Genomic DNA, 53,126 nt, shown 5'->3' on the forward strand with positions numbered 1-53,126 from the left:
CCCCCTGTCCCTGAGAAACACGGTCCGCTCGGGCCGCTCGCGCTGTCCCTGTCCGGCGGCGGTTATCGCGCGGCGGCGTTCCACCTGGGGACGCTGCGATTCCTGGACACCGTGGGACTGCTATCCGATGTCGTGGGCCTGTCCACCGTGTCGGGTGGAACGCTCACGGGTCTGGCCTGGGTGGTGAGCCAGCTGGACGGCAAGCCGTTCAAGGCGTTTCACGAGACCTTCTCCGCGTATCTGCTGCGGACGAATGTGATTGCCGAGGCGCTGACCGGGCTGACCTCCAACCGCGACCACGGCAGCCATGCGTGGGCCAGCCTCATCCGGTCCGCCGCGGACGTGTATGCCCGGCCGGACTTCCTGGGCGACCGGCGCTTCGGAGAGGTCCTGGACGCGGGCGGGCTCCAGTTCCAGGAAGCCATCTTCAACACCACCGAGTTCCACACCGGCCTGGACTTCCGCTTCCGGCGCAGCAACAACCCGAGCACCCTCCTGGGCAACAACGGCTACCGGCTGCCGCGCCCCGTGGCGCAGCACGTCCGGTTGGCGGACATCGCCGCCGCGTCGTCCTGCTTCCCGGGTGGCTTCGAACCACTCGTGTTCCCGCAGCAGTTCCTCTGGCCGCAGGGATATCCGCTCGACACCGCGCTGGGGGCCTTGGGGCCGGGCTACCAGAGCGGCCTGCCGCTGATGGACGGCGGCATCTACGACAACCAGGGCATCGACAGCCTGCTGCTCGCGTTCACGCGCGCGGATCCGCCGCCCACCCTGCTCATCTCCGACGTCAGCGTCCAGAGCCCGGAGATGTACAACGTCCCCGAGAACCCGACGAAGCGCGGCTGGGTGACGCTGAACGGGGTCTCCTGGATGGCCTACGGGCTCTTTGCCCTCACCCTGCTCTCCGCCGCCATCCTCGCGTGGCGCGGGTTCGAGACCGCTCGCGAGGGCACCTGGGAGCCGCGGGACTACTTCCTCTACCTGATCCCCGGCGTGCTGACGGCGTCGGTGGCGACGGCGCTGGTCTGGGCCCGTGCCCGCCTGGAGGACGTCATGTCCCTGCTCAAGCGGCAGATGGACCTGGACGTCTGGCCGTCGTTCAAGAAGCTCACGGTGCTGGAGTTCACGCAGATGCTGGTGCTCCGCGCGTCGTCGATGCTGGCGCTGACGTCCAAGGTGTTCATGAAGCGCGTGCGCGGGCTCGTGTTCGGTCAGGTGTACGGGGACTCGCGGTTCAAGGACCGGCGCATCTCCAACCTCATCTCCGCGCTCACGGTGGACCGGCCCAACCTGTTCGCGAAGTACCCGTGGCTCAAGCCCGGTGCGCACCTGGTGGCCGCGGGGACGCAGGCGTGCCAGATGCCCACCACGCTCTGGTTCACGAACGCGGCCCAGTTCACCACCGTGGAGAACGCTGGCGCGGCCACCATCTGCTACGTGCTCCTGCGCCACATCGTGGAGCACCACGACGGGCAGTACGAAGCGCCGGGCCAGCCGATGAATGCCCTGTACGAGCGCCTGCGAAAGGAGTGGGCAGTGCTCAATCAGGCCGGCGCTCCGTCGCAGGAGCGGCAGGCCGTGGCGGCCTAGCAGGTTCTGCGTGCATCGGGAGATGCCATGAGTAGGATTCGGGCAGCCCCCTCTGCCCGGAGACCTGATGGCATCACCCACTGACACGCAGGACCCGTACGAGCGCATCTACGTTGTCTGTGAACAGGTGCCCTCCGGACAGGTGGCCACCTACGGGGACATCGCCGCCATCGTCGGCGGTGGCTGTGATGCACGCACCGTGGGCCATGCGATGGCGGCGCTGGGGACGCGCGCGGCGACCGTGCCGTGGCAGCGCATCATCAACCGCACGGGAGGTATCAGCACCTCCGGCTACCGCCAGCGCGAGCTGCTGGAGGCCGAGGGCGTCGCCTTCGACGACGCGGGCCACGTGCGCATGGACACGCACCACTGGAAGGGCCCGAGCGAGGCCTGGGCACGCGCCCACGGCTTCAGCGTGCTGCCGCCCCAGGACGCGCCCGCCCCCGAGGCACAGCTCAAGCTCTTCTAGGGAGCACGGAGCGTCCGGGCATCCGGGCACGCGCGGAAAGCGCTCGGCGGGCTGCCTGCTTTTCACGGCGGAATAAAGGCGTCAGCCTCGGGTCCTCGCCCACTGCTTGGACCTCAGAAGAATGTCCTCTCCCCTGCTCCGCTGGGGCCTCGTGCTCCTGGTCTGTCTGCTGGCACCCGTCGGGTTCGCGAAGGAAGTGAAGGTCCGCAAGGCCAAGGCGAAGGCCCCGCGACTGGTGCGGATCCACACCGGCCACCGGCTCCACCGCGACGCGGCCGCCGCCTTCGAGCTCATGGCGACGGAGGCGCGCACGGCGGGGCAGCCGTTGCTCGTGACGAGCGGGTGGCGCTCGTATCAGAAGCAGCGCTCCCTGTGGCGCCTCTACCGCAAGGGCCTGGGACCCAAGGCCGCGCGGCCGGGCCGCTCCAATCACAACCGTGGGCTCGCGGTGGACCTGGTCGTGGGCAGCGAAGAGGCCTCCCCCACGTATGACTGGCTCGCGGGCAACGCATGCCGCTTCGGCTTCCGCCGCACCGTGGCGTCCGAGCCATGGCACTGGGAGTTCCGGCCGAAGAGCACCTCCGCGCCCGAGGACGGCACGGACTGCCTGGGCCGGCCCCTGGAAGTGGAACCCGCGCCCGCCGTGGTCCGCAAGGACGCCAGTTAGGCACGGGGAAGACCTTCCTGTCAGTGGGCCGCGCGAGGCGGCAGCTCCACGGTGAACTTCGCGCCGAGCCCCGGGGCGCTCTCCACGGAGATGTTTCCACCGTGCGCTTCGACAATGCGTCGCGTGATGAAGAGCCCCAACCCGAGCCCTCCATAGTTGCGCGAGGCCGCGCGCTCGAAGCGTTCGAAGATGCGGCCCTGGGCCTCGTGTGGAATGCCCATGCCGTGGTCCTCCACGACGAGCCGCGCCTTTCGTCCGTGGCTCGCCACCTCCATCCGGATGGGGTGCCCCGCGCCGTACTTCATCGCGTTGGTCAGCAGGTTGAGCATGACCTGCTCCATCCGCAGCCGGTCCCAGAGGCCCCACACCGGCTCCCCGGCCACCAGCTCGAATTCGCAGCCCGACTTCTGGAGCTGCTCCGCGACATGGGCCGCCACGTCCCGCGCCACCGCCACCAGGTCCATCTCCTCCAGGCGCAGCTCCAGCCGCTGCTCGTTGATGCGTGAGACGTCGAGCAGGTGATTCGCCAGGTGCGACAGCCGTTGGAGCTGATCCTCGAAGACCTCCAGCATCCTCGACACCTTCTCCATCGGCAGGGGACGCGAGGACGTGAGCGCGGACTCCATCTGCTGCACCCGCAGCCGCATGGAGGTCAGCGGGGTCTTCAGCTCATGGGAGGCAATGGACAGGAACTCGTCCCGCGCGCGGATGGACTCCTGCGCCGAGCAGTAGAGCTGGGCATTGTCGATGGCGACGGCGGCCCGGCGGCCCAGTTCTTCCGTCAGCGCCAGCTCCGCCGGCGCATACCTGCGCCCTGGATCCGGAGAGAGGAGGTACAGCACCCCCAGGGTGCGGCCTCGCGCCTGGAGGGGCACGCCAATCGACGGACGGCCCAGGAGCGTCCGCACCACCGCCCACCGCTCCTCCTCCAGCGCGGAGGGGTCCAGCAGCCCGCTCGACGCTTCGGACGCCTCCGACCTTCCGGTGGCCAGCACCTGGGCCGGACCGTGGAGTGCCTCCGGGTCCGGCGGGTGCCGTTGGAGGAACTCGCGAACGCCCGCAGCCCGGGCCGAAGAACGATCCGCCACCGCCACGGGCCGCAAGGCCGCGCTGTCCGTCCGCACGAAGACGACACACAGGTCCGCCAACACGGGCACCGCCAGCTCGGCGACGCGCTGGAGCGTGGTCTCGTAGTCGAGCGAGGCCACCAGTTCGCGGCTCGCCTCGGCCAGGAAACGCTGGGAGACCTCCATCTGCTTGCGCTCGGTGATGTCCGTGGCGATGCCGCAGAGCGCGTAGACCGCCCCGGTGGCGTCACGCAGCGGGAACTTCTGCGTGAGGTGGATGTGGATCCCGTCGTCGTGGGGGAGCCGCTCTTCGCGCTCCACGGACGCGCCGGACTTGAGGATGCTCCGGTTCGCCTGGTGCAGGGCCTCGGCGATCTCCTGGGGGAAGACGTCGAAGACGGTCCTCCCCGCGACCTGCTGCCGGGTGCGGTGGTAGAGCCGCTCCCACTCGCGGTTCACGAACAGGAACTGCTCCTGCGAATCCAGCAGGAAGAACACGGTCGGCGCGTTGTCCAGGATGGCGCGCAGCCGCGTCTCGCTCTCCAGCAGCGCCTCCTCCGTTCGCTTCCGCTCGGTCACGTCGATGAGCACCGCGAGCGAGCGGCTCACCCTGCCAGAGGCGTCCCGCTCCGCGATGGCGGACAAGAGGACGTCGAGGAGCTGCCCATTCTTCTTCACGACCTGGTACGGCACGTTCCAGCAGGCCCCCGTCTTGAAGTACTCGGGGAGGATGACCTCCCGGGCATACCGCCGGGACTCCGGCGTCAGGAAGTCCACCGAGTCGCGCCCGAGCACCTCCGCGCGCTCATAGCCCAGGGTGCTCAACCAGCAATCGCTGACGCTGATGAGCCGCCCGTGCTGATCAATGGAGTGCATCATCACGGGCGTGTTGTTGTAGAGCGAGCGGTACTTCTCGCCAGCCAGGCGCACCGATTCCTCAACCCACCTGCGGTCGGTGACGTCACTGACGACAGAGACACCGCCGCGGACCCGGCCGGCCTCGTCGCGAACCGGGCTCGAGCTGACGTGCAACCAGGTCCCCGCCGGCCTCTCGGCATTGCGCAGGAAGACCTCCTCGCGGCTGACGGTCTCGCCACGGAGGGCCCGGCTCATGGGCAGGCGTTCGGACGGATAGAGCGTGACCTGGTCCGGCAGGTAGAGCCCGTAGTGCGCCGGCCACCGGCTGACAGGCTCGTCGGTGAGCCCCATGCCCAGGATGAGCTCCCCCTTCGGGTTGAGGAACACGAGGTGTTCCTCATCGTCCGCCACCAGCAGCCCTTCGCCCATGCTCGCGAGGACGGCATCGAGGAGGCTGCTGTACCCTGGCGGCGTGGCACGCGCAGGCAGATGCGCTGGACTGTCGTGCAGGCGATCCATGGGGCATGGGAAGAGGACGGACGCCTCCCCTTCAACGATGGGGGCTCGCCCACCCATCCGCCAGCCGTCGCCTCTCCCTTTGTTCTTGAAACACAGAGCACCGCAGGAGCCGAGCGCAGGCCACGACGCATCCCCTGACACCGTCACGACTGGAATCTTTGTCATCCCGCATCGCTTGATGTGCGCGATGAGTCAGTCTTTACAGCGCAACAGCACATGCCAGGGGCGGGCGCCCGAGCAAGCGGTACCGCCTGGCGTGAGAACGCGGAAGGGCCCGCTCGTCGCACCGCTGTGGGCGCTCCTCCTGCTCACGCTCCTGACCGGATGTCCGATCATGGGGGGCTACCCCGATGAGACCGGGCCGAGATACAGCGGAGACCATCGGGCTCCCGTCGCCGACTCCGCGGTGGATCCCGCCTCGCTCACCGTCGTGACGTTCAACCTCGCCTTCGCGGAGAACGTCCCCGAGGCGATCACGGCCCTCTCGAGCGCACCGCTCGCGGAGGCGGACGTCATCCTGATGCAGGAGATGGACGCGCCCGCCGTGGAGCGGATCGCGACGGAGCTCGGGATGGCCTACGTCTACTACCCCGCCTCCGTGGCGAAGGATGGAGACGACTTCGGGAACGCGGTGTTGAGCCGGTGGCCCATCACTGCGGATGCGAAGATCAACCTTCCCCACGACGACCCGTATCACCAGCAACACCGCATCGCCGTTGCCGCGACGCTGGACATCCGGGGGACGCCCGTCCAGGTGGTCTCCGTGCACGGCGCGACCCCCATCGTCGGGCTGGGTGCGCGCCTGGAGCAGGCAGAGACGGTCCTTCACGCGGTCGAAGGAGCGGCGCCGTCGCAGGTCATTGCTGGCGACTTCAACACCTCCGACCCGGGAAGCCTCACGCAGACCGTGCAGCTGTTCACGGAAGGGGGCTTCCAATGGGCGTCGGAAGGTGTCGGGGACACCGCGGACTCCATCATCGGCGGCCTGCCGCTCGACTCCGTCTTCACCCGGGGCCTCACTCCGGTGGAGCGCGGCGTGGACATGCGTCCCGCGGGGAGTGATCACCATCCGGTCTGGGTGCGCTTCGCGTGGCCGCCATGACGCGGACGCACGCAATCCAGGCCCTGGGGTTGGGTGCGCTGCTCCTCTGCGCCCCCGGCTGTCTGAGCGGAGCGCGGAACCTGGGCGCGGCGACCACTCCCGTGGGGACGACCGAGGTCGGCGTTTCAGTGAACGCGATCGCCTTCGAGCGCGGCCGGGAGCGGGCGTATCTGCCCAATCCGGAGCTCACCTTCCGCAAGGGGGCCGGCGAGAACTGGGATTGGGGTGGACGGCTCACCTTGCTGGGCCTGGAGCTCGGGACCCGGCATCGGCTCATCGAGAGGTCCCCCTGGACGGTGTCCGTCGCCCCGAGCGCGGGAGCGTGGTTCGTGCCCGTCACCAACAACTCCACGGAGCCCGTCAACTTCCGCCTCGGAGCGCAGACGCTGGTCGACTATCGGCTCAATCCAACGTGGACCCTCACCGGAGGCGCCTCGTTGATGGGGACCTTCGCGGGACCGCTCACCGTCTTCCAGGGGAGGTTCAACGGAGCGCACCTGCTCGCCTCACCGGGCGGTTCGCTGGGCGTGGCGTACCGCATGAGCCCGTCCCTGGAGCTGCGAGCGGAGGGCGGCCTCGAGCTTCCGCTCGACCTGAAAGACGGCCGCCGTCCGTTGGCGGGCTACGTCGGGCTGACGCTCCGCTGGGGGCGCGCCAACGCGCGATGAGGCTGGGGCCGCCAGCCCCCATGCCAGACGCCGCCCGCCTTCCTCGGACAAGCGAAGAACAGACACTGTCACGAAATCCCTGCTTGCTGATTGGACAAGGAATCCTCTCCTATGTCTAGGATTCCGGGCCGTGAATTCCTACACGATGGTGCACCTGGCGCTCAGCGGCGCTTTCACGGTGCTCGCGCTGGTGCATTTCGCCACCTGGGTGGCGGTGCGTTCGCAACGCGTGCAGCTGTGGCTGGCATGCAGCTTCCTGGGTTTCGCGGCCATCAGCATCACGGCGGGCATGACGCACGCCCCGCTGACAGACACGCGTCCGTGGCTGCTGCTGGGGGCCTTCACATCGATTCCCCTGCCCTACACCCTGCTGCGCGTCGCCTGGGCGCTGCTGGACCTTCCGCTCACGCGCTGGCGGCGGGTGATGCTGGGGGTGGCGGTCGCGCTGGGCACGGTGCGGGTGCTGGCCGTCGGGGTCTCCCTGCAAGCCTCCTCCGTGGAGGGGTTGACCGCGGACCAGCTGGGGCGCGAGACCGCGAGCCTGGGGCTGCCCCTGTTCTGGCTGCTCGCGGTGGGGGTGGGCGCGATCTGGACCATCGAAGCGGTGCGGCTGCTGAAGCGGCGGGGCGCGATGGCGGCGGCCGTGCTCACCGCGGCGCTTTGCGCATTGGCGCTCCTGATGCGCGAGCTCGCGGTGGACGCCGGGTGGGTGGACGGGTTCCACGTGCTCCCGCTGGTGGGGCTGCCGTTCCTGCTGCTGTCCTCCACCGCGCTGGCCATCCTGACGGCGCGCTCGCTGCGCGGCGCGGACCTGGGGACGGGCATCCACCGCTACCGGCGGCTCTCGCGGCTGGGGCGTGGCGGCATGGGCGAGGTGTGGCTGGCGCTGCGCACCGGCCGCGCGGGCTTCCACCGGCTGGTCGTCCTCAAGCGGATGCTGGAGGACCACGGCGGGGACGAGGCAGAGGCCGCGGAGGTCCGCGTGCAGCGCTTCATCGGCGAGGCGCGCACCTCCGCGCGGCTGCACCATCCCAATATCGTCTCCGTCCATGACCTGGGGCAGGTGGACGGCGCGTGGTTCATCGTCATGGAGTACCTGAGCGGCGTGAACGTGCTGGAGCTCGTCAAGCGCGCCGCGACCGCCGGGGTGCTGCCGCTGGAGGTGGTGGTCGAGCTCTGCCAGCAGGCACTGCGCGGGCTGGCCTACGCGCACGAGCAGGGCGTCACGCACCGGGACATCAGCACGGACAACCTGGTCGTTTCCTTCGACGGCGTGGTGAAGGTGGTGGACTTCGGCATCGCCCAGCGCACCGGCGCGGCTCCGGAGCGCATCACCCTGGCGTCTCCGGCTCCCGGCGACGGCCGCCTCACCCAGGTGGGAGGCATCATCGGGAAGCTGGCGTACATGCCTCCCGAGCGGCTGGAGGGTGCCGACGCGACCCCCTCCGGAGACCTCTTCGCGCTCGGCTGCGTTCTCTTCGAGCTGCTCACGCTCAACGTGTCGCGGATGGTGCATCCCGCCCCCAGCCAGCTGAAGGCCGTGGGGCGGGCGGACGCCCCCGAGGCCTCACGCATGCTCCGGGAGGTCCTGGAGGTGGCGCTCCATCCGCGCCCGGAGCGCCGCTTCGTGAACGCCAGCGCCTTCCACCGCGCGTTGGAACCGGTGCGACAGTTGCTACCCGCGGTGGAGCTGGCTGGCTGCGCGCACACTTCCCGGAGCGCTGGGCCCGTGAGCAGCGACTGCTGGCGCTGGGCGACCCCACGCCCGGGGAAGTGGAGGCCCTCCTGCGGAGCGCGCCGCCCTCCGTGGCGGCAACCCTTGTCGCGGACACGCTTGAAACCGCGGCCACTACCGAGCTCATCGCCCACGGCGCCGCCCCCGGACAACCCACCCTGCCACTGCGTTCGCGGCGCTGAAGCCCCATGCCGCCGCGATGACGTTCAACCGGTCATCCGGTCACTGAAGCGCTTCGAGCAAAGCCGCCTGGAGCGCCTTCCGGTTCTCGGGGAAGTGCTGGCTGGGATAGGGCCGCGCTCCGCTCAGGATGGTTTCGTACTGCCGGTACATCGGGTCGGAGCGCGCGGGCTCCTGCTGATAGAAGGCGCGCGTGGCCTGCAGCAGGTAGCGGGGCCGGGTGCCCTCGGGACCGTCCTTGCTGAAGGCGATGAGGCTGCGAGTCTCGGGGGCCTGCATGAACGACGTGAAGGCCCGGGCATCCTCCGCGCACGTCCCGGTGCATTTCGCGTTGAGCACCAGCGCATCCACGAAGACCGCCGGAGCCGAGCCCGTGCCCAGCGGAACCGAGATGACCTCCGGGAGCGGCATGGAGGGCTGGGCCTTGAGGATGTAGAACAGGCGCTCGGTGTAGCCCATGAAGCCGTTGGCCTGCTCCGCGGCGAAGGCCTCCTCCGCCACCGAGTTGTCCGCGTAGCTGCCATCCAGGCACGGATTGACGCCCGCTTCGAGCGAGCAGCTGTCGACGACCTCCGCGAACGCCCCCACCGTCGGTGAGTCGAGCGGCAGGGAGATGGCCCTCGCGATCGCATCCCCCGGATGCGTGTCCGCCCAGGCATCCAGGTACGACGAAGGCAGCGTCCAGCTTCCATCGAAGTTCGTCGCCAGCGGGCGCTTGCCGGGAGCCGCCTCGCGGAGGATCCGCACGAGCGAGGCGCTGTCGGTGGCGGACCGGATGTTCGTGCTCCGCGCATAGACGACGTTGGTGCACAGGTAGGTGGGCACGCCAAAATCCTGACCGTTGATGCGGACGGCCTCCTCCGCCGCGGGGTGCGCGACGCCCGACTCCAGCGCGACCGGCTGGATCCAGCCCTTCGCCGCGAGCGAGCCGAGCAGCAGCGTGTCCACCTCCACCACCTGGGCGGCCCCCGCTTCCGCGCCCAGGAGCGTGTTCAGCGTTCCCCCTTCATCCAGGTCATAGACATCCAGGTTGGCGTCGAACACGACGTCCAGGTCGATCTCCGGATGGGCGCGCTCGAAGTCGGCTTCCAGCCGCTGCTCCAGGCTGGCGAAGCTGTCCCCCGCGGAGTCCGGGATGTATGGGAACAGGACGGCCTTCAGCGGCCGCTTGGGAATGGGATCGGGGTCGGATGACTCCGAGCAGGCGCTCAGGACCAGCACGACGGGGAAGATCAGGGCTCTCCAACTCATGACGGATGACCTCTCTTTGGATGGACGCCGGGCGGCAGTCCATAGCAGGTCGCGGCCATGCCCGGCCACCCGCTGGCGCGCGAGTGCCTCACGGTTGGATGATGTCTGGCGATGCGTGACTCGAAGCGGCTGATGGCGGTGGGAATGCTTCTGGCGGCGATGCCCGCCTGGGCCAGCGACATGTGCGGGCTTGGGGGCCTGGTGATGCTCCCGCCCGTCTATGTGTGGATCTTCATCGCAGGCATCATCGGCCTGGCGGTGCGCACGCCCCGCTCCGCGCGCATCGCCCTGGCGGTGCTGGTCGTCGGAGGCCTTCCCTCGTTGGGTACGGCGGTCCTCTGCCTCAGTGCGTCCTTCCACGATGCGGAGCTCAAGCACCCGACGATGTTCACCTGGGCGGTGGGCGCGCTCTTCCTGCTGACCGCGTCCCACGTCTGGGCCTTCTGGCGGCTCCTCCTGCGAGTGTCGAAGCAGGAGGGAAGCGGCGCGGTCCCCCCGACGGCGGACTCCTAGCGCGCGAGGAAGGCGCGCATCTCGGAGACGACCTCCGCCTGCCGCGCGAGCCAGACGTAGTGCCCGGCGCCCTGGAGCGTCACGAGCTTCCAGTTCGGCAGGCTCTTGAGCAGGGCTTCCTGAGCGGCCTCGTGCTGACGCAGCTCCGGCAGGAAGGCCTGGGCCCGCTCGCGCAGGTCGGCGGAGACGTTCTCCGCCTGGGTCAGGGACTCCACCCACCCCGCGAAGGCCTGGTCGTCGGAGATGGCCAGCACGGGCCCCTTCAGCTTCGCGTAGTCCGGCAGGGCCGCGCCCCGCACGCACTGCTCCGTCGACTCGGGGAGCCGGTGGTAGCGCAGGTACGCGCCGGTGGCGGCGTCGAACTCATACGCCTGATCAATCTCGTGCGGGGGGAACGGGCCGCCCAGGTCGCGCGCCAGCAGCGCCGTCACGGCCTCGCGTGACGGCTGCCCGTCGAGCACGGTGAACGGCAGCGGCGGCAGCGGACCGGGCTTCAGGAACGCGGCGATCTCCCCCTTGTTGTCCGTGGCGTCCAGGAAGATGAACGCCTCCACGCGCTCCGGATGGTTCACGCCCATCCAGTTCAACTCATCCCCCGCGAGCGAGTGCCCCGCGAGCGTCGCCTTCGCGAGCCCCAGCCCGTCCAGCGCGGCCAGCACGTCGTGCCCCAACGTCGCGCTGTCGTAGCCGGTGGCGGGCCAGCTCGACGCGCCGAAGCCGCGCCGGGTGAAGGCATACACGTGATGCGTGGCGATGAACTCCGGCGCCAGCACATCGTAGACGTGGCCCGTGCTCCCCATGCCCGGCAGGAACACCAGCGCCGGTCCCTTGCCGCCGTAGTCCAGCACCTCCAGCTCGACCTCCGGGGCCACCGTCACCCGCCGCACCTGGTGCAGGGGATCCTCCGTGCCGTCGTGCGGCGAGGACGGCGTGGTGGCACAGGCGGAGAGCAGCAGCACCCACGACAGACGGAGCCAGGACGTTCGCATGGGCGGCAACCTTTGCATGGCCCGCCGCGACAACGGAACAGACTCAAGCCGGTAAAGCACACCTAGCTTGATTTCAGCGGAACTTTCCACCCCTCGCTGAATCCCCCCTGGAGACGGATGATGCGCTCGAATTGGATGACGTGGTCCCCTGCCCTGCTGCTGTCCGCGGGCCTGATGCTGGCCGCGTGCGGCGGCGCGGAGGTGGAGGCACCCGGGCTGGACATGTCTGCCATTGGCACGGTGGAGGGGGAAGCGAACTCCCCCATCTACGACCGGGCGCGTGCGTACGCCGCCGCCAATCCCAAGCGTGACGGCGGTTCGTGGAACCAGTGGTGCGGTTCGCTGATGGTGCGCTTCGGGCAGCTTCCGGACTCCGCGGTGCGTCCCACCGCCATCGAGGCGTACCGCGCATCTCGCATCGTCTCCACGGATGCGTCCAAGGCGCTGACGGGGGCCTTCCACTGGTGGGACATCGGGTCGGCGGGCCACGTGGGCGCGGACCTGAACGGCGGCGGCGGCACGGTGTTCATGGCCACCTACAACCTCTCCCAGTCCTGGGGAGATGCGATTGGCGTGAACAGCGTCTCCGGCTACTCGGCGAAGACGGGCGCGCGCTACCTGGGCTGGTCCATGGACTACGCGGGCGGGAAGATTGCTGGCGGTGGCCAGGCGCCGGGCGGCGGTTCGAGCAGCCTGCCGCAGACGACCACGGAGTTCGACGGCATCCCGGGTGAAATCTATTACAAGCGCATCCAGACGGTGGGCCGGCGCGACTACGGCTACACGGGCCCCATCGACGGCGTGACGGGGGCGAACACGGAGAAGATCCGCGTGCGCATCACCGCGCGCGAACTGAACCGCCGCGGCGGCCCGCGCACCTCCGCCGAGGACGATGGCGTCCCGGGCTCCATCTACTGGACCCGCGTCCAGACGGTGGGCCGCGAGTTCGGGTACACGGGCCCCATTGACGGCCTCCCCGGCGCGAACACGTACAAGGCCGAGCACAAGATCTGCGCGTACGCCGTGAACCGCGCGTTCTGACCGCGCACGGGGCCCCACGGCGCGGTGCGTGATCCACGCCGTGGGCAGCCCCCGTCGTCTCCATCGCCATGCGAGGGGGCGTCGGGGTAGCGTGCGGCCCTCTCCACGGAAGAGGGGGCTCATGCGCGTCGTACCGTCCGTCCTGGAATCCGTCACCGTTCACGCCGAGGGCGCGCTGTGCACGCGCGCGTTCGTGCTCTCACCCGAGAACGGCCACCTGCCCGGACAGGTCCGCGTCGACGGCCTGCCCCTGGCCCTTCGCACGGGCTCGCTGCGCGCCCGCGTGGTGGAGGGGCCGTCGGGACTTCTCGTCCGCGACCTCAAGCCCACGTTCGACGTGCGGCTGCCGCCGGAGTCGGAGCTGCCCGCGGAGCAGCACTCGCTGGAAGCGGCGGAGGCCACGCTGTCGGCCGTGCACAGCCAGCTGGAGCGGGTGCGCTCCGATATCGCGGCGCTCCGCGGCCTGACCCCCACCTGGCCGGCCCAGCGCAAGGGCCACCCCCCGCGCGAGGCGCCGCTCACCGCGATGCTGTCGCTCACGGGCTTCGTGGACGCGGAGCTGGCGGAGCTGCAGGCCCAGGAGCTGGACCTGGGGCGGCGGCACCGCGACGCCACGAACGAGGTGGAGCTGCGCCGCCGCCGCGTTCAGGAGCTGTCCTCCGCTCGGAGCGTGGACCGCGCCCGGCTCTTCCGCGCGGCGCTGCTGACGCTGTCCGGCCCCATCGCCGCGAACGCGGACGCGCGGCTGGTGCTGGAGTACGCGGTGGCCGGCGCGCGCTGGGTGCCCACCTATGACCTGCGCCTTCCGCGCACGCTGGAGGAAGGCACGCTGCGCATGCGCGCCGCCGTCATCCAGAAGACCGGCGAGGACTGGGCGGGGGTCCGGCTGGCGGTCTCCACGGCGAGCCTGGAGCGGCGCGCGGAGGTACCGGAGCTGAAGTCGCTGCGCATCGGCCGCAGCCAGCCGCCTCCCGCGCGCTCCGGGTGGCGAGAGCCCGCGCCGGGCCTGGAGGAGCTGTTCGCGGGCTACGACGCCCTGTACGCCGTGGCGGCGGCCGCGGCGAAGCCCGAACCGCAGCCCATGCCCATCCGTCCGCAAGAGGAACCCGCGCCTGAAGAGGCGGACGACGTGTTCGAGCAGGAAAAGTCCTACAAGGAATCGGCTTCGTTCGGAGGCGCACCCGGAGGGCCGCCCAGCGCGTCCATGCCTCCTCCGATGCCACCGCCCATGGCGGCCCCGAAGTCCTCGGGAGCGTTCCTGGGCGGCGCCCGTCCCTCGGCGCCCCGCCGCAGTGTCACCGGCGCCATTTCCGCGCAGGCGCCGAGCATGGCCCCGCCCCGAGGCGGCGGCGGCATGGACCGCATGCGCAACAAGAAGCGCGCGGTCGTGGAGGACGACTTCGACGGCGCCCCGATGGCGGACATGTCGATGGACGAAGAAGGCGGCGGTGGCGGAGAGGAGCTTCGGCGCGCGGCGGGCCTGGAGCCGGCGGACGGCCTGTTCGACTACGACTCGCTGACGCTGGCCTCCGCGGCCTCTCCCGCGCAGCGCGGCCTGTTGCGTCCCCGTCCCGCGCTCGTCTCCCAGGCGAGGTTGTCCATCACCTCCGTGAACGTGCAGGTGGAGGTGGTGCGCCTGGAGGCCCAGGCCGTCCTCTTCGCCGAGTCCGTGAACTACGTGGAGCCCCCCACCTGGGCCGTGCCGCCGCGCGACTCCGCCCGGCACTTCGATGCGCGCTTCGACGCGGACGCCGTCGCGGACGTGCCCTCTGACGGTGCGTGGCACACGGTGCCGATGTTGACGGTGCCCCTGGAGATGAAGGCCGAGTACGTGTGCGTGCCCTCCGTGGAGCCGCGCGTCTTCCGCACGGTGCGCCTGGACAACGCCTCGCCGCATCCGCTGCTCGCGGGCCCCGTGGACGTGACGCTCGGCGACGAGTTCCTGATGACGTCTCCGCTGCCCACGATGGGGCCGGGTGAGACGCAGCGGCTGGGCCTGGGCGTGGAGGAGGCGCTCCAGGTGGCGCGCAACACCCGCTTCGACGAGGCCACGGGCGGCATGTTCGGCAACAGCACCGTGCTCACGCACCACGTCTCCGTGGAGGTGGCCAACCACCTCTCCCGCCCCGCGAACATCGCCATCTCCGAGCGCATTGGCGCGGTCCCCGAGTCCCAGAAGGACATCAAGGTGGAAGAGGCGGAGGTGGTGCCGCCCTGGCAGAAGCCCACACCCCTGCCGGGTGAGGATGCGGTGGAGGGCGAGCGGACGTGGCGCGTGAGCGTCCCCGCTGGAGAGAAGCGTTCGATGAAGGCGACGTGGGTCGTGAAGCTGCCCGCCAGCAAGATGCTGAACGGCGGGAACCGGAGGACGTGATGCGCACTTCCATTCTGTTGCCCATGGTCAAGGTGACGGTCCTGGAGGACCGGGCGCTCGTCGAGCGCAGCGGCACGGTGACGCTGCCCCCGGGCCCCTGCCGCCTCGTGGTGGACGGACTGCCGGCGGTGGCGGTGGACCGCTCGCTCCAGGCGAAGCTCACCGGAGGCATGGTGACCCAGGCCAGCCTGCGTCGCACGAGGCGCGCGGTGCTGCCCGAAGCGCTGCGCGAGCACCGCTCGGCGCTGGCCCGCCGCGCCTTCGACCGCGAGCAGGTGCTGGCGCGAGCCCAGGCGGAGCTGCGGCGCCTGGAGGCGAAGCACGAACTGCTGGAGACCGCGCGCCAGGACATCCTCCGCGCCATCGCCGAGCGCAGCGGCGCCGGCGAAGCGGATCCAGCGAAGTGGAAGGAGCAGCTCGCGACGGTCCGCCAGGAGCAGACCGCGACGGATGATCAGCTCCGGCAGGCCCGCCGCGACCTGGGCCGCCTGGAGCGGCAGCACATCCAGGAGAACCGCGACGTGCTGTCGCGCACGGAAGCGCCGGAGCCCACGGTGGACGTGCGCGCCGAGCTGGACGTGAGCCACGCGGCGGGCGGCGAGGCGACGTTGACGCTCAGCTACCTGGTGCCGTGCGCCGCCTGGCGGCCGGCCTACCGCGCGGCGCTGGGCCTCGCGGAGTCCGCGTCCACGGTGACGTTGGAGTGCGAGGCCGTCGTCTGGCAGAACACCGGCGAGGCGTGGAAGGACGTGACGCTGGCCTTCTCCACGGCGCGCCCCACGCTGGGCGCCACGCCGCCCCGGCTCACGGAGGACTGGCTCACCCTGCGGGACAAGACGTCGCGCGAGAAGCAGGTCGTGGACGTCTCCATGCGCGAGGAGTCGCTCCAGGAGACGGGCGAGGCCGGAGCGGCGAAGGCCGCGGACGCGCTGCCCGGCATGGACGACGGCGGCGAGGCGGTGACGCTGTCCGCGCCGCACAAGGCCACGGTGCCGTCGGACGGCGAAGCGCACCGCGTGGCGCTGTTCGCGTTCACCTCGCCCGCCACGTCGGAGCTGGTGGCCTGCCCGGAGCAGTCGCCGCTGGTGCACCGCGTGGCGCGGTTCGACAACACGGGACCGGCGGTGCTGCTCGCGGGGCCGGTGGACCTGGTGCGCGCCAATGGCTACGTGGGCCGCGCGCAGCTCAAGTTCGCGGGCCGCAACGAACGCGTGAAGCTGGGCTTCGGCAGCGAGGACTCGCTGCGCGTGTCGCGGCAGGTGGACGTGGGCGAGGAGGTCGCCCGCATCACCGGCCGGCGCACGCGCACGCAGAAGGTGAAGCTGTTCGTCTCCAACATGGGCGCGAAGCCCGCGGCGCTCGCGGTGGAGGAGCGCATGCCGGTGTCGGAGGTGGAGGCCGTGGAGGTGGCGATGCTCAAGGACGCCACGAAGCCCGCGCCCACGAAGGTGAGCAACGAGGGCATCGTGCGCTTCGAGTTGAGCGTGCCGCCGCGCTCACAGCAGACGGTGGCCTTCGGCTTCACGGTGGCCCGCGCCGCCAAGGTCGCCGGCCTGTAGGGAACCGCCACGCCATGCCCTTCGCGACGAAGTCCGGCCGCCGCATCCACTACGAGGTCCAGGGACACGGACCACCCCTGCTGCTCCTGCACGGCCTGCTCCAGCTGGGCTCGCACTGGTCGCTCAAGGGGTACCTGCCCTCGCTGACGGACACGTACACGGTGGTGACGTTCGACTCGCTGGGGCACGGCCAGAGCGACACGCCGCACGACCTGGAGGCCTACGGTCTGCGGCACCGGGTGGAGGACGCGCTGTCGGTGCTCGACACGCTCTCCATCGACCGGGTGCACGCGTGGGGCTACTCGATGGGCGGCTGGACGGTGTGTGGCCTGGCGTCCTTCGCGCCGGAGCGGCTGGCCTCGTACGTGGTGGGCGGCTGGGATCCGGTCGTGGGCCTGCCCGTGGCCTACGCGGCCCTGGAGAAGCAGCTCAAGCCCGGCACGAGCGTGGACTGGTTCCAGGTGCTCCTCCTGGGCGCACGGCGCGCGCCGGAGCTGGCGGAGGCCATCGACTCGGGAGACCTGGAGGCGCTGCGGCTGTGCATGAAGGTCTGTGAATCCTCCGCGGGCCTGGATGAGGCCCTGGTGCGGTCCGGACGCCCGGGGCTGCTGTACTGCGGCGCGCTGGACCCGTACCACGACTCCATGAAAGCCGTGGCCGCGCGGGCCGGCGCGGCGTTCGCGACCATCGAGCATGCCGACCACGGCGGTGCCTGGGCGAAGGCACCCAAGGTGCTGCCCCACGTCCTGCCGTTCCTCGACTCCGTCACACGGCCCTGATCAGTTCGCGGACTGGATCGCGATCACCCGGACGTCGAAGTCCTTGCAGGCGGCGTCCTTGCAGATGCCGTTGAGCCACGCCTCTCCCTGGCCAAACATCACGCCCTCGGCGTTCACGAAGAGGTCCGCGTAGCGCTGCCGGGTGATGACGTTGGCGATGACCGGCGTGACGATGGCGTCGTAATGCCTCACGAAGGACGCGGCGTCGGGCAGCTTCACCTTCCTGCCGCCCACGTTCGCGGTGAAGGGGTACGCCACCAGGGCCGCGACCGCCTTCGAGTCGTGCGCGGCCACGGCCTTCTGGAACGAAGCGAAGGCCTGTTCGTATTTCGCGGGCTCACCGAGGACGGTCTGGATGCGGGCGTTGACCGCCGAGGTGTCATCACCGTTCCCAGCATCTGGAGGGACAACGGCGAGGGTGGGGGCGGCCGGCGGATCAGAAGGCCGTGCATGGACCGCCGCGGGTTCAGAACGTTGACAGGCGGCCGCTGACACGAGGACGACGGCGGCGAGCCGCGTGGGTTTCGTCTGCATGGGTACCCCCCCGCCAGGACAGACAGCGATTTCCTGGCGAGGGGAGACTCTACGAAGCCACGTTCCTCTCAGCGCACGGCCTGCACCAAGGTCTGAAGCTGACGTCTCGCGGCCGACTCCGGAATCCGCCGGAATAGTGCATCACGGACAAAGCGAGCGGCCGCGTTCTCCCATTGGGCCACCCGGCCCACCTGGAGTGAACGAACGACCAGCGCATTCGCATGTTTCACCCGGCGTGACTCGTAGGCGAGCAGTGCATCCTCCACGCTGCCCGGTGCCGCGAGACATTCCCCCAACACCACGCCGTCCTCGATGGCCTGACAACCGCCCTGCCCCAGGTTCGGGGTCATGGGGTGCGCGGCGTCGCCGAGGAGCGTCACGCGGCCCCGGCTCCAATGCGCCACCGGCGGACGGTCGTGGATGTCCGTACGAAGGACGCGCTCGGGCGACGTCGCCGCGATCAACCGCGCGATGGGGTCGTGCCATCCGGCGAAGCGCTCCTGGAGGACGGCGAGCGTCTGCCCCGGAGCATCCTCGGCCCCCGCTGGCGCGTTCAGCGTGGAGAACCAGTACACCTCGCCATGGCCGATGGGCACGATGCCGAAGCGGGCCCCGCGGCCCCAGGTCTCACTGACCTGGCCCGCCTTCACCAGGTCCGCACCCGAGCAGACGCCACGCCAGCTGGTGTATCCGGAGTAACGCGTGGGCTGAGCACCCAGCAGGCCCGTCCGCACGGCGGAGCGCAGGCCATCCGCGCCCACCAGGACGTCGCCCGTAACGGTCTCGCCATCGGACAGCGTCACCGTGACGCGCGCACCGTCATCCTGGAAGCCCGTCACGGAGACGCCCAGCCGCACGGCCTCGTCCGGGCCCGCGTGCGCGCGGAGGACGGCCTGGAGGCGGGCGCGGTGCACGGCCACCATCGGGGCATCCAGTTCCTGCTGGAGCGAGCGCACGTCGACGCCGGTGATGCGGGCCCCGGTCGGTTCGAGGATGAGGGTCTGCTCGACGCGCTCGCCCTCCGCGACCACGGCGTCACACAGGCCGATCTGGCGCAGGGCGACCGCGGCGTTCATCTGCACGATGAGGCCCGCGCCCACCGGCCGCAGCGCATCGGCGCGTTCGAACACGGTGGCGCGAATGCCCGCCCGGTTGAGGGCACAGGCCAGCGTGAGGCCGCCGATGCCAGCTCCGGCGATGAGGACATGGCGGGACGATGGGGACGTCATGGCGGCCTCCGGACAGGCCGGCGCGATGGCTCAACCGAACCAGCGGCCGGAGTCAGGAGCAAAGACTCGCACGCGTTCGAGCAGCGAGGCCGGCAGGCGGGCCTGGAGCGTCGCGTGGACCTGCGCGGGGCTGTAAGCCTGACTGAAATGCATCAGGACCAGGGCCTCGTTCTGGAAGCGGTCCGCCATGGAGGCGATCTCCTCCAGGTGGATGTGGGCCCGCTCCTGCGCGTCGCGGACGGTGCGCTCCGCGTCGATGAACGTGCATTCGAGGATGAGCACGCGGCTTTCGAACAGGGACGGCTGACGGTCCAGCACGTTGGAGAGGGTATCGGTGCAGTAGGCCAGCTCCAGGCGTTCGACTTCATCGAACAGGGGCTCACCGGCCTGGCGGCGGCGGCCGATCTCCGCGGGAGGCAGCTCGCGGAACTCGGGCTTGAGCTTCGCGACGCGGCGGAGGAACTGGTAGCCCAGCGACGGCACGGGGTGGTGCGTGCGAAAGGCGCGAACCCACAGGTCCTGCTGCACCTTCACGGTGTCGCCGGGGTGCAGGGGAACGGTGCGGATATCGGACTTCATCCGGTGCAGGCGTCCCAGGGCCGCGAGAGCCTCCTGCACGGGCGCTTCGATCTCCGCCGGCAGGTAGACGAACGGCGGCCCCTTCCCCACGAGCGCGCGGATGCCCAGCAGCGAGCCCAGCGCGCTCGCATGGTCCGCGTGCCCGTGGCTGAGGAAGATGCGATCGGCGGTGGCGAAGGAGCGGATGGGGATGCCCGCATCCAACAGGACGCCCAGCTCCGGCACGAGGAGCGACGTATACACGCCGCCCACGGACACACCGCGCACGGTATAGGGTCCCGCCTGCACCTCGGTCAGCATGCGGGAAAGCTTATGCGGACTTCGGAAGGAAGGCGCACGTGCTGTTGAGTCGAAGGTGGACATCTCTTCTCGCGTGCACGGTGCTCTTGCAGGCATGCGGAGGTGCGCACAGACGGAGTCAGTACGACTTCGACAGCGCGACGAACTCCTGCAGGACCCAGCCCGCCTACTGCGCCCAGGTCGCCGGGGAGGAGTCGGTGGTTCCCAGGGCGGTGCGGACATTCGCGACGGCGGGAGGCTCCGCGGCGGCGGCCGTGAAGATCCTGGATGCCGCGCTGAAGCAGCAGGTGACAGAAGCGCTGGAGGAGTGCGCGGACAAGGCGCGAAAGGAGGTCATTCTCGCGAACTTCGGGACCCGGAGCCCGACACAGCAGGAGTGCAACGCGCAGGTCCGCGACGCACAGGGCCGGACCATCACCCGGGCGATGAAGCTTGGGAATGAAATGCATCAGGTCGCCTTTCAGTGCGCGAAGGAGAAGCTGAACCAACTTCGTCCGGGAGGTTTCAGTCTCGAACCCACGTATCTCTATGATCTGGAAAGCGGGAAAGTCACCTGGCTGTCACCCGCCGAAGTGGCTCGCATCCGGCAGCGTGGAAGCTTGGGAGAGTTGCAAGGGTCTCTCGTGCCGGACGTCGTTCTTCACAACGGCAATCCAGAGCAGCTTCAAGCGGCCTATGACTTCAAGTTTCCTTGTGCGGATATCGACAAGCGACCGTCTTGGCGAAAGTACCCGCCGGGACATCCCTACGACGGCATGTCCCAGAATGAGGTCTACCGCCAAGCCTTCAGCCTGGGCGAGGTCCTCCAGGTGATTCCCTATCTAGGAGCCGGGCTGTAAGCCATGATCCACCCATCACTTCAGATTGTCCGTGGAAAGAAAATCGTCACGCAGGTCGGCTTGAGCCTTTGTTTCTACATTCCCAAGCCTACGCTGGACGTCACACAGGCGGTCTCTGAATCCCTACAGACGTATCTTCACGCCATCTTGCCACAGACGCTCACCCACTACCCGGACGATGAGGGAGAATGGCAGGAACTGGACGCTGCCGGCTGGATTGTGGTCCGTGAAAATTTGCAACGCCCGCTCAGATCGAATGTCTTGCTCACCAACGACGCCTCCTATCCCAATGGATATGAGTTTGGCTATGACGGCAAGGACATCCATGCAGCCATCTTCCGTCGCGATCCTGGCCCCGTGACCGCGGTTCGCTTCATCGTGCCCCTGTCATGGTTGAGGGCTCACGGTGCCCACCGTGTCCGCGAGCTGGCGCTGGCCCTGGCGGCACCGCTGCCCTTCAGCTCCGGGCACGCGGGACTGGCCGTCACCGGCTTCCTCGGTGTGGGCTCCGTCACTTCGGAAGTAGTTCCCCAATTGGTCCAGTACCCCGGGGTCGACCTCATGGAGGTGGATCTGGTCTCCTGGGAGATCGGCACCCGCCTGCGCGTCCCGCACTGGCTCACCTTCATCGGAGATCCCTCGCTGAGCGCCATGGGCGGCGTGGACTTCCTGCGCTCCCAGCTCCACACGCCCGGCACCACCGTGGAAGCCATCGACGCGTCCCGGGCCGTCGTCACCTTGGGCCCCGAGCCGCTCGCCGGAGGTCCGGAGCAACCGCTTCCGGCCTACCGGGAGCTGGCCCGCGTCCTGGAGCCATGGGCCTTCCACGCCACCCGGAGGCCCGCAGACTTTCCCGACGACGTCTTCTTCCGGTGGGACCGCCGGTTCCTCGACTGAACCGGCGTCCCCCACCCGCGCTTCAGTTCTTCGCGCGCTCGTACTGGTGCGGCCACTGCACGTCCGAGCGCAGCTCCTTCGCGGCGCGCAGCGGCCAGTACGGATCCCTCAACAGCTCCCGCGCCAGGATGACGACGTCCGCCTGCCCCGTGGCCAGGATGTGTTCGGCCTGGTACGCGGAGCGGATCATCCCCACCGCGCCCGTCAGCACGCCCGCCTCCTTGCGCACCTTCTCCGCCAGCTGCGTCTGGTAACCCGGCCCCACCGGGATCTTCGCGTACGGCACCACGCCGCCCGACGAGCAATCCACCAGGTCCACGCCCTCCTTCGCCACCAGCCGCGCCAGCGCCACGGAGTCCTCCGGCGTCCAGCCCCCCTCCACCCAGTCCGTCGCGGAGATGCGCATGAAGAGCGGCAGCGTCTCCGGCCACTTCGCTCGCACCGCGCGCGTCACCTCCAGCGCGAAGCGCGTCCGGTTCTCGAACGTCCCGCCGTACTTGTCCGTCCGCTTGTTCGACAGCGGCGACAGGAACTCGTGAAGCAGGTAGCCGTGCGCCGCGTGCAGCTCGATGACCTGGAACCCCGCCGCCTTCGCCCGCACCGCCGCGTCCGCGAACGCCTTCACGATGCGCTGGATGCCCGCCTCGTCCAGCGCCACCGGCACCGGATAGCCCTCGTCGAACGCCTCCGTCGTGGGGCCCAGCACCGTCCAGCCACCATGCTCTGGCTCCACGCGCTTGCCCGCGTCCCACGGCCGGGGCGTGGACGCCTTGCGGCCCGCGTGCGCCAGCTGGATGCCCGACGCGGCCCCGTTCTGGTGCATGAAGCGGTTGATGCGCGCCAACTGCTCCACGTGCGCGTCCTTCCACAACCCCAGGTCCTGCGGCGAGATGCGGCCCTCCGGCTCCACCGCCGTGGCCTCCGTCAACACCAGCCCCGCGCCACCCACCGCACGGCTGCCGAGGTGCACCACGTGCCACTCGTTGGCGAAGCCGTCCTCGCTCGAGTACTGGCACATCGGCGAGACCACCACGCGGTTGCGCATCGTGATGTCCCGCAGCTTCAGGGGGGTGAACAGCTTGCTGCTCATGTCGGGTCCTTTCGGGGAATCGAAGGGGTCTGCTCCGGCAGCCCCAGCGCCGTGCGCACCTGGGCCGTGCTCTTGCCCAGCCAGTGCCGGCGTTGGTTCTCCTGCGTCGTGAGGCTGCGCGTCTCCATGCGGTCCACGTAGAGCGTGCCGTCCAGGTGATCCAGCTCGTGCTGGATGATGCGCGCGTACCAGCCCCGCGCGGACACCGTCACCGGCTGCCCGTTCTCATCCAACGCCTCCACCCGCACGCCGCTCGCGCGCGCCACCAGCGCCGCGAACCCGTTCACGCTCAGGCAGCCCTCGTGGAACTCCATCGGCGTGGGGTCCTCGATCACCAGCTTCGGGTTGATCAGCACGTGGAAGGCCACCGGCGCCCGCTCCCGCAGCGCCAGGTCCGCGGGCGAAGCGCCGGCCTGGTACTCCGCCCGGTCCTCGATGACCACCAGCCGCACGCCCACGCCCACCTGCGGCGCCGCGAGCCCCACGCCGGGCGCGTCCCGCATCGTGTCGCGCATCAACTGGATGAGCTGGCGCGTCTGCGCACTGCCGATTTCTTCCGGGGTCAGGTCGCGCGCACGCTGGCGCAGCACCGGTTCCCCCGCCTGGACGATCTTGAGCACCATGGTGGCCCCACCGTAGCAATCGCTCTCCCGCCGCGCCGCATCGCAGTGGGGCCGGCATGGGCCCGGCCGTCCGGTCCCCCAAGGAGGGGGCAGCCCCTGGCGTGAGGGGGTGCCACTGACGGTAGGCTGTGTCGCACCATGGCTCGCCGCAAGAAGGCCGACGAAACCACCGCGCGTGTGCGCAACCTGCTCGCCCTCGACGCCGCCGGCATCATGCGCCGGCTGGCCGCACGCCGGGAGGAGATGTTCCTCCTCTTCTCCCGCCTGCGCAGCCGTGGCCCGCTGGTGGAGACGGTGGCCTCGCGCTACGCGGACGGCGCCTTCGCCCAGCTCATCCACCTCCCCGAACAGGAGCAGGCGGTGGTGGACCACTTCTACGGACGCCTGGACGAGCTGCGCTGGTACTTCACCTACACCGAGGACATGCCCGGCACCGCGCACCAGACCTTCATCGCGCTGCACCGGCGCCTGGAGGAGAGCTACCGCCTGTTCGTGGAGACGCTGGGCCTGCCCGTCCAACCCGACGGCGTGCGCGTGGTGAACGCGGAGGCCGTGCGCCAGGAGGACACCGCCGCGGAAGGAACGCCCGTGGCGCTCGCCCCGCTGCCCCGCCGCGGCCGCGCGCCGCCTGCCTGACGCTAGGCCGCGGAGGCTTCCGCCCGGGCGTCCGCCGCGGACATGGCGGGCGCCGCGGCCTTCACCAGCCGCTTCATGGACGCCTTGCCCACGACGACGTCCACCATCTTCCGCGCGCGCGTCCAGACGCTCTCCTGCACGTAGGGGATGCCGTACTTCTCGCAGAGGGCGCGCACGTGCGGCTGCGCCTCGCGGTACTTGAGCATCGGCAGGTCTGGCCAGAGGTGGTGTTCAATCTGGTAGTTCAGCCACAGGTGGGCGAAGTCGTTGAGGTCGCCGCCGGTGCGGTAGTTCGCGCTGCCCACCACCTGCTGCACCATGCGCTCCGCCTTGTTCGCGGGCGCGGAGTCGAAGCGGTACAGGTCCTCGCCGGTGTGGTTGGGCCCCACCACGAAGAACGTGTGCAGGTTGGTGACGACGTCCGCCAGCACGGAGTTGCAGAGCACGCTGAACGCCGCCCACGGCCCCACCAGCAGGAACGCCGCCGGATACAGCCCGAAGAAGACGGTCGCGTATGGCAGGTAGCAGCGTGTGAAGAGTTCCCACAGCTCCGCGCGCGTCAGCGCCCCACCCTCGCGCCGTCCCTTGCGGCGCAGCGAGCCCAGCGTCTCCGGCGCGTAGTAGCTCGCGCGCCAGGTGACGGCCAGCAGCGCCAGTTGCACGTAGCGCAGCGGCAGCGGCCGGCCGGTGTCGCGCAGCGAGCCCTCCGCGTTGCGCTCCAGCAGGTCCGGATCCGCATCCTCGCCGGTGTGCGAGTGGTGCAGCACGTTGTGCTCGAAGACCCACGCCTCCGGCAGCATCCAGTCCAGCCAGTCCACGAACCTGCGGGCCCCCTTCGCGAAGCCCTTGCTGGTGCGCGACGCGGGCATGCCCGGCACGCGGTCATAGCCCCGGTGCCCCACGTGGTGCATGAGCAGCCAGCGCGTGGAGCGCCCCAGGCCCAGCGCCACCGCGGAGAGCGGATTGGGCGCGATCCACGCCGTGGCCAGGCCCAGCGCCGACGCCACCTTCCCCCAGCGCTCCATCTTCCGCAGGTGCGCCGCGTCCGGCTCACCCAGGTTCGCGTCCAGCCGGGCGCGCAGTTCCTTCAGCTCCCGGTAGAAGCCCTCCACGTCCACGGAAGCCAGGTCGAAGTCGGGGGCGGCGCGGGACATGCGAAGGACTCCTCGGGAGCAGGACGGGGACCACGGCCGATGCGGGCCGCACGGTAGCCTCCACCCGCGCTCGCGCAAAGCGTCACGTCCCGCTCAGCCGCCTGCCGGGCGGCGGGGCAACACCAGCTTCGCGATGAGCACCTGCAGCACGTCCCCCTTCTGGTTGCGCGTCTCGCTGCGCACGGTGGCGATGCCCCGGTCCGGCCGCGTGCGCGACGGGATGATCTCCAGCACCTCGCTCTCCACCTGGAGCACATCCCCCGGGCGCGTGGGCCGGGGCCAACGGATGTCCCCGCCCGCCCCCACGATGCCGCCCTTGAAGGGCAGTCCGCTCTGGACGTTGAGCTTCATGGTGAGGGCCGCCGTGTGCCAGCCGCTGGCCGCCAGCCCTTCGAACAGCGTGTCCTTCGCCGCGGCGTCATCCAGGTGGAAGGCCTGCGGATCGAACTCCCGCGCGAAGGCGATGATCTGCGCCGCATCCAGCGTGTGCGTGTCGCTGATGAACTTCTGCCCCACCGACAGGTCGTCCAGGAACAACTCCCGGCGCCCACCCTCTTGCGTCGAAGCCATGCTCGCGTCCCTTCCAGATGGATGCATATCCAGATGATGAGCATAATGCATCCGCCGGGCCGGATGCCCTCCAGATTGAAGCAAACGTTGAACATCGCGCGCCCGCGAGGGCCGGCACACGTTGAAGCAGCCAGGACCTCTGGAGCGTGCGGTATGAGCATGGGGTGCCTCTCCCCCGCTTCCGCCGTCACCTGTCCGTCCTCGCCGTGGCCCTGACCGGCCTGGGTGCCGCCGTCGCCCACGCCGACGAGGACACGCCCGCGCCCGCCATCCACCGCCCCGAGGTCGCGGAGGTGACGGTGGAGGGCGCGAACAAGACGAACTCCGGCACGGTGCGCTCGTTCGGGCAGCTGGACGTGGGCGACGAGGTGGACGCCGACGAGCTGGTGAAGGTGGAGCGGCGGCTCTTGTCCACGGGCCTGTTCCAGGAGGTCCACGCGAGCACGGAGCCCCTGGACGACGGGCGCGTGCGGCTGGTGCTGCGGGTGAAGGACAAGGCGTCGTGGGTGGTGGCGCCCACGGTGGCGCTGTCCTCCGCCAACACCGGCGGCGGGCTGCTCTACGCGGAGAACAACCTGGCCGGCCGCGCGAAGAAGCTCGCCGTCGCGGCGCAGGTGAGCACCGGCGAGAGCGGCCTGTACATGGGCTTCCTGGATCCGATCCTCTTCGGCCTGCCGCAGCTCAAGTTCAGCCTGGAGGGGCAGCTGCGCAGCGACCGCGTGGACGAGTACCGTCCGGGTGCCAGCCAGGACGACCCGGAGATCCTCCGGCGCACGCGCCTCAACTCGGCGTCCCTCAGCTCCGAACTGGGCTTCATCCTCTTCGAGCGCGTGCGCGCGGCGGCGAAGTACCGCGTGTCCACCATCGACGCGCAGCTACCGGACCCGACGAAGCCGGTGACGACGGAGGCCTTCTCCACCGGACCGCACCTGCGCGACACGTCGCTGCGCTTCATGGTGGGCCTGGACTCGCGCCAGACGCTGCACGCGGTGACGGAGGGGCTCAACCTGGAGGGCTCCTACGAGGTGTCCGTCCCGGGCGTGTGGAGCGAGTTCCGCTACCGCAAGTTCGGCGTCCTCTACCGCCACGGCATCCGCTTCTTCAGCGAGCACAACCTGATCCTTCGCGGCGAGCTGGCCGTGGGCAAGGACCTGCCCTTCCACCAGGAGCTGGTGATGGGCGGCACCACGCTGCGCGGCTTCCAGTACCGGCAGTTCCGCGGCGACACCCGGCTCACCTTCACCGCCGAGTACCACTTCCCCCTCTTCAAGGTGAAGTCGCTGGCCTTCCGGGGGCTGGGCTTCTCCGACACGGGCGTCATCGGGTGGCGCGAGCTGCCTTCGGATGGGATCCTGCGCGACGCCAGCGGGCGCGTCATCCGCGGCTACCTGCCGCAGACCCTGGAGAGCGGGGACTCCGCCACCGTGGCCCAGGGCGTGGGCGCGGGCCTGCGGCTGTACCTCAACAACGTCGTGCTGCCCCTCTTGGGCGTGGACGTCGCCTACGGCGTCAACTCCGGCCAGGTGCGCGTCTACCTCGTGGCCGGAGTCACGCCTTCCTGAAGCGGCCCGCTAGCTGGCGCGGGCGCTGACGTCCGCGTCCGTCGCCGGCGGAGCCACCACCACGCCGGGCCACTCCTCCGGCGACAGCGTCAGGCTGAACGGAGGCGCCTTGCCGAGCACCGTCCGCCACAGCGCCTTGTCCGCGCACAGCGCCTGGGCGATGCGGCCGGACGTCGTGCGCACGCGCTCCACGACGGCCTGGTGCTCCTCCGGCGTCTGCGCCTCCAGCATCGCGACGACGTTCTCCCAGACGCGCTGCCGCCAGACGATGAGCATCTGCATCACGGCCCGCTCCACCACGGGGCGGCTGAAGGGCACGAGCAGCAGCAGCTTCGTGGACGTGCACCGGTAGCGCTCGGCGAGCAGGTCCAGGCACTCCGGGATGCACGAGCGGAGGATCTCGTTCACGAGGAAGTAGTCGTGCCGGTAGCGCGCCAGGCGGCGCGCATCCACCGGGGGCGACTGGTGGGCGATGTTGTCGTAGACGACCATTCCCAGGTCGTGGTTGATGTGGGCGCTCACGCCCAGGAGCGCGTCCTGATAGGGCTGCGTGAGCCGCTGGGCCGGGTAGTGCGTCGCGAAGCGCCACGCCGCGGTGGGCAGCGGCAGGTTCTTCAGCGAGTCGCGCACCGCGATGAGCGCTTCCTCCGCGAAGCGGCCCGTCAGGTGATCAAGCCACTCCGGTTCGAGCAAGCCGCCCGCGTCCGGCCGCTTCAGCAGCTGGACGACCCTCCGTGTGACGATGGCGTAGATGTCCAGGAAGATGGCGCGTGAATCATTCCGCGCGTTCAGCCGGCCGAGGATCTTCTCCAGTCCCTCCAGGGCTTCCTCCGCGTCGACGGGATTCCAGAGCACGTCATCCAACTGGATGGGGCCCTGCGCATCCTGCGTCTCGTGGAGGTGGACGGGCTGCGAACGCTGCTTCCGGTGAGCCGAGGGGGTGGCCGGTGAAACAGTCATGGAATGACGCTCCGCGGGGTGGGGGAACGACTTCGCATGAAATTCTATATCAACCGGCCCTTCTCGTGATGGCCGCGGACTCAGGAAGCGACGAGATGTTTCATGAAACCCCCGCGTGTCGACAGTCACGCGGGGGGGTCATTGTCACGCCGATGTCAAACTCAGGGCGTGGTGCCTTCGCTCACGCTACCGCCCGTCCTGCCCAGCACGTACTTGGCGAGCGCCAGGGCGTTGTTCTCGTCGACGAGGGCCTCGTAGGTGGGCATCTGCGTGCCGGGCTTGAAGGACTCCGGGTTGCGGATCCACTTCGCCACCTCTTCGGGGGCCTTGCCCTTGGCGCCCTGGAGCTTGGCCTCGTAGGCCTTGCCGGGGGCGTGGCAGGTCGCGCAGCCCAGGGAGCTGAACATCTTCTCCGGTTCGGCGGAGGGCTCCGCCTTGGGGCGGCCACCGGTGGGCGGCGGCACGACCTTGTCGTTGGGCTTCATGGAGCGCAGGAAGGTGTAGAGGGCCGCGAGTTCCACGTCGTCCGCGTAGCGGTACTTGGGCATGGGCGGGCGCAGGATGAAGCCCCCGGGCGTGATGCCCGAAACCATCGAGTGCTTGAACTCGTCCAGCGTCCACTTGCCGATGCCGGCCGTCTCGCTGGGGGTGATGTTGGGCGACAGCAGCTTGCCCTCGCCGCCCAGCGGCACCAGGTCGAACTCGAAGCCGCCGCTCAGCAGCGTCTCCGGGTGCTGCATCTTCACCGCGCTGCTCTCCAGTCCCGGCGAGTGGCAGAAGGTGCAGTCGTAGACGCTGGAGGCCAGGTAGCGGCCGTACTCCACGGAGTCCGCCGCCTTCACGGGCACGGGCACCGGCTCCGTGCGGCCCTTGTCGTTGATGCCCATGGCGAACGCGAACGCCATCCGGCCCGGGGGCGTCAGCTCGGAGCGCGGCGGCTGCTGCTTCTCCGGCGCGAAGTCCGGGTGCCCGGAGCGCATGAAGCCGATGACCGCCGCGACGTCCTTGTCACCCATGTTGGGGAACGGGGGCATGGGGCGGAAGTGGTGGCTCTTGTCGATGCCGTTGATCACCATGCGGGCGATCTCCTGGTCCGTCCAGGCGCCCACGCCCTTCTCCATGTCGGAGGTGATGTTCGCCGAGTAGAACGTGCCCAGTTCGGCCGGGAAGTCATGCATCCGGCCGCCCACGGGCTTGGTGTTGCCGCCGCCCGCGTGACACTCACCGCACACCGCGCGGAACACCTGCTCACCGCGGGCAATGCCCTCCGGCGAGCTGTCCCGGGTGATGTTGGGCAGCGCGACATAGTCGTACGTCTTGTTGAGCTTGTGGGTGGCCACGCCCATGGCGGTACCCGCGCCAATCAAGACCAGGGCGACCAGCACTCCAATGGCCAGCAGGATCTTCTTCATCATGGGAAATGTTGCTCCGGACGGGTGGGGGCGAAACACGACGCTCCGTCCTCCCCACGGGGAGGGGCGGACGGAGCAGGATCGTTGGGACGGGTGCGGCGGCTACTGCCCAGGCAAGCAGGTGCTGGGCGGGGGAATCGAAGGCGTCGCCGAGGGAACCGCGGGCGACATCTGGAGGCCCGCGAACGTGACGAGGCCGGGGATCTGCGGGAGCGCGAGCGGCATCAGCGACCACGGCCGGTTGTCCGCCGTGCTCGTCGTGGCGTCCTTCGCCGTATAGGTCACCGTGCCCGGGGGGCCCATCAGCGGCGGGTGGACGATGGCGACCAGGCCCAGGCTGCTGTTGGGGGCCGGCGGACCGGGCGGGATGAAGAAGCCGCGCGTGGACTGGAAGGGCGCGAGCGGCGGAGGCAGCGCGCCGACGGGCGCCCACTCGATGTTGAACACGCGGCCGGACGTGGCCTCCACGGTGGTGTTCGCCGCGGGCACGCGGAACACCGGGAAGCCCGGGCGGTACAGCCAGAAGATCGTCACGCCGCCGAAGCGGGCCGGGTCGAGCAGGTTCGCCACCGTCACGGCCGTGCCCCCGGTGGCGGTCAGGTACTTCGCCACCGCCTCCAGGATGCCCTTGTCGCTCACCTGGAGCGCTTCCAGGCCCACGCACGCGCTGTGCCCCGGCACCACCGGCCGGATGGTCAGCGTGGGCAGGTAGTTGCCTTCCGGCACGTTCGGCAGAAAGGGCGGCGGGACATCATTGGCCAGCGTGCCCTGCCCCACGGACAGGACGAAGAACGGGGCGCCCTTGCGGGTGGGCACCTTCGGCAGGGTCCACAGGCCCTGCGCGTCGGACGGCACAGGCGCGCCCGGCGCGGGCGGCATGCCGGTGGCGGGATCCGGCACCGTGTCCTGCAGCGTGACGAGCGCGCCGCGCACCACCGAGCGCTGCAGGAGCGGGCTGAACTCCGCGTAGAGCGGCGGCAGCGCGCACTGCGCGGGCGGAGGCGCGCAGTTGGCCAGGTTGATGAAGTAGGCCTCCGGGTCCACGGTGAAGCCCGACAGCCGGGAGATGAGGCCCTCCGGCTCGCGGTTCTCGTAGGTGGGCAGCGGCGTGAACGTCGACGCCGCGGGGGTGGAGGATTCCGAGCAGCCGGCGTTCAGCAGGGCCGCGCCGAGCAGCGTTCCAACGAAGAGAGCTCTTTGCATGGCGGGTCGCATCCCCTACTTCGCGGGGAGGATGTGGCTGGAGGGAAGCTGATCGCCGCCGTGGCACGTCTGCGCGCAGTTGCCGAACTTGCTGGGCGTGCCACGCTGGTTGAAGGCGATCTGGAAGAACTCGTCACCGTGCTGGGAGATGTGGCACGAGCCGCACAGCGCCAGGCTGGGCCGCTCCGTGCTCTTGCGCGTCAGGTGGCACACGGTGCAGTCCGCCCGGTTCTCCGGGTAGCTGGGCGAGTTCATGTGGATGCGGTGCACCATCTCCTGCGTGCGGCCCACCGTGTCCGTGTCGTAGTGGTGGCAGACCTTGCAGCTCTCGATGTGGTCCACCGACAGGCCGTGGCGCAGGTTGTCCAGTGACAGCACGCCGCGGTGGCAGATCTGGCAGTTGCCCACGTTGCCCGGGTAGGTCGTCGGCTCGTCCTGGCCCACCTGGAAGAAGAACGGGTTCAGCTTCGCGACGCGCTCGCCCATGGACGCGCGGTTGAACTTCACCAGCGCCACGTAGGTGCCCGGCTTCGCGTTCGCCGGCAGCGTGAACGTCTGCCGCGTGGGCCACTGGAAGTCGATGAGGCCCGGCGTCAGGCCCGTGAGCGTGGCGTCATCGTAGAGGGCGAACGGGAACGGCTTGGCGAAGAACTGGGGCTGGTCGCTGGGGTTGCCCAGGACCTGGAGGTCCTGCAGCGGGCCCGCGATGGCCACGTTGGAGATGGAGTCGTTCTCCATGACGGACGCGATGACGCCGGGGACGAACGTCTGGATGCCGTTGGACTGGCCGGTGATGATCTGCCGCGCGCTGGGCAGCAGGTCCTTGGAGTGCAGGTGGGCGCCCGCGCTGTCGCGCAGGTCCACGTAGATGCTCACGTCCTCGCCGGGCTTGTAGAAGCTGCCGTCCTTCGGGGGCGAGAACACCAGCCGCGAGTCCAGGCCCGGGCTGCACTGCACCGGGTTGCCGGCGTCGTCGGTGCAGGTGGATGGGCGGTCATCCGGGACGACGTAGGTCACCGGGAAGTAGAACGGCTTGTCCGGCAGCTGGCTCCAGGTGGCCTTGAGCGCGCCAGGGCCCGACAGGCGCGGGATGCGCAGCACCTTGAAGGGGTTGGTGCTGCCCACCATGTCCACGCGCGCGACGGTGCGGGTGGTGGGGCTCTGATCCAGGCCGCCCGCGAAGCCCGTCACGGTGCCGGGGTCCTTGTCGCCGGGGAAGCGCGGCGGCTTCAGGTTCTCCGAGCGCCAGGCGAAGCGGCTGTGGCCGGCGTAGGGCGAGGAGGCCAGGAGCTCCGAGCGCAGGTACTTCTGGCTCGCGCGCGGGGTGCCCGTCTCGTCCAGCACCTCAATGGTGATGGTGTCGTCCTTCACCTTCTGCCAGTTCGCGTTGCCGAACAGCACCTCGCGGGTCCAGCAGTCCTCCACGGCGCCCGCGAGGCTGTAGAAGCTCCACTCGTCCGGACCCTGGTTGACGTTGGTCCAGTCCAGGCCGGCGAAGACCGTCTGGGTCCTGATCCACGACAGCGCGGCCGTCAGGTCGTTGGGGTTGTTGTGCTGGTTGACCACGGTCTCCGACACGGAGAACTGGTTCAGGAAGTACTGGTTGTCCGACAGGATCTGCAGCGTCCCGGAGGGAGGCGACAGCGTCAGCGGGTTCGGCGCGAGCGGCGTGACGCACACGTCCGGGTACGGGACGGGCACGCTGTTCTTCGCGACCATCTGCCCGTTGGGCAGGAAGGCGCAGCCGTTGATGTACTGGAGGCTGAGCCGGATCGCGCCGGAGTTGAGCCCCTGATACGGGTCGAACCGCTTGGCACCGCGACCTGTGGTCGACCCCTCGTCATCAGTGACCTTGAGGAGGTTGCAGGACAGCAGGGGCACCAGCAGGGCGCACCACGCGCTCTTCAACAGGATTGAGCGATTCATGGAAGACGAGGCCGGAGGCAGCAGTCGGGGGGAGGAAAAGGAGCAGGTGTCCTCACGCGCGGGCCCACGCGTCCCACCCTTCCCGACGCCGCCAACGCTCCGCGACGCGGAGACGGTGAGGCTTGGGAAGGGTTGGGAGGAGAACACCTCATCGGATCAAACTGACCACATTATGAGAGTCCGCGCAATTCGTGGACTTCAGATCGCGCGCAGAGAGTGAGCGCCGCGGGCGGGTGACCCGGGGCGTCGCGCGGGCAGTGCTACAGGCTGAGACCCGCGGACAGGAGCAGCGCGAAGACGAGCCCCAGCCCCGCGGTCTTCCCCAGGTACGGGTTGAGCGCGCTGCCGTCCTCGCGCCAGATGGCGCGGATCTGCTTCACCGCGAGTGGCAGGGCCGCCAGCGTGAAGAGCCAGGCCCACCGGTGCTCCGGCAGCACCAGCCAGGCGAGGACCGGGAGCACGAACGCGCCGCCCACCGCCAGCGTGTACTCCCACTGCCCGAAGCGCTGGCCGAAGCGCACCACGAGCGTGCGCTTGCCGGCGACGACGTCCGTCTTGCGGTCGCGCAGGTTGTTCACCGCGAGGATGCCCGCCGAGAACAACCCCATGGACAGCCCCGCCAGCAGCACGGCCGGCGTGACGTGGTGGGAGAGCACGATGTAGCTGCCGCTCACTCCCAGGAGCCCGAAGATGATCAGCACCAGCACGTCCCCCAGCCCCAGGTAGCCCAGGGGGATGGGGCCCGCGGAGTAGAAGACCGCGCCCGCCAGGCAGAAGGCGCCGCCCGCGAACACCGGCCACCCTTCCGCCTGGGTCAACAGCAGCAGCGCGAGCGACGAGCCGGTGAACGCCAGCGCCGCGGCCGTCGCCACCTCGCGCGCGGACAGCCAGCCCTTCTGCGTGACGCGCGCGGGCCCCAGGCGCGCCTCCGTGTCCGCGCCGCGCTCGAAGTCCGCGTAGTCGTTCACCAGGTTGCTGACGATCTGCATGAGCACGAAGCCCACCAGGAACGTGAGCGCCGGAATGGGCCGCCAGCTGCCTTCCGCGTTCGCGAAGGCCCACCCCAGCACCGTGGGCGCGATGGAGGCGGTCAGCGTCTTGGGCCGCAGCGCGAGCCACCAGACGCGGGCCAGAGGGGGTTTGGCTTCAAGCGCGACACTCGACGACGGGAGACTCGGAGTGGCCATGGATGTCCGGGGGAGGGAGCAGGCGCACGGTAAAGCTCCAGACAGGAGGATCGCAAGAGGACGCAATGGTTCACATTGGTTCTCCTCATGTATCACCCGTCACATGCCTGCACCGGCGGTAGCAGACGCGCTTTGTCAACACGCCGCCCGTCTACCCCGCGACGCAAAGGCAGACGGCAGTCGCACTTCAGGTAAATTCAAGAACAACCAGAATTAACAGAACACCGTTGCCTGCCGGATGGTAGAAGGCGGCCATGAACTCCTCCTCCTTCCCTTCCTCGCGGTCCCCTTCCCTTTCGCGCCGGGGCGCGCTGGCGCTGCTGGGCGCGTTCGTGGTCGCGCTCGCCGGCTGCCAGCCGGTCCTCTCCATCGCCGATGCGCGGTCGCGCGCCAACGGCTCCGAGGTGACGGTGGAGGGCGCGGTCACCGTGCAGCCCGGCGCGTTCGTCTCCGCCCTGGGCGATGAAGGCTTCGCCATCCAGGACGACACCGGCGGCATCTACGTCAAGCTGGAGGAGAAGCTGTCCTTCGGGCTGGGAGCCCGCGTGCGCGTCACCGGCACGCTGGACGAACAGAACCAGCTGCGCATCCTCAAGAGCGTGCCCGCGGACGTGGACCTGAAGTCCGGCACGGAGCAGGTGTCGCCCAAGGACGTCACCACCGGCGGCGTGAACGAGTCCGTGGAGGGCCAGCTCATCCGCGCGAGCGGCGCCATCACCCAGGCGTTCATCGACGACTCGCCCTACGGCTACAAGCTCTACATCAACGACGGCAGCGGCGAGGTGCAGGTGTTCGTCCACGTGTCCGCCGGGTTCGACAAGGCGGCGCTCCAGGCCCTCACCGTGGGGCAGCGCATCGCCGTGGTGGGCCTGGCCGCGCAGTACGAGTCCACCTACGAGGTGGCCCCCCGCATGCCGAGCGACCTGGTGCTCCAGACGACCGCGCCCTGACAGCAGGCAGGCGTCCCTGGGTATGTAGCACCCCAGGCGCCAGCCGAACGGCCGTCGCGCCGTTGGCTTTCATGCATGGCTCCGAATGTGTGCCTGGGACCGGATGCACGAAAGCCAACGCGCGCCTGGCAAGCGTTCAGGCGGGCAGGTTCCAAGCGCACCGGCAGTGCCAATCCATCCGGGTCCCTGGCGGACGAACGAGGGCTGGCATGGACGGACTTCGAGGAACAGCAGCGGTCTTGCTTGCGTGCGCGGGCCTGTGGGCCCCGGGTACAGCGTGGGCGCAGGCGCCCGGCGAGGACGACTCCGGCGACGTGATGTCGGAAGAGAAGCTGGAGGCCCTGCTCGACACGCCGACGGCGCAGCCCTCCCAGGACGAGGTGACAGCGGAGGCCTTCGGGCCGGAGCGGCTGGCGCCCTACTTCGCGGAAGGCCTGCTGGCGAAGGCGAAGGCGGAGTTCGACCGGGGCCGGTACAAGTCCGCGCGGGCCCTGCTCGCCACGGAAGCCCCCCCTTCCCTCCCCGGCCGCTTCCTCCAGGCGCAGAGCGCGTTCCTCGCGCGCGACTTCACCACCGCCGCCACGGAGTTCACCGCGCTCGCGGAGGACTACGCCCCCTTGCGCGACCACTGCCTGATGCGGGCCGCGCAGGCGCATGAGCGGCTGCACAAGCCGCTGCGCGCGGCGGAGCAGTACGGCGCGGTGAGCCCGGGCTCCCCGCTCTACCCGGAGGCGCGCTTCACCATGGCGCGCGTGCTCAAGCGCCAGCTGCGCATCCCCGAGGCGCTGACCGCGCTCCAGGAGTTCATCGACAGCCGGCAGGCCCGCGGCCCGGACGCGCTGCGAATGAAGGCGCTGCTCGAGTCCTGCGACCTGGCGCGCGCGCAGGGCCAGTACAACGCCGAGCACCGCGCGCTGCTGGAGGTCTGGGCCACCGCGCCCCTGTCGCGAGAGGCGGACCGCGCGCGCACCCTGCTGCGCGACCTGCCCCTGCCCATGAAGTGGCGCGTGCGCCGCGCGGAGGCGCTGGTGGAGCTGCACCAGAACGTCGCGGCCATGAACATGCTGGCCCGTTCGGGGCCCCGGACGGAGCTCCCGGATGAAATGGCCTGCCGCGCCCAGCTCACCCTCGGCCGCGCCCTGCGCAAGGAGCGTCAGCACCGCCGCGCCATCCAGGTGCTGGAGCCGGTGGCGCGCGAGTGCCAGTCGCCCGAGCAGCGGCCGCAGGCGCTCTACCTGCTCGCCTATTCGCAGTCCGTGGTGCAGCCCGAGGCGGCGGTGGAGACCTACGCCACGCTGGCGCGGGACTACCCGGAGCACGGCTACGCGGACGACGCGCTGTTCTTCGAGGCCTGGACCCAGCAGCGCCTGAACCGCACGGACGAAGCGCTGCAAAACTACGAGGCCCTGGCGAAGCGCTACCCCGCCGGCAACTTCGCGGCAGAGGCCCTCTTCCGCGCCTTCTGGCTGCACCAGCGCAAGGGTGAGACGCAGCCGGGCCTGGCGTCGCTGATGGCGGTGGAGCAGCTGCCGGAGGCCGCGCGCACCGACGAGGCCCTGTGGCGCGCGCGCTACTGGCAGGCGCGGGTCCAGGAGAACGGCGGCGCGCTGGACGCGGCGCTCGCGCGCTACGAGCTCATCGCCACCGAGCGTCCCACGGCCTGGTACGGCCTGCTGTCCCGGACGCGGCTGGCGCAGCATGCGCCGGAGCGGCTGGCGCGGTTGACGGAAGCCGCGCAGGCCGTCCCCACGAAGGTCCTGAACACCGCCGCGCCGGCCAACGACGAGGTCTGGCCCCTGCCCCCGGGCGCGCTCCAGAAGGATCCGCGCTTCGCGGCGGGCGTGGAGCTCTTGCGCCTGGGACAGCCGGGCGTGGTGGAGGAGCTGCTCGCGGTGGACACGCGCGGCCTGGCGGAAGCGCCCGCGCGGCTGCTCTACCAGACCATGCGCCGCACCGGCCGGGGCCGGGCCACGCGGCAGGTGGCCCGCGTGACGCTGCGCCAGGAGGCCGCCGGGCCGCTCAGCGCCGCGTCCCGTCCGGTGTGGGAGGCGACGTGGCCGCTCGCGTTCCGGCCGCTCATCCAGAGCTACTCGCGGGCCGCGCGCGTGGATCCGGACCTGCTGCAAGGGCTCATCCGCGAGGAGAGCCGGTTCAACCCGACCGCGCGCTCCTCCACCGGAGCGCTGGGGCTCGCGCAGCTCATGCCCGGCACGGCGAAGCAGGTGGCGGACTCGCTCAAGCTGGCGTCGTTCGACGTGTCGTCGCTCCTCCAGCCCGCGCAGAACATCCGGCTGGGGTCGGCGTACCTGGGCTCGCTGCTCAAGCACTTCGACGGCAACCCGGCCTACGCGGTGGCCGCCTACAACGCGGGCCCCGCGGCGGTGGAGCGCTGGCGCAAGGCCCTGCCCCAGGCGGAGCTGGACGAGTGGGTGGAGCACATCGCCTTCGAGGAGACCCGCGACTACGTGAAGCGCGTGCTCAGCAGCTACAGCGCCTACAAGCTGCTCTACGCGAATGAAGTCCCCGCCTCCTTCGCGCCGGCCCGCAAGGCCCCGCTGGAAGCGGCGCGCACGCCCACGCTGAGCCCCGCGACGGGCGTGGGTGGCAGCGGCCGGAACGTGGCGACGCCCACGTCCTCCGTCTCCGGAGGACGCTAGCTGGCGGCAGGCCGGACGGGACGCGCGTCCCCGTCCGGCACGCCTTCAGGCTACTTCACGCCGGTGGGCTGGGTGATGGACTCCGACCGGATGGTGTACTGCCCGGCGATGGCGTTCGTGTCGATGCCCGTGAAGTGGCGGTACGGGTACGCACCATCCGCGATGGTCTCGATGAACTCCACCGAGTCACCGGTGACGGACTTGCCGTTGATGTCCACCGTGAAGGTGTTCTTCTCCGCGTCCAGGCGCCACACGCACGCGCCCACGTTCGTCTCCGCGGAGCCGGTGGACAGCCCGTCGATGTCGAAGTCGTTCAGGAAGTGGTGGTGCATCTCCGCCCAGCGGAGGAAGTCCCGGAAGTTGTGGAAGACGATCATCATCCCGGCCGGCTGGGGGCTGGAGCCCTGGAGCACGCCGCCCAGGTAGACGTTCATCTTGTACGCGGAGCCGCCCGGCGAGCCCGTGAACGTGGGCAGCATGTTGACCGAGTTCGCCTCGCGGCCCGGGGTGACCTTCAGCGTGCTGACGACCTGATCACCGTCGCGCGCGGCCAGCTGGTAGCCGCCCTGCGCGCCCAGGCTCATCGCCACGCGCTGCTCCCACTTCACGGCCTGCGCGAAGCTGCTGGAGACGCCGTCCTTCTGCGTGAGCAGCCCGCTCACCGCCAGCCCGTCCGCGACGGACTCGACCTTCGCCCTGCCCAGCGCACAGGTCGTGATGCCGTCGAACTTCTTCACACACTGCGACGCCGCGGACTCCTGGGCGCTCAGCGAACCACCGGCCTGGCTGTCGTCGCCGCCGGCGCAGCCCGTGATGCTCAACAACATGGAAGCCAGCAGGGAGCCCGTGATCTTCAGGTGCATGCACTACCTCAGGGTGTGGGGTGGACTGCCCGCGGCCCCTCTGCACCTCGCGCGCCAACACCCTGCGTCTGTCTGTTTTCACTCGTGAAAGCCATTGCATGAGAAAACAGGAGTAGCGCTGGATGTCACATGAAACACGCGATTTGTAACAAGCCGGGTCTCACACGGAGCGTCAGGACGCCTCACGCGCGGGCGTGCTCCTGAAACCTGGATTCATGGAATGAGCCGTGAGCGGGCGGAACTTTGCCGTGGCGCACAACTCCCACGGGGCCGGCCGGATAATCTGGGGAGCGCGGTTCCTCCCCCGGACTCCCCACCATGGCCTCGAAGATCAACGACAGCTCGCGTCCCCTCACCTCCGTCTCGCGGCTGTCCTCGCAGGACGCCCGGACCGCGGAGGCGAAGACGCGCAACCGGCCCATCGCGTGGAAGGACGGCTTCGAGTCCTCCGGCACGCGGCCCGCGCCCGGCAAGCTGCCGCAGCTGCCGGCGCCGCCCCCGGTGCTGTCACTGCCGCCGCCCTCCACCACGACGCCGGTGCCGCCGGAGGCCCCCACCGAGCCGCCCGTCTCGGTCGACTCGGATCCGATGACGCACATCGAGTACCTGTCGTCGGACGCGCTGGCGGGACGTGACAGCCCCTCCGCGGGCCTGGACGCGGCATCCGCCTACGTGCAGGCGCACGCGGAGAAGTACGGGCTCGTGGGGCCCAACTCCAACAACCCGGAGAACCCCTTCCAGCAGAAGTTCAACGTCTTCTCCTGGCTGGGCGCGGACAAGGCGGGCGAGGCGGCCGGCGCGGCCCACGGCGAGCACAAGGAGTTCGGCCACCAGATGTTCCAGGAGGGCTTCTACCTGGACGAGAAGATGCCCAAGGACACGCTGAAGCTGCTCAACCAGCAGTACGAGCAGACGATGAAGGCGGCGGGTCAGACGGCGGTGCCTGCGCGCGCCGGCAAGCAGCGCAGCGTGGAGGAGCTCAAGCAGGTGGCCACGGCCACGGGCCAGGCGGTGAACACCCTGGCGATGCTACCTGGCACCGGCCCGCACAAGGACGAGGTCATCGTGGTGATGGCCCACCTGGACCACGTGGGCGTGGACCGCAAGGGCAACGCCTACAACGGCGCGGACGACAACGCGTCCGGCAGCGCGGTGCTGATGGCGGCGGTGCCGGAGCTGGCGGAGGCCGCGAAGAACGGCAAGCTGGACCGCTCCGTGCTCTTCGTCTGGACGGGCGCGGAGGAGAAGGGGCTGGTGGGCTCGCAGTACTTCGTGGACCACCCCATCCCCGGGGTGGAGCTGAAGAACATCGCCGGCGTCATCAACACGGACATGGTGGGCCGTTGGGATGATCAGCGCCTGTCCGTGGTGGACACCAACACCAAGGGCCAGCCCAACTACTTCCGCGACGTGGTGGACCAGGCGAACCAGCAGCTGGCGGATCCGTTCGACCGCATCAACCGCGACATCAACGTCTACCGCGACCGGCAGGACGGCGCGTCCTTCGGGCGCAAGGGCGAGGACGTGCTCTTCCTCTTCGAGGGCCTGTCCAACCCCGAGGGCGGCGGCGACCTCATCCCCGAGTACCACCGGCAGGATGACGACATCGAGAAGATCATCGAGGACAACGGCGGCAACAAGCCCCGCCGCGTGAAGGACCTGCTGCTCAACGTCATCGGCCTGGCGGCGAACCGCACGACGGAGCCGCAGCAGCCGAAGTAGTGCGTCGCGTTCCGCCGGAAGTCCTCCTTCCGGCGGACGCATCCTCCGCGGCCGAGACCGCGGAGGAGCGCTGGACCGCTCGCTAGGCCGCCAGCTCCTCGCCGCTGTTGGCCGCGGGCCCGCCGGAGATCGCGGCGAGCTCGTGCTCGCTCAGCACGAGCTTCTCTTCCGAGCCGCGCCAGACGAACGGGATGCCCGGCTGCCGGTACAGGTTCGCGGGGATGTCGCGCGCCAGCTGCGCGTGCAGCTCCGGCAGCTTGGACCAGTGCAGCCCGTGCCGCGTGTGATGCGCGGTGTGGTAGCCCAGGTTGCCCGTCATCAGGTTGTAGCCCTTGTGGAGGATGTTGTACGAGGCCTCCGAGTGGTTCGCGGTGTTCAGGTCCACGTGGTGGAAGTAGGTCGCCCAGACCGTCACGTAGAGCGACGCCGCCATGGGCAGCAGGAACACGAACAGCGCGTTGTAGGGGTTCACCCAGAACAGGCCCGCCAGCAGCACCAGCTGGAGCGCGGCCATCACCACGAAGATGCGCAGCGCCTTGGGGTGCTGCTTCTTCCCCACCTGGAACGCGCGCGGGTACGCGGTCAGCGCCGTGCTCAACGAGTACTCCACCTCCCCCATCGTCGAGCCGTCATCCCGCTTCCAGCGCGACTCGTCCTGCGTCTGGTCCAGGTAGTTCTTGTGGTGGCCCAGCACGTGGTGGAGGAACCACGCCTGCGACGTCACGCCCGTCTGGAAGCCGAAGACGATCTCCAGCAGGCGGTTGGGCAGCGCGTGCTTGAAGAAGGACAGGTGCTGGTGGTGGTGGTTCCACGAGCAGATCCACCCCTTGGGGATGATGCCCAGCCCGAACCACAGCACCGGCACCCACCAGCTGCGCGCCGTGAGGAACACCGTCACGTCGAGCGCGAACACGCTCAGGAACATCAGGACCGGGATGCGATCTTCAGGGTGCCGGAACAGGGTCATGCGCCTTCCGCGACAAGAGGGGCCAGGGATGAAGTGCCGATTTTCCAACTGTAGGACGGCGGCCCCTATGCCGAACAGCCCGGCCACGCCTGCCTGCACGTTCCACACTGACGGTAAACAACGTAGTCACGTTGAACTTGTCTTTCCATATTTCCAAGAATCGCAGTCCTGCTTTGTGATAAACGCCGACCCAGCCCTTTTGGACCACCCTGGAGGCGGAAATGCGGAACCAGACCATCGAGGCGGCACTGGCGAAGAATCCCCACCGTGAGCAGCTCATCAAGCACCGGTTCTTCGAGGTGGTGGATGAGAAGGCCTTCAGCCGCGACCAGGCGGAGATGGTGCTGGGTCAGTGGTGGCACCCCCTGCACTACTTCCCCGACTTCCTGAGCAAGCTCATCGCCGTCTGTCCACAGATGGAGATGAAGACGGCGGTGACGCACATCCTCAACCAGGAGGTGGGCGAAGGCGACCCGGCGCGCGCGCACGAGCGCTTCTTCATCCAGACGATGACGGACGCGGGCTTCACGAAGGCGGGCGTGTCGGAGGCGGACATGACGCCCGCGACGCGCCGGCTCATCGACGGGTACCAGCGCTCCACGCAGAGCCACCTCACCGGCCTGGGCTTCCTCTACGGCACGGAGGTGGCGGACCTCACCATGGTGGCCAAGCTGGGCAAGCTGGTGCGCCGCACCACGGGCCTCAAGTCCCTGCCCTGGGTGGACATCCACGTGAAGCAGGAGCCGGACCACGTGGAAACGGCCGGCCACACGGTGGGGCTCCAGTACACCGACGAGGAGCTGGCCACCATCACGCGCGGCGCCGAGGAGATGTGGCAGCTGTGGGTGGGATTCTTCGAGGAGCTGCGCAACCGCGTTGTCTGAGCGGCGCCTTGCGTCAAGCGCAACCCCCTGGAATCCGTACGTTTTCGCACGGAACACTGGCGAATCTCTCCAGGTAGGGTAGTCACTCCCGCGTCACGGGAGCGTCACACCCCAGCGCCACCGACCTCCCGCGGCGGACCGCGCCTGTCCCTCCAGGCGCCGAGGGAGATCCCATGCTCGAAAAGCTGATGCCGAAGTCGGACGAGTTCTTCGACGACTTCGACGCGCAATGCGCGAGGACCGTTGAGGGAGCCAAGCTGCTGCACGAACTCTTGAGCGACTACCGGGACGTGCCCACGCGCGTCCAGGCCCTCAAGGACGTGGAGCACAAGGGTGACGACGTCACCCACGCGGCCTTCAACCGCCTCCACCAGCAATTCATCACCCCGTTCGACCGCGGGCAGATCCACACCCTGCTCTCCCGCATCGACGACGTGCTGGACCTGACCAACGCGGCCGCCGCGCGCCTGCTGTACTACGAGATCGAAACCAGCCGGCCGGACGCCACGGAGCTGGCGCGGCTGCTGGTGCTCTCCACGCTGAAGGTGCAGGAGGTCGTCGCGGCGCTGCGGTTGATCAAGAAGCCGGAGCAGATCCTCGCGGGCTGCAAGGAGATCAAGCACCTGGAGTCCCAGGCGGACGAGGTGCTGCGCGCGGGCATGGGCCGGCTGTTCAAGAGCGGCGTGGATACCCTGACCATCATCAAGTGGAAGGAGATCTACGACCTCATCGAGACGGCCACCGACAAGTGCCAGGGCGTGGCCAACGTCATCGAGGGCGTCGTGCTGGAGCACAGCTGAGATGCTGCTCGCCGCGGTCGTCCTCATTGTCGTCGTCGCGCTCGTCTTCGACTTCATCAACGGCTTCCACGACGCGGCGAACTCCATCGCCACCGTGGTGTCCACGCGCGTGCTGTCGCCGAACCTGGCGGTGGCGTGGGCCGCGTTCTTCAACTTCGTGGCGGCCTTCGCGGGCGGCGTGCACGTGGCCAACACCATGGGCAAGGGCATCATCAACTTCGAGATGCTCCGCGCGGCCGGCCCCACGGCGGTGCTGATGGTCATCTTCTCCGCGCTCATTGGCGCCATCACGTGGAACCTGCTCACCTGGTGGTGGGGGCTGCCCTCGTCGTCGTCGCACGCGCTGGCGGGCGGGATGATTGGCGCCACGCTGCCGGTGCTGGGCTTCCAGGGGCTGGTGGGCAGCGGCATCGCGCGCATCGCGGCCTTCATCGTGCTGTCGCCGCTCATCGGCATGACGCTGGGCATCGCGATGATGGTGGCCAGCACCTGGGCGGTGCACCGTCAGACGCCGCTGCGCGTGGACACCTGGTTCCGCCGGCTGCAGCTGGTGTCGTCCGCCATCTTCTCCTTCAGCCATGGCACCAACGACGCGCAGAAGGTCATGGGCATCATCGCGGTGGTGCTCTTCGGCACCATCTGGCGCGACCGTCCGTTCCACATCGACTGGTGGATGATCATCTCCTGCCACGCGGCCATCGCGATGGGCACCTTCTTCGGCGGCTGGCGCATCATCCGCACCATGGGCCACAGCCTCACGAAGCTGGCGCCCATTGGCGGCTTCAGCGCGGAGACGGGCGGCGGCGTCACCATCATCGCGCTGGCGGAGCTGGGCATCCCCGTCTCCACCACGCACACCATCACGGGCGCCATCGTCGGCGTGGGGTCCACGCGCGGCTGGCGCGCCGTGAAGTGGGGCACCGCCGGCCGCATCATCTGGGCGTGGGTGTTCACCATCCCCGCCGCCGCGCTGGTGTCCGTGCTGGTCTACGGACTCACGCTGGTGGTGGTGCGGATGGTGGGCTGAAGAAAGCCAACCCCCTTCCCTGCTTCACCTACGGGGCGGGCCCTTCCTCACCAGGAAGGCCCGCCCTGCTTCGTTCCGGCTACTCCGTGATGTTGAGCGCGTTGACCACCGACGGCGCTCCGCCCAGGGCCGGCGGCACCCAGGGCACCACCTTGCGGTTCTGCCACTGGACCAGCTTCAGCGACGGGTCCTCCAGGGGAACGTCGAAGGTGAAGGAGATGCGCGTGGGGCCTTCCGCGTCCGCCTCCTCGATGCGCGCCTTCATGCCGCCCACGTCGAACTCCTGCCCCAGCTTCACCGGCCAGTTCTTCCCGCGGTAGATGCGCTCCTCCAGGATGTTGAGGTAGTGCTGGCCCTTGGGCAGGGACAGCTCCAGCGAGTTGGGGCCGGTGCGCGTCACGTGCTGCTCGCCCGCCTTGTAGGACAGCACCCACCAGTTCTTCGGCAGCGGCATGCCCGTGGACCACCACTGCACGGAGCCGTAGATGCCCACGGTGCCGTTGGGGGCGTTGAGCACCACGATCCGCTGGTTGGGGAGTTCCTTCAGGTCCAGGGCCTCCGAGTAGCGGTCGTGCACGCGCTTGAAGAGCGCGTCCACCTGCGAATAGAGGGTCGCGGTCTGCCACCAGACGTAGGGCGCACCCGCGATGTGGATGACGACCATCGCCAGCGCGCCCACCAGCACCGCGCCCGCGCGCGGCTTGAGCGCGCGGTTCTTCCACGCGGTGCGGATGATGATCGCCAGCGCCACCGCCACGCCCAGGCTGGGAACAATGAGCGTGCGCGCCCCCGCCAGCGGCGAGCTGCCCAGCCACGTGGACGCGAACGAGCCCACCAGCAGCCACTTCAGCGTCTTGCGCTCCGCCGGCTCCACCTGCGGCCACACGCCCCACAGCAGCAGCGAGAAGAACACCAGGCCCGCCGCGCCCAGCAGCTGGAACGTGGGCACGTAGGACGGATCCAGGATGTAGTCGTTGGGCGCGCTGAGCGTCAGGCCCGCGATGGCCGCCGGCACGCGCTCGAACATCGCCAGGAACCACTGCACCGGCGCACCGGCCAGGTCCAGGTGCGTGTCCTGATGGGCCGCGCCGTAGCCCAGCACCTTGTACAGGGTGAGGAAGGCGGCCATCAGCGCGCTGAACGGGAGGAGCGCCTTGAGCCGCTCGGACGGCTTGCCCGGCCCCGCGAAGCCCTCATAGGCGAGCACGTAGGGGATCATGATCAGCGTCGTCTCCGCGCTGGCCAGGCCCAGCGCGAAGGCGATGAGCGACCCGGCCAGGGCGCCCTTGCGCTGGCGCTCGCGCCACTCCATGTGGAGATAGAAACCCAGCACCCCGAAGAGCATGGACACCAGCAGCACGCGGTAGGACAGCCAGCCCACGGCGGCGCCGTGCGAACCGTTGACGGCGAAGAGCAGCAGCGCCAGCCCCGCGATGCCCGTGGGCAGGATGCGGCGGAACAGCACGGCCACCAGCGCCACCAGGCCCACGTACCAGAGCAGCGAGTGCACGTGGTAGGCGACGGCGATGCGGTTGTAGAGCAGGTGATCCAACCCGAACAGCGCGCTGCCCAGCGGCCGGAAGAAGGCCAGCTTCACGCCCGGCTCCACGAACCACGGGAAGATGCCCGCGTGGGACATCTGCGCGGTGTGCTCCGGGATACCCGTGGCGGTGCGGTACACGTCGAAGTGCGTGTTCGCCAGCGGCGCCGGCTGCGGCAGGTTGTCCCAGACGCCCAGCCAGACGTAGTCGTCGAACATCCAACCGGTGTTCAACATCGTCAGGCTCAGCAGCACCGCGGCCGCGACTGAAATCCAGAAATAGCGTCGAAACGGCCAACCACCGGAGGCTGGCGGGGGAGAGGTATCCATGTTTCAAAGATCTATCAGTACGGCCCCCTGACGAGATAGGTCCTGCTGGGTCGTCCGCTGCCACCGGAAACACGCGGAGTGCGGCGCGCGAGACGGAGATCCTTTGCCACCTGCCCGGACTCCGGGTGATCCTCGTCCGACGAAGGGGGACGCGGTCTGGCAGGTGCATTCACGAACGGGCGTGCCCCCGTTCCTTCCGCGCCGTCGCCAGGCCCGCACGCATGCGCATCGCCATCATCGCCACGTACACCCATCCGACCCGGCTGCGGATCAAGGAACCCTCCATCATGCAGTCCTCCGTGCCGGAGCTCATCGCGGGCCTGTGCCCGGAGCACGCGCAGGTGGAGATCTTCAACGAGAAGGAGGCGGACCTTCCGTTGGACCGGCACTGGGACCTGGTCTTCTTCTCGTATCTGCACTCGTACTACGAGCACACCAAGGTGCTCTCCACCCTCTTCCGGCAGCGCGGCATGACGACGGTGGCGGGCGGCCGGCACGCGGGCCACTTCCCCGACGACGCGGCGAAGTACTTCGACGCGGTCATCACCGGGGAGCCGGAGTCCAACGTGCCCGCGCTCATCGCGGACTTCGAGAAGGGCGAGCTGAAGCCCCGCTACAGCCTGCCGTCCCAGGGCGCCGCCGCCATCCGGCCGTACCGCTACGATCTCATCGACTTCACGCACAACAAGGTGCGCCTGCCGGGCATCGAGGCGTCGCGCGGCTGCCCCTTCACCTGCAACTTCTGCGTGCTCACCGGCCACGAGCGCTACCGCTTCCGGCCCATCCCGGAGGTCATCGACGAGATCCAGACGCGCATGCGCTGGAACCCGAACTTCCTGGGGCTGATGGGTGACGCGTTCGTCTTCCTGGACAACAACCTGGGCGGGTCTCCCAAGTACCTGCGCGCGCTGTGCGAAGCGCTCATCCCGTTGAAGAAGACCTGGGGCTGCGCGCTCACCTTCAACGTGCTCAAGGACGAGTCGCTGGTGAAGCTGATGGCGCAGGCGGGCTGCCGCTACGTCTACACCGGCCTGGAGTCCCTCAACCCGGACTCCATCAAGGCGATGAACAAGGGCCAGAACAAGCTGTCGGAGGTGGACGCCGTCATCCGCCGCGTCTTCTCCGCCGGCATCCTCTTGTCCTTCGGGCTCATCGTCGGCTCGGACGGCGACACCAACGAATACCTGCACCGGCTGCCGGACTACCTGGCGGACCTGAAGTACTTCTCCGTCACGTTCCTGGGCATCGTGTGCCCCTACCCGGAGACGCCCTTCTTCCGCGAGCTCCAGGCGGACAACCGGCTGCTGCCCGGCACCACCAGCCGCGACTACGACGGCTACACGCTGTGCCACCGGCCCAAGCAGCTGCACGCGTCGGAGGTGGTGGAGCACTTCCAGCGGCTGTGCCGCACGCTGGGGAGCCTGCCCAACATCGCGCGGCACTACGCGTCCAAGCTGATGATGAGCGACCTGCCCCGCTACAAGCAGACCATCCTCTTCTCCGGCCCGGAGATCGTCAGCATCCGCAACCCGCTGAAGAATCCGGAGCGCCGCTACATCGCGGGCCTGGATGCCATTGAAGCCTGGGACGTGGAGCAGATGGCCGCGCTGGGCCTCACGCCGCAGGTCCTGACCGGACCCGGGACGGCAGCCGCACATCCCACGCCAGTCCCAGGGCTTGCAGCGCGCGGATGAAGAGCCAGCCCGGATCCCACTGCCACCACACCCAGCCGTGCCGCGCGGACGCGGGGAAGGCGTGGTGGTTGTTGTGCCAGCCTTCCCCCAGCGCCAGCACGCTCACCCACCACACGTTGCGGCTGTGGTCGCGCGTGTCGTGGGCGCGCCAGCCGAACGCCGCATGGCACACGGAGTTCACCGCGTAGGTGCTCTGCATCCAGCACACCACCGGGAGGAAGAAGTACGCGGGCACCGTGCGCCAGCCGAACGTCAGCCCCACCACGAGCACCGCCAGCACCTGCGGCGCGATGCGGTAGCGCAGGAGCCAGTGGTAGTAGCCGTCGTTCGCCATGTCGCGGCACCAGGTGCGCCAGCCATCCTCTTCGGTGGAGGCCTCGTTGAGGATCCACCCCATGTGCGCGTACCAGAAGCCCCGCGACGGCGAGTGCACGTCCCCGTCCGCGTCCGCCTTCGCGTGGTGCAGCCGGTGATTGGCGGCCCACAACAGCGGGCTGCCCTGCGCCGTGAGCATGGCCACCGACACCAGCGCGTACTCCACCCAGCGGGGGCACACGAACGCGCGGTGGCACAGCAGGCGGTGCAGCCCCACCGTCGTGCCCAGGCCAATGGACACGTACACGGCCAGCGCCACCGGCAGCGCGTACGGCGGCCAGGGCAGGAAGAACGCCAGCGCGGCCAGCGCATGCACCACGAGCATGTAGCCGACGATGACGGGACTGAGCTGGAAACGGAGCGGAGCGGTGATCATGGCCCGGTGCGGAGTCGAGGAAGAAGCACGCAGTGTAGGGGCCCCGCCTGACGGAACAAGGAATGCGTCCGGAGCGTCACATCACGCGGACGTCACGGGCGCGGGGCGACTGGGGCAGAAGGAGCGCCTCCACCGGCGGGGCTTGCAGGGTGGCCTGGTAGCGGTCCATGCGGCGCAGCTCCGCGCGGGCCTCCACCTCCGTGAAGATCTCCCGCGCGCGGGCGAGGAAGGCCTCGCGCCGGCCGGGCAACGCCACCGCCGCGTCGAAGTAGGCCACGCCCGTCTCCCAACGGTTGGGGCTCTTCTCCAGGACGGCGATGGCCTCCAGGAAGACCGGCTCCGCGGCCTTCGGGCCCTTGCGCAGGGCCAGCGAGCGCGCCGTCACGCGCAGCGCGGGGCCCTTGAGGTACGGGTAGAGCCGGGCAATCACGCGCGCCTTGATGCAGGCCAGCCGCACGATCTTCAGCAGCTCCTTGCGCGGCACCACCGTGGCGCCCTCCTCCAGCGCGAAGAGGGCCGCCTCCGCCGCGTCCACCAGCCCCACCTGGAGGAAGGGCACCAGCACCTGGTAGCTCCAGATGCTCTTGAAGCAGCGCACCGCGACGAGCGCCGCCTCCTCCACCTGGTGCTCGCGCACCGTGACGTTGGCCAGGTGGTTGAGGCTGGCACACTGGTTGGCCAGGTCCGCCACCTCTTCGCTGATGCGCAGGCCCTGCTCCAGCTCCGCGCACAGCTCGCCCACGTCGCCTTCGCCCAGGAGGTAGCGGCACATGGGCGCCCATGAGTGCGCCCAGCCCTGGTGCATCAGCGCGTTGAGCTCCACGCCAATGGTCTTCATCTGCTCGTAGAGCGACTCCGCCGTGCGGAAGCGCGAGTGGAGGAACTCGCCCGTGGCCTGCATCATCAGCGACGTCTGACGCTCCCAGCGCTCGCCCACCTGGCGCAGCGTGGAGACGGCCTCCTCCTGGAACTCGCGCGCGCGCTGAAGTTCGTTGGCGAAGAAGGCCTGGATGCCCAGGCGGCTGAGCGCGAGCCCCTCCGCCACGGGGTCCTTGGAGCGCCGCGCGTACTCCAGCGCCTTCTCGCAGTGGTAGCGCGAGCGCTTGAGCAGCCCCGCGCCGAACAGCAGCGTGCCGTAGTAGCCGCGCGCCAGGCTCATGGCGTAGTCGCTGCGCGAGCGCTCCGCCATGTTGGTGGACACCAGCGTCGCCCAGGTGAGCTTGGTGATGTCCGCGAAGTAGTAGATGCGGATGAGCGAGTTGAGCGTGGACAGCTGCTGGAGGTAGTTGCCCAACCGCGCCGCCGGCAACGGCCGCAGGATGAACGGCAGGAGCGACGCCAGGCCCCGCAGGAGGAGATTGGCCAGCGTGCGCAGGCCCAGCGCGGCCAGGCTCCCCGGAAGGCTGCGGCCCCGGAGCACCAGCGACTTCTCCAGGTGCTGCGTGGCGAGCGCGGACTCGCCCTTCTCCTGGTGCGCGCGGCCCAGGCCCAGGTGCAGCTCCGCCTGACGGGGGATCTCCTCCTCGTCCACCAGGCACTGCTCGAACATCAGGATGGCGTTGGCGTAGTGGCCCGCCTGGAGCAGCGTCTCCGCCAGCTCCTGCATCACCCGGCGCGTCTGGAGCAGCGTCACCTCCGGATCCACCGGGACGACGGTGCCCAAGAGCTCCAGGCCGCGGTTGTAGTGGTAGAGCGCGTCGTCGTTCGCGTACTGCGCCCGCGCGCTGCGGGCCGCCATCAGCGTGTACGCCAGGCCCTTGTCCTCCACGTTGCCCGCGAGGAAGTGGAACGCGAGCAGACCCGCGGAGGCCGCGAGGTTGTCGCTCGCGCGGGCCTCCAGGTAGCGCGCGAGCCGGCGGTGCAGGTCCTCGCGCGCCGACACCAGCAGCGTGTTGTAGGCCACGTCGCGGATGACGATGTGCTTGAAGAGGCAGGTGTACGGCTCCTCCGTCTCCAGCAGGATGAGGCCCAGGCGCTGGAGCGTGTCCATGGCCTCGCGCAGGCGCTGTGCGCCCAGGGTGGGCACCAGCGCCGCCACCGCGTCCAGCGTGAAGATGCGCCCGATGACGGACGCCACCTTCACCACCAGCTTCTCCGTCTCGCTGAGCAGGTCGATGCGCGACAGCACCACGTCCTGGATGGAGTCCGGGAGGATGAGGTCCTGAAGGCCGCGCTTCAACTCCATCCGCGTGGAGCCGGGCTCCGCCAGCCCCAGGTAGCCCTGCTCCGCCAGGCCCTCCACGATGGATTCGATGAAGAACGGGTTGCCCTGCACCTTCGCGAGCAGCCGGTCCTCCAGCGCGACGTCCGGCGGTGACAGTCGCAGGTGCACGCGCAACAGCGCCCGCGTGTCCTCGTCGTCCAGGCTCACCAGGTCCACGGGGCAGAATTCCGGCAGCTCGCGCAGCCCCTTGAGCTGGTCGCCCGGGCGCATCGTCGCCAGCACCATGATGCGGTGCGAACCCACGCGCACCGCGAGGTACTGGAGCAGGTCGATGGAGATGTAGTCCGCCCAGTGCAGGTCCTCGAAGAAGAGTAGCAGCGGCTGCGCGCGGCTGAGCTTCTCCAGGAGCTGGAAGACGATCTGGAACACCTTCTGCTGCTTGCGCCGCGCGTCCATCCCCGCCGTGACGGACGTCTCCTCCAACGTCATGCCGAGGATGCCCGCGACCACCGGGATCCACTCCGGCCCCACGTCCTCCAGGCCCTCCAGCCCCTGCCGCAGGCGCGTGAGCTGCGCCTCGGTGTCGTCCGAGTCGTGCAGCCCGAACGCCTGGAGCAGCACCTCCTTCCAGGGGAAGAAGGGGGTGAAGGCCTCGTAGGAGTAGCAGACGCCGTACAGCGCCCGCGCGCCGCCCTCCTCCGCGTCCTCCAGCACGCGCGCGCCCAGCCGCGACTTGCCGATGCCCGCCTCACCGGACACCACGCACACGCGGCCCTGCCCGGCGAAGGACGCGTTGAGCGCTTCGTGCAGCACGTTCAATTCACGGCTGCGGCCGATGATGTCGCCATGGCCCTTGATGAAGAGGCCGCGGCGCGTCTCCCCCAGGAGCCGGTACACCGGCACCGTGCGCGACACGCCCTTGAGCTTCGCGTCCTCCACGAACTCGGTGGCGAAGCCACCCTGCTGCGAACGCGACTGGGTGTTGGCGCACAGGTGCACGCCGTCCTGGCGTCCGCCGTGCGTCATCAGGCGCGCGGCCATGTTCACGACCTCGCCCAGCGCGGAGTAGCCCTTGCGCGTGGGCGAGCCCATGTCGCCGCAGTAGGCGTGGCCGGTGGCGATGCCGATCTGCAGCTCATCCAGGAAGGGGAACTGCTCGCGCGCCTTGAGCAGCTTGCAGGCCAGCCGGCACGCCAGCACCTCCTTGTTCTCCTGGGCGGTGGGCGCGCCGAACAGGACGTAGAGCACGTTGCCCTTGTCCGTGAAGTCCGTCATCAGCAGCACGCCACCGTGGTGGGCGCTCTCGCGCTGGACGAACTCGTAGTAGGCGTTGAGGTCGTGGGTGAAGGCGTCCGGATCCGTGTCCGATTGGGCGTGGGTGAAGCGCACGAAGAAGCAGGTGACGTCGCGGAAGTCGCCCGCGAACTCCTGGTGCGCGGTGGTGATCTTCGTGAAGAGCACCGGGTGCAGGAGCAGCGCGCACCGGCCCACCAGCTCCGCTCCGCCCGTGGGCGCGGGCAGCGGGCGCTTCACCGACTCCACCGGCGCGTCGAGCGCCAGCCGGTGGTTGCCACCCTCGCGAGCCTCACCCTGGCGCGCGGCTTCCGGCAGCGCCGCCCACGCCCGGGGGCTCAAGACGACCTCCGACACCGTGGCCTGCTTCTCCGCGCCCACCGCCTGCGCCAGCGGCTCACCCACGAGCGCCGGGTGCATCCACAGGCCGGTGGTGCCCATCACGATGCGGGTGGCCTCGCCAAACCCGATGCCGATGCGCGACGACACACCGAAGCGCTGGCCCAACAGCTCCAGCCGGGCGAAGCGCGCGAGCCTGCGCTGCACGCCCAGCGCGCACACCGCCGCGCGCTGCACGACGTCGCCGTCCGCCTCGCCGGGCGCGGCCTCGAAGCACGCGAGGATGGAGTCACCGGCGAACTGGTAGATGTCCCCGCCGTGGTCGCGGACCACGTCGATCATCTCCGTGTAGTAGTTCGTCAGCAGGCGCTGGAGCGCGTCGATGCCGCGCGGGCCCGCGCCGCTCAGCCCCACCACGATGGGCGTGAAGCCCGCGATGTCCAGCAGCAGGATGGCGCCCCGCACGCCCTCCGTCCGGGGCAGTGCGTCCGCCTCCTGGCTCCCGAGCCGCGCGAGGATGGCCGCCGGCATGTAGGGCGCCAGCGTCGCGACGACGGGATCAATGGGCTGCGTGGAGGGCATCCCCGGGGGCTTTCCGCTCAGGACAACGTGGCGTAGCGCAGGTAGAGGGCGCCCAGACAGACCGCGCCGTAGAGCGGAATCTCCGCCGTCTCCGTCCAGGGCTGCTGCTTCATGACCGCACCCCAGACATGCACCGCGGTCATGATGCCGCCAATGAGCCCGATGAGTTCGAAGATGACCAGGTGGCTCTTGGGGTCCGGGATGAACTGCACCACCGCGATGATGACGGACAGCGCCAGGCCGCCCAGGCAGCGCGCGAAGTAGACCGTCAGGTCATTGTTGCCCGTGGGCAGCTCCCACCCGAACCAGCGCGCCCAGCGCATCGGCACGAACAGCAACGGCAGCGCGTAGACGACCGCGAAGACCGAGGTGGAGACCGCGAGGAACCAGCTGGCCAGCGGATAGTCGGGGTTGATCATGATGGCGGACGCGGCAAGGGCTCTGGGCGTCCTCCTGCCGGGCGCACCCTCCCCTACGCCGTCCATCCTAGAATCTTTTCCC

General features: G+C 69.5%; 42 protein-coding genes and 1 pseudogene. 22 read left to right on the top strand and 21 right to left on the bottom strand.

The window, feature by feature from the left end; all coding sequences use genetic code 11:
• From D7X32_RS16220 to D7X32_RS16230, 3 genes are all read left to right on the top strand, one after another.
• Positions 1-1,590 (top strand): patatin-like phospholipase family protein (locus tag D7X32_RS16220; RefSeq protein ID WP_244239035.1); only part of this gene is annotated, 1,590 nt, incomplete at its 5' end.
• A 67-nt stretch (positions 1,591-1,657) separates the two neighbouring features.
• Positions 1,658-2,059: an MGMT family protein gene (locus D7X32_RS16225; protein WP_167506477.1), complete on the top strand. Its 402-nt coding sequence runs from the start codon at positions 1,658-1,660 to the stop codon at positions 2,057-2,059.
• A gap of 121 nt (positions 2,060-2,180) precedes the next feature.
• Complete coding sequence (locus tag D7X32_RS16230; RefSeq protein ID WP_120603455.1) at positions 2,181-2,726, top strand: M15 family metallopeptidase; 546 nt, start codon at positions 2,181-2,183, stop codon at positions 2,724-2,726.
• Between the two features lie 20 nt (positions 2,727-2,746).
• Here the strand turns inward: D7X32_RS16230 and D7X32_RS16235 are convergent, their stop codons facing one another.
• Positions 2,747-5,335 (bottom strand): sensor histidine kinase, encoded by a 2,589-nt coding sequence (locus D7X32_RS16235; RefSeq protein WP_341868134.1) that lies wholly within the window; start codon positions 5,333-5,335, stop codon positions 2,747-2,749.
• 169 nt (positions 5,336-5,504) lie between these two features.
• Here D7X32_RS16235 and D7X32_RS16240 point away from each other — a divergent pair, with 169 nt between their 5' ends.
• The 3 genes and pseudogenes from D7X32_RS16240 to D7X32_RS46745 form a co-directional block, all read left to right on the top strand.
• Positions 5,505-6,272 (top strand): endonuclease/exonuclease/phosphatase family protein, encoded by a 768-nt coding sequence (locus D7X32_RS16240; protein ID WP_208752445.1) that lies wholly within the window; start codon positions 5,505-5,507, stop codon positions 6,270-6,272.
• Positions 6,269-6,940, top strand: a complete 672-nt coding sequence (locus tag D7X32_RS16245) for a hypothetical protein (protein ID WP_244239037.1) — start codon at positions 6,269-6,271, stop codon at positions 6,938-6,940. Before D7X32_RS16240 ends, D7X32_RS16245 begins: the two co-directional genes overlap by 4 nt.
• Positions 6,941-7,805: 865 nt before the next feature.
• Positions 7,806-8,504 (top strand): annotated as a pseudogene (locus D7X32_RS46745) (serine/threonine-protein kinase); the annotation flags it as partial.
• Between the two features lie 393 nt (positions 8,505-8,897).
• On the opposite strand, the gene D7X32_RS16255 reads toward D7X32_RS46745, so the two are convergent.
• Entirely contained in the window at positions 8,898-10,106 is a 1,209-nt protein-coding gene (locus D7X32_RS16255) for a type 2 periplasmic-binding domain-containing protein (RefSeq protein ID WP_120603459.1), read from the bottom strand.
• 111 nt (positions 10,107-10,217) lie between these two features.
• Here D7X32_RS16255 and D7X32_RS16260 point away from each other — a divergent pair, with 111 nt between their 5' ends.
• A complete protein-coding gene (locus D7X32_RS16260) occupies positions 10,218-10,619 on the top strand; it encodes a hypothetical protein (RefSeq protein ID WP_120603460.1) in 402 nt (133 codons plus the stop codon).
• On the opposite strand, the gene D7X32_RS16265 is transcribed toward D7X32_RS16260, so the two are convergent.
• Positions 10,616-11,608, bottom strand: coding sequence for an alpha/beta fold hydrolase (locus D7X32_RS16265; protein WP_120603461.1), 993 nt, complete (start codon positions 11,606-11,608; stop codon positions 10,616-10,618). The two genes, D7X32_RS16260 and D7X32_RS16265, sit on opposite strands and share 4 nt — an antisense overlap.
• 117 nt (positions 11,609-11,725) lie before the next feature.
• Between D7X32_RS16265 and D7X32_RS16270 the strand changes: the two genes are divergently transcribed.
• From D7X32_RS16270 to D7X32_RS16285, 4 genes are all read left to right on the top strand, one after another.
• Positions 11,726-12,649: a hypothetical protein gene (locus D7X32_RS16270; protein ID WP_244239038.1), complete on the top strand. Its 924-nt coding sequence runs from the start codon at positions 11,726-11,728 to the stop codon at positions 12,647-12,649.
• A gap of 121 nt (positions 12,650-12,770) precedes the next feature.
• Entirely contained in the window at positions 12,771-15,023 is a 2,253-nt protein-coding gene (locus D7X32_RS16275; RefSeq protein WP_120603462.1) for a DUF4139 domain-containing protein, read from the top strand.
• Positions 15,023-16,582 (top strand): mucoidy inhibitor MuiA family protein, encoded by a 1,560-nt coding sequence (locus D7X32_RS16280; protein ID WP_120603463.1) that lies wholly within the window; start codon positions 15,023-15,025, stop codon positions 16,580-16,582. The genes D7X32_RS16275 and D7X32_RS16280 overlap by 1 nt, the downstream gene beginning before the upstream one ends.
• 14 nt (positions 16,583-16,596) lie before the next feature.
• Complete coding sequence (locus tag D7X32_RS16285) at positions 16,597-17,361, top strand: alpha/beta fold hydrolase (protein WP_120603464.1); 765 nt, start codon at positions 16,597-16,599, stop codon at positions 17,359-17,361.
• On the opposite strand, the gene D7X32_RS16290 is transcribed toward D7X32_RS16285, so the two are convergent.
• From D7X32_RS16290 to D7X32_RS16300, 3 genes are all read right to left on the bottom strand, one after another.
• Complete coding sequence (locus D7X32_RS16290) at positions 17,362-17,895, bottom strand: hypothetical protein (RefSeq protein WP_120603465.1); 534 nt, start codon at positions 17,893-17,895, stop codon at positions 17,362-17,364. It lies immediately after the preceding gene.
• A gap of 68 nt (positions 17,896-17,963) precedes the next feature.
• A complete protein-coding gene (locus D7X32_RS16295; protein ID WP_120603466.1) occupies positions 17,964-19,124 on the bottom strand; it encodes an FAD-dependent monooxygenase in 1,161 nt (386 codons plus the stop codon).
• Between the two features lie 30 nt (positions 19,125-19,154).
• Positions 19,155-20,003 carry an MBL fold metallo-hydrolase gene (locus D7X32_RS16300; RefSeq protein WP_120603467.1) on the bottom strand — a complete coding sequence of 283 codons (849 nt, stop codon included), beginning with the start codon at positions 20,001-20,003 and terminating at the stop codon, positions 19,155-19,157.
• Between the two features lie 254 nt (positions 20,004-20,257).
• Here D7X32_RS16300 and D7X32_RS16305 point away from each other — a divergent pair, with 254 nt between their 5' ends.
• Complete coding sequence (locus D7X32_RS16305) at positions 20,258-20,842, top strand: hypothetical protein (RefSeq protein ID WP_208752447.1); 585 nt, start codon at positions 20,258-20,260, stop codon at positions 20,840-20,842.
• Positions 20,843-20,845: 3 nt separating this feature from the next.
• On the top strand, positions 20,846-21,739 hold the full coding sequence (locus D7X32_RS16310) for a type VI immunity family protein (protein WP_120603468.1): 894 nt from the start codon (positions 20,846-20,848) through the stop codon (positions 21,737-21,739).
• A 22-nt stretch (positions 21,740-21,761) separates the two neighbouring features.
• Here the strand turns inward: D7X32_RS16310 and D7X32_RS16315 are convergent, their stop codons facing one another.
• Complete coding sequence (locus D7X32_RS16315) at positions 21,762-22,829, bottom strand: NADH:flavin oxidoreductase/NADH oxidase (protein WP_120603469.1); 1,068 nt, start codon at positions 22,827-22,829, stop codon at positions 21,762-21,764.
• Positions 22,826-23,452, bottom strand: coding sequence for a peptide deformylase (gene def / locus D7X32_RS16320; RefSeq protein ID WP_120603470.1), 627 nt, complete (start codon positions 23,450-23,452; stop codon positions 22,826-22,828). The genes D7X32_RS16315 and def overlap by 4 nt, the downstream gene beginning before the upstream one ends.
• 138 nt (positions 23,453-23,590) lie before the next feature.
• Here def and D7X32_RS16325 point away from each other — a divergent pair, with 138 nt between their 5' ends.
• Positions 23,591-24,088, top strand: a complete 498-nt coding sequence (locus tag D7X32_RS16325; protein WP_120603471.1) for a hypothetical protein — start codon at positions 23,591-23,593, stop codon at positions 24,086-24,088.
• A gap of 2 nt (positions 24,089-24,090) precedes the next feature.
• On the opposite strand, the gene D7X32_RS16330 is transcribed toward D7X32_RS16325, so the two are convergent.
• Entirely contained in the window at positions 24,091-25,242 is a 1,152-nt protein-coding gene (locus tag D7X32_RS16330; protein ID WP_120603472.1) for a fatty acid desaturase family protein, read from the bottom strand.
• A gap of 93 nt (positions 25,243-25,335) precedes the next feature.
• Positions 25,336-25,812, bottom strand: a complete 477-nt coding sequence (locus D7X32_RS16335) for a MaoC family dehydratase (RefSeq protein WP_120603473.1) — start codon at positions 25,810-25,812, stop codon at positions 25,336-25,338.
• Positions 25,813-25,976: 164 nt separating this feature from the next.
• Between D7X32_RS16335 and D7X32_RS16340 the strand changes: the two genes are divergently transcribed.
• On the top strand, positions 25,977-27,374 hold the full coding sequence (locus D7X32_RS16340) for a BamA/TamA family outer membrane protein (protein WP_120603474.1): 1,398 nt from the start codon (positions 25,977-25,979) through the stop codon (positions 27,372-27,374).
• 9 nt (positions 27,375-27,383) lie between these two features.
• Here D7X32_RS16340 and D7X32_RS16345 read toward each other — a convergent pair whose 3' ends face one another.
• From D7X32_RS16345 to menA, 5 genes are all read right to left on the bottom strand, one after another.
• Entirely contained in the window at positions 27,384-28,334 is a 951-nt protein-coding gene (locus D7X32_RS16345) for a DUF5995 family protein (protein WP_120603475.1), read from the bottom strand.
• A gap of 161 nt (positions 28,335-28,495) precedes the next feature.
• On the bottom strand, positions 28,496-29,749 hold the full coding sequence (locus D7X32_RS16350; protein ID WP_120603476.1) for a c-type cytochrome: 1,254 nt from the start codon (positions 29,747-29,749) through the stop codon (positions 28,496-28,498).
• A gap of 99 nt (positions 29,750-29,848) precedes the next feature.
• On the bottom strand, positions 29,849-30,949 hold the full coding sequence (locus D7X32_RS16355) for a hypothetical protein (protein ID WP_120603477.1): 1,101 nt from the start codon (positions 30,947-30,949) through the stop codon (positions 29,849-29,851).
• 15 nt (positions 30,950-30,964) lie between these two features.
• A complete protein-coding gene (locus D7X32_RS16360; RefSeq protein ID WP_120603478.1) occupies positions 30,965-32,875 on the bottom strand; it encodes a hypothetical protein in 1,911 nt (636 codons plus the stop codon).
• Positions 32,876-33,135: 260 nt separating this feature from the next.
• Complete coding sequence (gene menA, locus D7X32_RS16365) at positions 33,136-34,062, bottom strand: 1,4-dihydroxy-2-naphthoate octaprenyltransferase (RefSeq protein ID WP_120603479.1); 927 nt, start codon at positions 34,060-34,062, stop codon at positions 33,136-33,138.
• A 254-nt stretch (positions 34,063-34,316) separates the two neighbouring features.
• On the opposite strand from menA, the gene D7X32_RS16370 reads away from it, so the two are divergent.
• On the top strand, positions 34,317-35,012 hold the full coding sequence (locus tag D7X32_RS16370) for a DNA-binding protein (protein WP_120603480.1): 696 nt from the start codon (positions 34,317-34,319) through the stop codon (positions 35,010-35,012).
• Positions 35,013-35,221: 209 nt separating this feature from the next.
• Positions 35,222-37,669 (top strand): lytic transglycosylase domain-containing protein, encoded by a 2,448-nt coding sequence (locus D7X32_RS16375; RefSeq protein ID WP_120603481.1) that lies wholly within the window; start codon positions 35,222-35,224, stop codon positions 37,667-37,669.
• Positions 37,670-37,719: 50 nt separating this feature from the next.
• Here the strand turns inward: D7X32_RS16375 and D7X32_RS16380 are convergent, their stop codons facing one another.
• Complete coding sequence (locus D7X32_RS16380; protein ID WP_208752449.1) at positions 37,720-38,532, bottom strand: hypothetical protein; 813 nt, start codon at positions 38,530-38,532, stop codon at positions 37,720-37,722.
• Between the two features lie 318 nt (positions 38,533-38,850).
• Here D7X32_RS16380 and D7X32_RS16385 point away from each other — a divergent pair, with 318 nt between their 5' ends.
• Entirely contained in the window at positions 38,851-40,254 is a 1,404-nt protein-coding gene (locus D7X32_RS16385) for a M28 family metallopeptidase (protein WP_120603482.1), read from the top strand.
• An 82-nt stretch (positions 40,255-40,336) separates the two neighbouring features.
• Here D7X32_RS16385 and D7X32_RS16390 read toward each other — a convergent pair whose 3' ends face one another.
• On the bottom strand, positions 40,337-41,221 hold the full coding sequence (locus D7X32_RS16390) for a fatty acid desaturase family protein (RefSeq protein WP_120603483.1): 885 nt from the start codon (positions 41,219-41,221) through the stop codon (positions 40,337-40,339).
• A gap of 221 nt (positions 41,222-41,442) precedes the next feature.
• Between D7X32_RS16390 and D7X32_RS16395 the strand changes: the two genes are divergently transcribed.
• The 3 genes from D7X32_RS16395 to D7X32_RS16405 all read left to right on the top strand — a co-directional run bounded on the left by D7X32_RS16395 (position 41,443) and on the right by D7X32_RS16405 (position 43,932).
• Complete coding sequence (locus D7X32_RS16395) at positions 41,443-42,105, top strand: iron-containing redox enzyme family protein (RefSeq protein ID WP_120603484.1); 663 nt, start codon at positions 41,443-41,445, stop codon at positions 42,103-42,105.
• Between the two features lie 173 nt (positions 42,106-42,278).
• Entirely contained in the window at positions 42,279-42,905 is a 627-nt protein-coding gene (locus tag D7X32_RS16400; protein ID WP_120603485.1) for a DUF47 domain-containing protein, read from the top strand.
• Position 42,906: 1 nt separating this feature from the next.
• Positions 42,907-43,932, top strand: a complete 1,026-nt coding sequence (locus tag D7X32_RS16405) for an inorganic phosphate transporter (protein WP_120603486.1) — start codon at positions 42,907-42,909, stop codon at positions 43,930-43,932.
• Between the two features lie 79 nt (positions 43,933-44,011).
• Here the strand turns inward: D7X32_RS16405 and D7X32_RS16410 are convergent, their stop codons facing one another.
• Positions 44,012-45,802, bottom strand: a complete 1,791-nt coding sequence (locus tag D7X32_RS16410) for a hypothetical protein (protein WP_147450171.1) — start codon at positions 45,800-45,802, stop codon at positions 44,012-44,014.
• A gap of 221 nt (positions 45,803-46,023) precedes the next feature.
• On the opposite strand from D7X32_RS16410, the gene D7X32_RS16415 reads away from it, so the two are divergent.
• Entirely contained in the window at positions 46,024-47,496 is a 1,473-nt protein-coding gene (locus D7X32_RS16415) for a B12-binding domain-containing radical SAM protein (protein WP_120603488.1), read from the top strand.
• Here the strand turns inward: D7X32_RS16415 and D7X32_RS16420 are convergent.
• The 3 genes from D7X32_RS16420 to D7X32_RS16430 form a co-directional block, all read right to left on the bottom strand.
• The gene (locus D7X32_RS16420; RefSeq protein ID WP_120603489.1) at positions 47,417-48,247 is read right to left on the bottom strand and encodes an acyl-CoA desaturase; all 831 of its coding nucleotides are present in this window, start codon (positions 48,245-48,247) and stop codon (positions 47,417-47,419) included. The genes D7X32_RS16415 and D7X32_RS16420 overlap by 80 nt on opposite strands.
• 76 nt (positions 48,248-48,323) lie before the next feature.
• The gene (locus D7X32_RS16425) at positions 48,324-52,625 is read right to left on the bottom strand and encodes an AAA family ATPase (protein WP_120603490.1); all 4,302 of its coding nucleotides are present in this window, start codon (positions 52,623-52,625) and stop codon (positions 48,324-48,326) included.
• Between the two features lie 17 nt (positions 52,626-52,642).
• A partial coding sequence (locus tag D7X32_RS16430) for a hypothetical protein (protein WP_341868135.1) occupies positions 52,643-53,126 on the bottom strand: 484 nt, incomplete at its 5' end.

This window comes from Corallococcus carmarthensis, assembly GCF_003611695.1.
GTDB classification, from domain to species: Bacteria; Myxococcota; Myxococcia; order Myxococcales; family Myxococcaceae; genus Corallococcus; species Corallococcus carmarthensis.

Coding starts and splice junctions, on each gene's coding strand:
- D7X32_RS16285 (WP_120603464.1), top strand. CDS start 16,597: ATGCCCTTCGCGACGAAGTCCGGCCGCCGCATCCACTACGAGGTCCAG.
- D7X32_RS16325 (WP_120603471.1), top strand. CDS start 23,591: ATGGCTCGCCGCAAGAAGGCCGACGAAACCACCGCGCGTGTGCGCAAC.
- D7X32_RS16350 (WP_120603476.1), bottom strand. CDS start 29,749: ATGATGAAGAAGATCCTGCTGGCCATTGGAGTGCTGGTCGCCCTGGTC.
- D7X32_RS16315 (WP_120603469.1), bottom strand. CDS start 22,829: ATGAGCAGCAAGCTGTTCACCCCCCTGAAGCTGCGGGACATCACGATG.
- D7X32_RS16395 (WP_120603484.1), top strand. CDS start 41,443: ATGCGGAACCAGACCATCGAGGCGGCACTGGCGAAGAATCCCCACCGT.
- D7X32_RS16400 (WP_120603485.1), top strand. CDS start 42,279: ATGCTCGAAAAGCTGATGCCGAAGTCGGACGAGTTCTTCGACGACTTC.
- D7X32_RS16295 (WP_120603466.1), bottom strand. CDS start 19,124: ATGACGTCCCCATCGTCCCGCCATGTCCTCATCGCCGGAGCTGGCATC.
- D7X32_RS16370 (WP_120603480.1), top strand. CDS start 34,317: ATGAACTCCTCCTCCTTCCCTTCCTCGCGGTCCCCTTCCCTTTCGCGC.
- D7X32_RS16375 (WP_120603481.1), top strand. CDS start 35,222: ATGGACGGACTTCGAGGAACAGCAGCGGTCTTGCTTGCGTGCGCGGGC.
- D7X32_RS16410 (WP_147450171.1), bottom strand. CDS start 45,802: ATGGATACCTCTCCCCCGCCAGCCTCCGGTGGTTGGCCGTTTCGACGC.
- D7X32_RS16260 (WP_120603460.1), top strand. CDS start 10,218: ATGCGTGACTCGAAGCGGCTGATGGCGGTGGGAATGCTTCTGGCGGCG.
- D7X32_RS16245 (WP_244239037.1), top strand. CDS start 6,269: ATGACGCGGACGCACGCAATCCAGGCCCTGGGGTTGGGTGCGCTGCTC.
- D7X32_RS16310 (WP_120603468.1), top strand. CDS start 20,846: ATGATCCACCCATCACTTCAGATTGTCCGTGGAAAGAAAATCGTCACG.
- D7X32_RS16405 (WP_120603486.1), top strand. CDS start 42,907: ATGCTGCTCGCCGCGGTCGTCCTCATTGTCGTCGTCGCGCTCGTCTTC.
- D7X32_RS16275 (WP_120603462.1), top strand. CDS start 12,771: ATGCGCGTCGTACCGTCCGTCCTGGAATCCGTCACCGTTCACGCCGAG.
- D7X32_RS16280 (WP_120603463.1), top strand. CDS start 15,023: ATGCGCACTTCCATTCTGTTGCCCATGGTCAAGGTGACGGTCCTGGAG.
- D7X32_RS16415 (WP_120603488.1), top strand. CDS start 46,024: ATGCGCATCGCCATCATCGCCACGTACACCCATCCGACCCGGCTGCGG.
- D7X32_RS16290 (WP_120603465.1), bottom strand. CDS start 17,895: ATGCAGACGAAACCCACGCGGCTCGCCGCCGTCGTCCTCGTGTCAGCG.
- def (WP_120603470.1), bottom strand. CDS start 23,452: ATGGTGCTCAAGATCGTCCAGGCGGGGGAACCGGTGCTGCGCCAGCGT.
- D7X32_RS16300 (WP_120603467.1), bottom strand. CDS start 20,003: ATGCTGACCGAGGTGCAGGCGGGACCCTATACCGTGCGCGGTGTGTCC.
- D7X32_RS16355 (WP_120603477.1), bottom strand. CDS start 30,949: ATGCAAAGAGCTCTCTTCGTTGGAACGCTGCTCGGCGCGGCCCTGCTG.
- D7X32_RS16265 (WP_120603461.1), bottom strand. CDS start 11,608: ATGCGAACGTCCTGGCTCCGTCTGTCGTGGGTGCTGCTGCTCTCCGCC.
- D7X32_RS16240 (WP_208752445.1), top strand. CDS start 5,505: ATGGGGGGCTACCCCGATGAGACCGGGCCGAGATACAGCGGAGACCAT.
- D7X32_RS16345 (WP_120603475.1), bottom strand. CDS start 28,334: ATGACTGTTTCACCGGCCACCCCCTCGGCTCACCGGAAGCAGCGTTCG.
- D7X32_RS16330 (WP_120603472.1), bottom strand. CDS start 25,242: ATGTCCCGCGCCGCCCCCGACTTCGACCTGGCTTCCGTGGACGTGGAG.
- D7X32_RS16390 (WP_120603483.1), bottom strand. CDS start 41,221: ATGACCCTGTTCCGGCACCCTGAAGATCGCATCCCGGTCCTGATGTTC.
- D7X32_RS16385 (WP_120603482.1), top strand. CDS start 38,851: ATGGCCTCGAAGATCAACGACAGCTCGCGTCCCCTCACCTCCGTCTCG.
- D7X32_RS16425 (WP_120603490.1), bottom strand. CDS start 52,625: ATGCCCTCCACGCAGCCCATTGATCCCGTCGTCGCGACGCTGGCGCCC.
- D7X32_RS16380 (WP_208752449.1), bottom strand. CDS start 38,532: ATGCACCTGAAGATCACGGGCTCCCTGCTGGCTTCCATGTTGTTGAGC.
- D7X32_RS16270 (WP_244239038.1), top strand. CDS start 11,726: ATGATGCGCTCGAATTGGATGACGTGGTCCCCTGCCCTGCTGCTGTCC.
- D7X32_RS16335 (WP_120603473.1), bottom strand. CDS start 25,812: ATGGCTTCGACGCAAGAGGGTGGGCGCCGGGAGTTGTTCCTGGACGAC.
- menA (WP_120603479.1), bottom strand. CDS start 34,062: ATGGCCACTCCGAGTCTCCCGTCGTCGAGTGTCGCGCTTGAAGCCAAA.
- D7X32_RS16235 (WP_341868134.1), bottom strand. CDS start 5,335: ATGACAAAGATTCCAGTCGTGACGGTGTCAGGGGATGCGTCGTGGCCT.
- D7X32_RS16420 (WP_120603489.1), bottom strand. CDS start 48,247: ATGATCACCGCTCCGCTCCGTTTCCAGCTCAGTCCCGTCATCGTCGGC.
- D7X32_RS16255 (WP_120603459.1), bottom strand. CDS start 10,106: ATGAGTTGGAGAGCCCTGATCTTCCCCGTCGTGCTGGTCCTGAGCGCC.
- D7X32_RS16225 (WP_167506477.1), top strand. CDS start 1,658: ATGGCATCACCCACTGACACGCAGGACCCGTACGAGCGCATCTACGTT.
- D7X32_RS16230 (WP_120603455.1), top strand. CDS start 2,181: ATGTCCTCTCCCCTGCTCCGCTGGGGCCTCGTGCTCCTGGTCTGTCTG.
- D7X32_RS16360 (WP_120603478.1), bottom strand. CDS start 32,875: ATGAATCGCTCAATCCTGTTGAAGAGCGCGTGGTGCGCCCTGCTGGTG.